The sequence below is a fragment of the Enterobacter sp. BIDMC 30 genome (assembly GCF_000534355.1).
Lineage (GTDB): Bacteria > Pseudomonadota > Gammaproteobacteria > Enterobacterales > Enterobacteriaceae > Enterobacter > Enterobacter ludwigii.
This window is the reverse complement of sequence record NZ_KI973169.1, coordinates 3,878,245-3,935,556: the sequence shown is the minus strand read 5'-3', so window position 1 is coordinate 3,935,556 and position 57,312 is coordinate 3,878,245. Positions and strand designations below refer to the sequence as shown.

The following is a 57,312-nucleotide window of genomic DNA, read 5'->3' as shown; positions in this document are numbered from 1 at the left end:
GCCGGTAAGACTTTTGTGATCTGACTCGCTACCCCGCGATCCGATGCTTTACCGCACCCGGTAGCCAGGGCATGTTAACTAAAATTGTGAGCGCTTCGCAAAGAGGTTAATATGTCCAACACTCCATCGCTGACCCTCAGCGCACTTCTGGCTCGTCGGGACTGGGAAAATCCCGGAGTCACCCAGTGGAACCGCCTGGCAGCACATGCTCCCTTGCACAGCTGGCGTGATGAACACTCCGCCAGAGAAGACGGGGGAACCGTCAGCCGACGCCTTCTTAACGGGGAGTGGCGTTTTAGCTTCTTTCCTGCACCAGAGCAGGTTCCTTCGGTATGGGTCGGTGAAGATTGCGCCGATGCCGTGCTGATGCCCGTGCCCTCTAACTGGCAGATGCAGGGGTTCGACACGCCCATCTACACCAACGTGACCTATCCGATCCCCGTAAACCCACCGTTTGTGCCGCAAGAAAACCCAACAGGTTGTTACTCGCTCACATTTGAGATGGATGATGCCTGGCTGCAGAGCGGCCAAACCCGCATTATCTTCGATGGCGTGAATTCGGCGTTTCATCTGTGGTGTAACGGTCAATGGATCGGTTATTCACAGGACAGCCGACTGCCCGCCGAATTCGATCTCTCAGCGGTACTGCGTCCTGGCCAGAACCGCATTGCGGTCATGGTGTTGCGCTGGTGCGACGGGAGCTATCTGGAAGATCAGGACATGTGGCGCATGAGCGGGATTTTCCGCGATGTGTCGCTGCTGCATAAGCCAGAGACGCACATTGCCGATTATCAGGTTGTGACTGACCTGAATGCGGAGCGGGATCGCGCGGTGCTGAAGGTGGATCTCGCGCTCGCAGGCGCACAGTTTGCAGAGTGTGAGGTGGCGTTTACCCTGTGGCGCAACGGCGAAAAATGCGCCAGTGCCACCGGGCGGCCGGGCACTGCCGTTGTCGATGAGCGCGGCGGCTGGGCCGAGCGGCTAACGGTGACGCTCCCCGTTGAGGCGCCTGCCTTGTGGAGTGCGGAAACGCCGGAACTTTATCGCCTGACGATGACCCTTCTGAACGCGCAGGGTGAGGTGCTTGAAACGGAGGCCTGCGATGTGGGGTTCCGCCGCATAGAGATCAGCAATGGCCTGCTGAAGCTCAACGGTAAACCCCTGCTGATCCGCGGCGTTAACCGGCATGAACATCACCCGGAAAACGGCCAGGTGATGGATGAAGCGACGATGCGCCGCGATATCGAACTCATGAAGCAGCACAACTTCAACGCCGTGCGCTGCTCGCACTATCCGAACCATCCGCTGTGGTACACGCTTTGCGACCGCTATGGTTTGTATGTCGTCGACGAAGCCAATATTGAAACCCACGGCATGGTGCCGATGAGTCGCCTTGCTGACGATCCGCGCTGGCTCCCTGCCATGAGCGAACGCGTCACCCGCATGGTGCAGCGCGACCGCAATCATCCTTCGATTATCATCTGGTCGCTGGGGAATGAGTCCGGCCATGGCGCGAACCATGACGCACTGTATCGCTGGCTGAAAACTACCGATCCGACGCGTCCGGTGCAGTACGAAGGCGGTGGGGCGAATACGGCAGCGACCGATATCGTGTGCCCGATGTATGCCCGGGTCGATCAGGATCAGCCCTTCCCGGCGGTACCGAAATGGTCTGTTAAAAAATGGATCGGCATGCCGGATGAAACGCGTCCGCTTATTCTCTGTGAATACGCCCACGCGATGGGGAACAGCTTCGGTGGTTTTGCCAAATACTGGCAGGCGTTTCGCCGCCATCCTCGCCTGCAGGGGGGATTTGTCTGGGACTGGGTTGACCAGGCGCTGACCAGAAAAGACGAAAATGGCACACCGTTCTGGGCCTACGGGGGAGACTTTGGCGACACGCCCAATGACCGCCAGTTCTGCCTTAACGGGCTGGTTTTTCCCGATCGCACACCGCATCCGGCGCTGTATGAAGCCCAGCGCGCTCAGCAGTTTTTCACCTTTACGCGGATAAGTATGTCTCCGCTGGTGCTTGAAGTCCACAGCGATTACCTGTTCCGTCATACCGATAACGAGGTGCTGCGCTGGACCCTTGTCCGTGACGGCAGCGTGCTGGCCAGGGGGGACGTGACGCTCTCCATTGCTCCCCAGGGCACACAGCGTCTGGACATCAACCTGCCAGCGCTGGCGCCTGAAGCGGGTGACGTCTGGCTGAACGTTGAAGTGCACCAGCCGCGGGCGACGCCGTGGTCACCGGCAAACCATCGCTGCGCGTGGGAGCAGTGGCCGGTTCCGACGCCCCTGTATATCGCCCCGCCAGCGCCAGAAGGTGTACCGCCGGTGTTAACGCAAACTGGCGACGTGTTTGAGCTGGTGCATCAGCAGCAACGCTGGCAGTTCAACCGCGCATCAGGACACCTGACGCAATGGTGGCGCAATGGCGTTGAAACGCTGCTCTCACCGCTGACGGATAACGTGAGCCGCGCACCGCTGGACAATGATATTGGCGTGAGCGAGGCCACGCGAATCGATCCGAATGCGTGGGTTGAACGCTGGAAAGCGGCAGGCATGTACGAGCTCACCCCGCGATTACTGCACTGTGAAGGAGAGCAGCATGCAGCCGAGGCGGTGGTGAAAACCCTGCATGTCTGGGAGTATCGCGGTAAAGCGCTCTTCCTGAGCCGTAAAGTCTGGCGGGTGGACGATCGGGGCGTTTTGCATGGCGATATTCAGGTCGATATTGCGTCTGATATCCCGGAACCGGCACGCGTAGGCCTGAGTGTTCACCTTGCCGCAACGCCGGAAACGGTTCAGTGGCTGGGGCTTGGGCCACATGAAAATTACCCGGACAGAACGCTGGCGGCTCAGCAGGGGCGCTGGACATTACCGCTGGAAGCCATGCACACGCCTTACATCTTCCCGACAGAAAATGGTTTGCGCTGTGATACCCGTGAACTGCTGCTGGGCGCGCATCGGCTGAATGGCCTGTTCCATTTCTCCGTCAGCCGCTACAGCCAGCAGCAGTTGCATGAGACAACTCACCATCATCTGTTGCGCGAGGAGCCGGGGTGTTGGCTTAACCTGGACGCGTTCCATATGGGCGTGGGCGGTGATGACTCGTGGAGCCCCAGCGTCTCGCCGGAATTTATTCTGCAGAAACGCCAGCTTCGCTATACCTTCAGCTGGCAGCAGAACCCTGACTGAGCAAAGAGGCGGCCACAGCAGTGGCCGCCTCGCTTACGCCAGGATACCGCTCAGGCCGTGCAGGCTCATGTAAATCCCGACCACAGTAATCAGGGCAGCGGAGATCCACGGTGCTTTTCGTGAAAACTCGCTGAAACCCGGCCAGCGTTTTGTCGCATGCTTAAGGCTCAGGGCGGCAATTGCACCGGAAGCGACCAGCGTTAACGCCAGACCAATACTGAAGCTGAATACCAGCGTTGCGCCGAGGGCAAAATGCTTCAGCTGCAGGCAGATGAGCAGGACCGTGATTGAGGCCGGGCAGGGGATAAGCCCTCCGGTCAGGCCAAACAGTGCAATTTGTCCGGTGGTAACGTTCTGGCCGTTGAAGCGGCGGTTAATATCCTGTGCATGCGCGCGCTGGTGGGCGTCCTGCCACTCTTCTTCAACCAGTGGATGCCCATGGTCGTGATGATCATGATGGTGGTCATGGTCATGGTCGTGATGATCATGATGATGGTCATGGTGATCGTGTGGCTGACTCTCCTTCCAGGTTCGCCAGGCCATCCACAGAGCGATCAGCACGATCAGTATCCCCGAGACCAGCTGGAACCAGGGCTCAGACGTATGCGCATCCCAGCCCCGGCCAAACCATAATCCTGCCATGGCAATGATCCAGACCACCGCCGTATGGGAAAGCGTTGCCGCCAGACCAAGCAACACCGCCTGTTTCAGCGTACCGCGAATAGCCACAATAAACGCGGCCATCATCGTTTTGGAGTGGCCCGGCTCCAGGCCATGCAGCGCGCCGAGGAGGATAGCGCTGGGTACAAACAGCCAGGCATTGCCCTGCTGCAGGAGTGAAGCAAAATCGTTCATGGAAAATTCCGGAGTGGAAAGCGTGTTCAGATACTACTCCCCCCCAGTAGTCTAATACTACCCCCCAGTAGAAAAATACTCAGGGGGAGTAGAGCATGATATGCTTTAAAAGCCATACGATGAGGGAGACAGAGATGTCACATACGGTTCGCGACAAGAAGATGTTATTGACTCGCCTGAAGAAAATTCAGGGGCAAAGCGCTGCCCTGGAAAAAATGCTCAATAGCGACCACGAATGCGCCGACGTGTTACAACAGCTGGCGGCGATCCGCGGCGCGGTAAACGGCATGATGATGCAGGTGATCGAAGGTCATCTCACCGATCATGTGGTGAAAGAGCCTGAAGAAGCTCAGCGCGAAGCCGATCTTGGCGTCGTGTTACAGGTGATCAAATCCTATCTTAAGTAGGATGTGTTTTGAGGTTATCTTCCGCCCAAAGAATAAAGTCCGCTTTCGGCAACGCCTTGCTGTAGTACCAACCCTGCCCATACTGCACGCCGTGACGACGTAGCCAGGCGAGTTGCCCTTCGGTCTCCACGCCTTCCGCAACCATCGCCAGCTTCAGCGATTTTGCCATTTCAATAATGTGTGGCGTCACGTTTTTATATTCCAGTGCATCCACAAACGCTTTATCGATTTTTAGCGTGTCGACATCCAGATCCTGCAGGTAGCTCAGGCTGGAATAGCCCGTACCGAAATCATCAATATAGATTGCGTGGCCTGAATGACGAAAGGCGGCGATGGCCGGTGCGCTGATTTTAGGATCGGCAAAGCCGCGCTCGGTTAACTCAAGGGCGATCTGTTGCGGATGGACTTTCCACTTATTCATTAAGTGGCTCAACAATGGCGGGAGTTTTCCCGAGGTCAAATCGGCCGGCGCGAGGTTAATGGAAATATGCTGACCGGCGTGAAGGTGCAGCCAGTAGCCCATATCCTCAAACACCTTTTCAATGACCAAATGCGTCAGCTGCGAGATGAGCCCCGTTTGCTCAGCAAGCGGCACAAAAATATCCGGTGAAAGGCTGCTCCCGTCAGGCTGGGGCCAGCGGGTTAGCGCCTCTGCGCCCACAATCTTCCCGCTAGAGAGTTCAATAATGGGCTGGTAATGCACCACAAATTCCCGGTTATTGATGGCGTCAAGCAGGCGGTTGCGTGGCGACTGGATGCGACGCAGCAGTCGCAAAACAAAGAGTGCGGCAAGCAGGCTTATCAGTATGCCGAACGGCAGCCAGATAAGAAGTTGCTTGTGCCAGGTTTCAGCCAGCGGTTTTAACGCCGCCCAGGCGACCACCGTAAACCCCAGTTCAGGAACAGGCTTCATAATGTATATCGAGCCGTTGTACTGAATGCGGGTGACGCCCTGATCCTTAACCAGATTGCGGATATGCGGATCGAGCTTGCTGCTGCTGGCAAAAATGAGATGTGATTTGCTGCCCACCAGGGCGGCATCTGTGGCGATCTCACCGAAAGGGATCACATCGACAAGCGAGGCAGGATCCACCAGCACCAGATAGTGGCCCCGACCCAGGACCGCCATGTAGCGGCTAAAACCGAGATCGTTTTGCGTGGTGAGCCATGTGCCATAACCATCTTCCGTGATTCGCATGGGCGGCGGGAAAGGGGCCGACTGACTGGTTTGTTCCAGGGACGAGCAAAGGGGCTCAAGATTGTTGATATAAATAACTTCCTGAACATAACGCCATGAAAAAGCGACCCGCCGCATCTCCCTTAAATGCATAACGCTACAGGGGATCCCTTTAAAGGTCTGCAGGCTATTGAGCGCTTCCTTTGCATCATCCACTACCCTGGCGGTACGTATCAGCACGCGTGAGGCATAGCTATCCAGCGCATCGACAAACTTATCTTCCGCCTGGCGATGTGCCAGCCAGATGCTCAGGCTAATCGGAACCAGTACCGCAATGATAAGTACACCGGTCACCAGACTGACCAGATGTCGGGTTTTCATGGTGCTGTCTCCTTCCTCTTATGCCCGCTCCTGGGCGCTGAAAAACCTGCCAGAGGAGAAAGATTTTACCGCTAAATGATAAAGTTATAGCACGTGCAGGTCATGATTTACGGCACAACAGAAAATATCATCGGGGCAGAGGGGTTGTTTTTTCAGCAGGGGTTAGATATTATTTTGTTATGTTATAACAAAACATAAAGAGTTTACGATGAAACCAGATATCCACCCAGCCTATCGCACCGTGGTGTTCCACGACACCAGTGCTAATGAATACTTTAAAGTCGGCTCAACCATTAAGACCGACCGCGAAATTGAACTCGACGGTGAAACATATCCGTATATCACCATCGAGGTCTCTTCAAAATCGCACCCGTTCTACACCGGCAAGCAGAAAACGTTCTCGACGGATGGCAGTGCGGCGCGCTTCCGTAAGCGTTTCGGCGGCTTTCTTAATGCGAAGCGGGGATAACCATGCAGGTACTTAACTCATTGCGCAGTGCAAAACAGCGTCACCCGGATTGCCAGATAGTCAAACGCAAGGGACGCTTATACGTGATTTGCAAATCCAATCCGCGCTTTAAGGCGGTTCAGGGACGTAAGAAAAGACGCTAGACGCGTGCTTCGCGCCAGCTTTCCAGGGATCTTTTTTGGTTGCCATCGGCAGTAAAATTGTCGGTGGCAAGCCAGCCTTCAAAGGCACTCGCCAGCGCCGGCCACTCTTTGTCGAGAATCGAAAACCAGTCGGTATCCCGGTTATGACCTTTCGTGACCAGTGCCTGACGAAAACGCCCCTCAAACTGAAAGCCAAGACGCAGTGCCGCCTTGCGCGAAGGCGCATTCAGGCTGTTGCACTTCCACTCGTATCGACGATACCCAAGGGTGTCGAACACGTATCGCATCAGCAGATATTGCGCTTCCGTCGACATCGGCGTGCGGCTGAGCAGCGGGGAGAAATGAACATGTCCCACCTCCACGACGCCGTTGGTTGGATCGATCCGCATCAGAGCCAGCGTGCCGACCGGAGACTGGGTCTGGTTGTCGATAACGCTAAAGTGAATCGGATCGGATAAGTCACGCACGCTTTCTACCCATCCTGCAAACGCCTCTGCGCTGGCATCCGGCTCACGCAGCAGCCACGTCCAGCTGCGGGTATCTTCGGCCAGAGAATACGCGCTGAACAACGCCTCAGCGTGCTCCACCCGCAGCGGCTCAAGGCGACAATAGTGGCCCTGAAGCACCACACGTGAAGGGTGCTGGCGGGGTTGCCAGTCGATAAGTGCTTCGCCTACTGGCTGTCCAAACTCATTGAATGTTTTCATTTTACTGTCCGTGACGTTGATAAGAACGCCAGACTAGTGAATTACTGGTTCCTTAAAAAGTGCCACTCAGCTATGTTTTGGTGGTACCACGGGAGGCGAAATGAACATACCGGGCGATGAATTTTATACTTTGCTGAATGCCGCGTTGAAAGCGCGGGGGGAAGAGACGCTACAGCGCGCGCTGTATCATGCATTGCGTGAGGCGATACTGTGCGGCCGGCTACACGCCGGGAGCCGGCTTCCCGGTTCGCGACTGTTGGCTCAGCAGCTCTCGCTTTCACGGAATACCGTCAATGCGGCGCTGGAACAGCTGACGCTCGAAGGGTATCTGCTGCGTAACCGCCAGGGGACGCGGGTGGCGCAGCTGGCGCAGCGTACGCTCGTTCAGGCATTGCCGGACTCTGCCGTCGCGCTCGGCAGCCGGGTCGCCTCGCTGCCTGCGCCGGTGCCGCGTGATATCCCGGTTCCGGCATTTACGCCGGGAACACCGGCCATCAACTACTTTCCCCTGCCGCTGTGGCGGCGCTTGTACGACCGGGTTCTGCGCGAAGAGGGCAGCGCGCTGTTAGGGTATGGCGATCCTGCCGGAGAGCCGTCGCTGCGGGCGGCCATTGCTCGCCACCTTGCCCTTTCGCGCGGCATTGACTGCGATGCCAGTCAGATAGTAATGACCGAAGGTGCGCTTGAGGGGGTAAACCTTTGCACGATGCTGCTGAGCGAACCCGGCAGCGTCGCGTGGGTGGAAGATCCTGGCTATGGTGGGGCTAAAAGCGCCTTTGCCAAAGCGGGCTTAGTCATGACGGGGATGCCGGTTGATGACGAAGGCATGTTCTGGGAAGGGCTGGATACGCCGTCCCCTGCGCTTATTTTCACCTCACCTTCGCACCAGTTTCCGTACGGAAGCGTGCTCAGTGCGCGGCGACGCCTGGCGCTGCTGGATCTGGCCCGGCAGCATAACGCCTGGATTATTGAAGATGATTACGACAGCGAGTTTCGTTATTCCGGTGAGCCCGTGCCTGCAATGCTGGGAATGGTCAACAATGCGCCGGTTGTCTATCTCGGTACCTTCAGCAAAACCCTCTTTCCGTCGCTGAGAATGGGGTTCATGGTGTTACCCCCGGCGCTGGCAAAAGCGGCCCGTCCGGCCATTGGCGCGCTGCTGCGTGGCGGGCATCGCGCCGAACAGCGAACCCTGGCGCTGTTTATTGAGGAAGGACATTATGCCCGCCACCTTGCCGCCATGCGCCGGCTCTACCGTAAGCGCTACCGGCAGCTGCGTGAGGTGCTGAGTGCTGAGCTTCATATTCCGCATCGCATTCTGGCGGGTGAAGGGGGGATGCATCTGACGCTGGCAATAGACGGCATCGACGACCAAAAAGTGGTTGAGCAGGCGAGGGCGTTTCAGCTGGCACCCGCTGCACTGAGCGGGTATTACCTGGAGCCGAAGCAGGGGCAAACCGGTCTGGTGTTAGGTTACGGCAATACCTCTGCTTCTCAGTTTGTGTCGGGTATCCGACGCATACAGGCTTTAATCACACAGCAGCAGGACGGGAAAGGGTAAAGACATCATAAAAAGAGAGCTGACCTTTGGTGGATACCATCTTCTGCAGCTTCTCTTTTTGCACTGTTTCAACCGCGGGGGAGTGCATGATGCTTTCGATCAGCTCCGGCGGCACGTAACGCGTGTTATACCATTCACCGTTATAGCAAACCCGGAAATCAAGGACGTCGATATCTTCGTAGCGGTAGCGGGGATTAACGTCAAAAAAGAAAAAGGCGTTAAATACCACAAACAGAATGACAAGCAGCCAGACGGAGTCCACCAGAGTTTCGGACTTCAGCATCACAATCAGTGTCGCCAGCCAGGCGGCATACATTGCGACAAACAGTCCAGGGTGTTTGCGAATAAAGCTGATGCTAAAGCGCGGGCGATTGTCGCGCTTTTCGCGGTGATTAAGATCGTCGATGGTGGCAGTAAGCAGGCGCTGTATCTCGGTCATTTTTTGCCTTTATGAGAATTGACAATACAGGATGTCTGCCAATTTTAGGGGAGCCATTTGGCTGAAAAAAGTAACAGTCAGGCGCTAAAAGACCATAACAGTTGACTCCCCGTCACTTTACAGCCGTTTAATGATTGTTGCCGGATTGCCGCCGACGACGACATTCGCCGGGACGTCTTTCGTTACGATAGCGCCGGAGGCCACCACCACATTATCACCCAGCGTAACGCCCGGGTTAATAACCGCACGTCCGCCAATCCAGACGTTGTTGCCGATGGTCACCGGCTTGCCAAACTCCACGCCGCTATTACGCGCGTCGGCGTCCAGCGGATGGGTTGCCGTGTAAATATGCACCCCTGGCGCGAGCATGCAGTTGTCGCCAATATGTATCGGGCAGACATCCAGCATCACGCAATCGAAATTGGCGTAAAATTCTTTGCCCAGATAAATGTTATATCCATAGTCACAGCGGAAGCTCGGCTCAATATAGGCCCCTTCGCTTTGCCCGAGGAGTTCCGCCAGAATGTTCTGGCGTTCGAGTTTCTCATCAGGTGCAGTGTGGTTATAACGGTGAACCAGGTGTCGGGCGCGTAATCGGTCGGCCCGTAATGTTTCATCACCAGGGCGGTAATGTTCACCTGCAATCATCTTCTGCTTTTCTATGCTCATTGGGAACCTCACTGGTCGTCTTTACCGTAGGGTAATCGGAACAGGATAACAAGGGAACGTTCCCGGAAAATCACTGTGACTATAATCACAATAATATTGCGGATGAGCACGTTTTACACGGAGACCTGCACTGGGGCAGGAGGGTATAGCCAGAAAGTTGAATACAGCTGAGAAAGTGGCGTAGAACCTCTACAGACACACTTCAAAGATTAACGGACAAATCTCCACACGGACGTTGGGATTTTGTCATACAGCTTATTCATGGTCAGTTCAGCAAGACGGTGGTCAGCCGCTGAATAAAATACCGCCAGTTCATTATCAGAAAGCTCGTATTTATTCTTTTCAATTACACGTTCAAGCGTGTCTATTGACTGACAGCGTCGCAAACGCATCAAATAATCGATTTTTGTGAGTGGTTTTTCAGACATAAATTTACCTTACTAATTGTAATAATTTTAACAGGAAAGACTAACGGGGTTAGCTCTGCTCACGTTGATGAAGCAACGAAATAGTCGGTTGCCCGATTTACGCCATTTCTGCAAATCTTGCGCATTAATGCCGTAGCTGCTGAACAACATAAAGGTGTCATCCAGGTATTCATCAATTTGCTCAATCAGCTTATTATCTTCATTGTACTTAATTTTATAATTAAGTGCGAAGGTTGCAATATGCTCGATCAACTCGTTTAACTGTAAATTGATGGCAGACGTTGGGTCGTTTACCCAGCCATGGTTACTTTCATCAAGATTGGCAAGGCAGTCATGGTACAAGGATTCGCAGAGAAATTTCAACTGCGCGATATCATGCCTTTTTGGCGAGTACTCGTCCATAGCGCATCCCCTTCTGAGTGATTTCTTACTCACCGAACATCATGTCGGGATGGATACAACATACTTAGCCGCACGGGTGCTGTGTTCCTGATAACTCTAACTATAATCCACTCTGATCAAGATTTCACCGCGCTATTACGAAAAATTACAAATAAAAGCACTGACTGCGAGCCTTTACGCAAATGTGCCTTCAGAACTAAACATTTTTATCCAGATTAACGCGGAACTTTTTTCGCTCCCTTACGTTTCATTGGCTTAGCGTAAACAATCCTAAGATGTCCAAATCCGGAGTTCTCTTTGTCTGAAGATATGGTTAGGAATATTCCTAATCACTTAAGCAGGGAAATGAAATTAAAAAAATCCTGAATTCACCGATTACGTTATCACTTAATTATGATATGTCATTTTAGGCGGCAGGAAATAAATAGAAGCACAATAAGCCTATTTTATGATTTTTTTCTGAAAAAGAAAAAGGCCGCTAATGCGGCCTTTTTATCATGTGAAACCGGTATCAGTGCGGTTCTACCGAATGACTGTGCTCAATATCTTCATTCTTGCGGCTAAAGCGGCGGCGAACCACCACGAAGAATACCGGAACGAAGAAGATAGCAAGTACGGTTGCGGTAACCATACCCCCCATAACGCCTGTACCGACGGCGTTCTGTGCACCGGAACCCGCACCGGTACTGATAACCAGCGGCATTACCCCGAGGATAAATGCCAGCGATGTCATCAGGATTGGGCGCAGACGCATACGCACCGCGTCAAGGGTCGCCTCAATCAGGCCTTTACCTTCTTTCTCCATCAGATCTTTGGCGAATTCAACGATAAGTATCGCGTTCTTCGCCGACAAGCCAATGGTTGTCAGCAGGCCCACCTGGAAGTACACGTCGTTGGTTAATCCACGGAACGTTGCCGCAAGCAGCGCACCGATAACCCCCAGTGGCACCACCAGCATAACGGAGAACGGAATCGACCAGCTCTCATACAGTGCCGCCAGACACAGGAAGACCACAATCAGTGAAATGGCGTACAGGGCAGGGGCCTGGTTACCGGACAGACGTTCCTGGTAGGACATACCGGTCCAGTCATAGCCGATACCCGCAGGCAGTTTACCTGCCAGCTCTTCCATCAGGTTCATGGCTTCACCGGTGCTTCGGCCTGGTGCGGCCTGACCCAGGATCTCCATGGATGGCAGCCCGTTATAACGTTCCAGACGCGGCGAACCGTATTCCCAATGCGACGTAGAGAAGGATGAGAACGGCACCATCTGACCGTTGTTGCCGCGAACGTACCAGTTGTTGATATCGTTCGGTAACATACGGTATTGCGCTTCTGACATCACGTACACTTTTTTCACACGACCACGGTCGATGAAGTCGTTAACGTAGCTACCGCCCCAGGCCGCGCCCAGCGTGGTATTGATGTCACTGATGGAAACGCCCAGTGCCTGTGCTTTCTCCTGATCGATGTCGATTTTGTACTGAGGCGTATCTTCCAGACCGTTAGGACGCACGCCGACCAGAAGGTCAGGGTGTTTCGCCACTTCACCGAACAACTGGTTACGTGCCTGCGTCAGTTTTTCATGACCCAGACCGCCCTGGTCAATCAGCTGGAAGTCGAAACCTGTCGCTGTCCCCAGTTCAACAATCGCTGGCAGGTTAAAGGCGAAGACCATCGCATCTTTAATCTGTGAGAACGTGCCCATTGCACGGCCAGTAATCGCCTCAACTTTGTTCTCTTCGCCCGGACGTTCTGACCAGTCTTTCAGAGAAACGAAGGCAATACCGGTGTTCTGACCACGACCCGCAAAGCCAAAGCCGTTAACCGCAAACACGGATTCAACGTTGGCTTTCTCTTTGGTGAGGTAGTAATCCGTCACTTCATCCAGCACCTTCTGGGTACGTTCTTGCGAGGCACCCGCCGGCAGCTGTGCCATCGTCAGGAACACGCCCTGGTCTTCATCTGGCAGGAACGAGCTTGGCAGACGAACGAACAGATAGGCCATACCCACCACGATGATGATATAGAGCAGCAGGTAACGACCGGTGCTGCGCAGGATGTTACCCACGCTATCGGTGTAGTGATGCGTGCTCTTATCAAACATGCGGTTAAACCAGCCGAAGAACCCTTTATGCTCGCCGTGACCGCCTTTCTGAACAGGTTTCAGCATGGTGGCACACAGTGCAGGCGTCAGGATCAATGCAACCAGTACCGACAGCGCCATCGCCGAGACAATGGTGATGGAGAACTGACGGTAAATTGCACCGGTTGAGCCGCCGAAGAAGGCCATCGGGATAAATACCGCAGACAGTACCATCGCGATACCGACCAGCGCGCCCTGGATCTGGCCCATGGATTTACGGGTTGCTTCCTTCGGCGGTAGACCTTCTTCCGCCATGACACGCTCGACGTTTTCTACCACCACGATGGCGTCATCCACAAGCAAGCCGATGGCGAGCACCATCCCGAACATCGTCAGGGTGTTTATCGAGTAGCCAAAGATGGCCAGTATGGCGAAGGTCCCGAGCAATACGACCGGTACGGCGATGGTTGGGATCAGCGTCGCGCGGAAGTTTTGCAGGAACAGATACATGACCAGGAATACCAGGATGATCGCTTCTGCCAGGGTTTTAACCACTTCGTGAATCGAGATTTTGACGAACGGCGTGGTGTCATACGGATAAACGATCTTCAGGCCGGACGGGAAGAACGGCTCCATCTTCTTCAGTTCCGCACGGATAGCCGTTGCGGTGTCCAGGGCGTTAGCACCTGTCGCCAGTTTGATCCCGAGACCGGAAGCCGGCTTGCCGTTAAACTTCGCAATGATGTCGTAGTTTTCGCCACCCAGTTCCACTTTCGCCACGTCGCGCAGACGAACCTGCGAACCGTCCTGATTCACCTTCAGCAGAATTTTGCTGAACTCATCGGCGGAGGTCAGACGGGTCTGTGCGATGATCGAGGCGTTAAGCTGCTGGCCTTTCACCGGCGGGGTACCGCCTAACTGACCGGCGGCAACCTGGGCGTTCTGCGCTTTGATGGCGTTGATCACGTCCACCGGCGTCAGCTGGAAGTTGTTCAGTTTGTTCGGATCCATCCAGATACGCATCGCGTACTGAGAACCGAACAGCTGAACGTCACCCACGCCAGACGTACGGCTGATGGCGTCCTTCATGTTGGCGCCCACGTAGTCGGAAATATCTTCCTGCGTCATGGTGCCGTTGGTGTTGATAACGCCAACAACCATCAGGAAGCTACTGGACGATTTCTCGACGCTCACACCCTGCTGTTGTACTTCTTGTGGCAGCAACGGCATGGCGAGCTGCAGTTTGTTCTGGACCTGAACCTGCGCGATGTCAGCATCAGTACCTGACTGGAAGGTCAGGGTGATCTGTACCGTACCGGTTGAGTCACTGTTTGAGGACATGTACATCAGGTTATCGATACCGTTCATGTTCTGTTCGATAACCTGTGTCACGGTGTCCTGCACCGTTTTTGCATCAGCCCCGGGGTAGGTTGCGGAAATTGTTACCGCCGGTGGCGCAATCGTTGGATATTGCGCGACAGGCAGCTTCAGGATCGCAAGTCCCCCAGCCAGCATGATGATTATGGCGATCACCCATGCAAATATGGGGCGATCGATAAAGAAATTAGGCATGTCTTAACGGCTCCTGTTTAAGTTAAGACTTGGTTTGTTCTGACTGGCCAGCGGCCGAAGCTTGTTGTTTATCGTCAGATTTCACTTCCTGTGCTTTGACCTGCGCGCCAGGACGAACTTTTTGCAAACCAGTAATAATCACGCGATCGCCATCTTTCAGACCTTCCGTCACCAGCCATTTATCGCCAATCGCCTGCGTGGCAGTGATGTTGCGCGTTTCGACTTTGTCATCAGCCCCGACAACCAGTGCACTCGCGTCGCCACGTGGCGTACGGGTGACACCCTGCTGAGGCACCAGAAGTGCGGTTGGGTTGGTGCCTTCTTCCAGACGCGCGCGAACGAACATACCAGGTAAGAGTGTCTTATCCGGGTTCGGGAAAATCGCACGTAAGGTGATGGAACCGGTAGTTTGGTCGACCGTCACATCGGAGAATTCCAGTGTGCCTGCCTGCGGGAACTTGATACCGTCATTGGTCACGAGCTCCACTTTGGCTTTACCGTTTTCCTGCTTCAGCGTGCCGTTTGCCAGCTCTTGTTTCAGGCGCAGGAAATCGTTGCTGGACTGGGTCACGTCAACGTAAATCGGATCAAGCTGCTGCACGGTGGCCAACGCGTTGGTCTGACCGTTCTGCACCAGCGCCCCTTCCGTGACGGAAGATTTACCGATGCGACCGCTGATTGGGGAGGTCACTTTGGTATAGGCGAGGTTGATACGCGCTGTTTCCACTGCAGCTTTCGCGGCAATCACGGCGGCGTTGGTCTGCTGTGCATCAGACAGGGCAGTGTCATAATCCTGTTGACTGATGTACTTGGTACCGAGCAGTTTTTTGTAACGGTTCAGCGTCAGTTGGGAGATTTTGGCTGCAGCTTCTGCTTTCGCCAGATCGCCTTTCGCGCTCTCATAGGAGGCCTGGTAGGTTGCCGGATCAATCTGATACAGAGACTCGCCAGCTTTCACTTCACCACCCTCGGTGAAGTTACGTTTCAGGATGATACCACTCACCTGAGGACGCACTTCTGCGATGCGGTATGCGCTGGTACGGCCCGGTAATTCTGTCGTTATCTGGAGAGGTTCGGACTTGAGCGTCACCACGCCAACTTCTGGCACCTGCTGAGCTCCTTGTTGAGCCTGTTTGTCGTCACATCCTGTTAGCGCTAAGCTGCCTGAGAGCATCAGAACGACCGCCAGAGGCGTTAACCCTCTGTTTTTGTTCATATGTAAACCTCGAGTGTCCGATTTCAAATTGATCAATGGTCCTGAATCCAAAAACCCATTGCTGCGTTTATATTATCGTCATGCTATGGTACATACATTCACAAATGTATGTAAATCTGACTCCTGTAAATTCACTAACGTATGGCACGAAAAACCAAACAACAAGCGCTTGAAACCCGACAACACATTCTGGATGTGGCTATGCGTTTGTTTTCTCAGCAGGGTGTTTCGTCAACCTCGCTGGCGCAGATTGCTCAGGCCGCGGGCGTCACGCGGGGAGCGATTTACTGGCATTTTAAAGACAAGACAGATCTGTTCAGTGAAATCTGGCAACTCTCAGAGTCCAGCATTAGCGATCTTGAGACTGAGTATCGGGCAAAATTCCCCGAGGATCCACTCTCAGTATTAAGAGAAATATTAGTATATATCCTTGAAGCAACGGTAGTTGAAGAACGTCGTAGGTTAATGATGGAAATCATCTACCATAAATGCGAGTTGGTCGGAGAGATGGCGGTCGTCCAGCAGGCGCAGCGCAGCCTGTGTCTGGAAAGCTACGATCGCATTGAACAGGTCCTCACCCAGTGCATGCAGGCGAACCAGCTGCCGGCGACGTTAATGACCCGACGGGCGGCAGTCCTGATGCGCAGTTATATTTCCGGCCTGATGGAAAATTGGCTTTTCGCCCCGGACTCCTTTGACCTGAAGAACGAAGCCCGCAGCTATGTCGCTATTTTCCTGGAGATGTGCCAGCTCTCCCCGACGCTGCATGGCAAGTCAGGCTCGCTAACAGCCTGACACGATTCCAGGATTTCTCTTAGAGGCTCACGTTCGCGCTATTCTGCTTCAGGCGAGCGTGATATCCTGCACGCCGGACTATTTTCGGTCATCTTCTGACATCATTCACAACTATGCTGCACACCAATCGCTCGCAACATCCTGTTCTTGTATTTTTATTGGCGACGCTGTTTTTCTTCGCAACGGCACCGCTTTCCTGGGCCCGCGCCGATAACAACAATGACATCCCTTCACGCAGTGATGTTCAGTCGCAACTCGACACCCTGAATAAACAAAAAGACCTCTCTGCTCTGGATAAGCTCGTTCAGCAGGATCTGACGGAGACGCTGGAAACGCTTGATAAAATTGAGCGTGTTAAAGCGGAAACCACACAGCTTCGGCAGAAAGTGGCGCAGGCGCCTGAAAACATGCGTAAGGCCACGGAATCGCTGAATGCCCTGAGCGATGTGGATAATGACGACGAAACCCGTAAAACGCTCGCGACCCTGTCATTGCGTCAGCTGGAATCGCGCGTCGCACAGCTGCTCGACGATCTGCAAACGGCGCAGTCCGATCTCGGTACGTACAACAGCCAGCTTGTCTCCCTGCAAACCCAGCCCGAGCGCGTGCAAAATGCGATGTACGCCGCCTCTCAGCAGCTGCAGCAGATCCGCAACCGTCTGAACGGTACGTCGGTTGGCGAAGGCACCCTGCGCCCAACGCAGCAAACGCTGCTGCTGGTGCAGCAGGCCTTACTGAATGCGCAAATCGAACAGCAGCGTAAAAGCCTGGAAGGGAATACGGTGCTGCAGGATACGCTCCAGAAGCAGCGCGACTACGTAACGGCGAACATTAATCGTCTGGAACATCAGCTTCAGCTGTTGCAGGAGGCGGTTAACAGTAAGCGCCTTACGCTGACGGAGAAAACGGCTCAGGAAGCCGTATCACCGGACGAAACTGCCCGCATTCAGGCGAACCCGCTGGTGAAACAGGAACTCGAGGCTAACCATCAGCTGAGCCAGCGCCTGATACTGGCAACAGAAAGCGGAAACTCGCTGGTTCAGCAAAATATCAGAGTGAAAAACTGGCTGGACCGCGCGCTGCAGGCTGAACGCAACATTAAAGAGCAGATTGCGGTTCTGAAAGGCAGCCTGCTGCTGTCGCGTATTCTCTACCAGCAACAGCAGACGCTGCCGTCCGCCGATGAGCTCGAGGACATGACCAACCGCATTGCGGATTTGCGTCTGGAACAATTCGATGTGAACCAGCAGCGCGACGCCCTTTTCCAGAGCGATACGTTTGTCGCCAAATTGGAAGAGGGCCATTCCAGTGAAGTGAACCCGGAAGTTCACGACGCCCTGCTGCAGGTTGTGGATATGCGCCGCGAGCTGCTCGACCAGCTCAACAAACAGCTCGGCAACCAGCTGATGATGGCGATTAACCTGCAGATCAACCAGCAACAGCTGGTGAGCGTGTCGAAAAGTCTGCAGGAGATCCTGACCCAGCAGATTTTCTGGGTTAACAGCAACAAGCCGATGGACTGGGACTGGATCAAATCCTTCCCTGAAACGCTGAAGGCGCAGATTAAGAGCATGAAAATCACCGTAAACTGGGAGAAAGCCTGGCCTGCGGTGATGATTGCCTTTCTGGCGGGGCTCCCGCTGCTGCTGATTGCCGGCCTGATCCGCTGGCGTCTGGGCTGGCTGAAGAAATACCAGGATAAGCTGGCGTCTGAAGTGGGGCAACTGCGTAACGACAGTCAGCTGCACACGCCAAAAGCGATTCTGATCGATCTGATCCGCGCGCTGCCGGTCTGCCTGATTATTCTGGCGGTGGGGCTTATCCTGCTGACGATGCAGCTCAACATCAGCGACCTGCTGTGGGCGTTCAGTAAAAAACTGGCCCTGTTCTGGCTGGTGTTTGGTGTGTGCTGGAAAGTGCTGGAAAAAGACGGCGTTGCGGTGCGTCATTTCAACATGCCTGCGCAACTGACCAGCCACTGGCGTCGTCAGATTGTGCGCGTCAGCCTGGCGCTGTTGCCGCTGCACTTCTGGTCCGTTGTCGCTGAGCTGTCTCCGCTGCACCTGATGGACGATGTCATGGGCCAGCTGGTTATTTTGCTGAACCTGCTGCTCATTGCCATCCTGATGTGGCCGATGTGCCGCGACAGCTGGCGGGATAAAGAGTCTCACAACATTCGTCTGGCCACCGTGACGGTACTGGCGATTATTCCGCTGGCACTGATGGTGCTCACGGCGACGGGGTACTTCTATACCACGTTGCGCCTGTCCGGACGCTGGATTGAAACCGTCTATCTGGTGATCGTCTGGAACCTGCTCTATCAGACCGTACTGCGCGGCCTGAGCGTGGCGGCTCGCCGCATCGCTTATCGTCGTGCCATCGCGCGTCGCCAGCATCAGGTAAAAGAGGGGGCCGAAGGCGCGGAGCCACAGGAAGAGCCAACCATTGCGCTGGAGCAGGTTAACCAGCAGACACTGCGTATCACCATGCTGGTGATGATCGCGCTGTTTGCGGTGATGTTCTGGGCGATCTGGTCTGATTTAATCACCGTCTTCGCCTACCTCGACAGTATCACCCTCTGGCAATACAACGGCACCGAAGCGGGCGCCGCGGTAATGAAAAGCGTGACCATGGGCAGCCTGCTCTTTGCCCTGGTGTCGTCAGTGGTAGCCTGGGCGTTGATTCGAAACCTGCCAGGCCTGCTTGAAGTGCTGGTGCTGTCGCGTCTGAACCTGCGTCAGGGGGCGTCGTATGCCATTACCACCATCCTCAACTACGTCATTATTATTGTCGGGGCGATGACGGTCTTTGGATCGCTTGGCGTCTCGTGGGATAAGCTTCAGTGGCTGGCGGCCGCGCTCTCTGTCGGTCTCGGTTTTGGCTTGCAGGAGATCTTCGGTAACTTTGTTTCCGGCCTGATCATCCTGTTCGAACGTCCGGTGCGTATCGGTGATACCGTCACCATCGGCACCTTCTCGGGAACGGTCAGCAAGATCCGTATTCGTGCCACCACCATCACCGACTTCGATCGCAAAGAGGTGATCATCCCGAACAAAGCGTTCGTCACCGAGCGACTGATCAACTGGTCGCTCTCCGACACCACAACGCGCGTCGTCATTCGACTGGGCGTAGCCTACGGCTCCGATCTGGATAAAGTGAAAGAGGTGTTGTTAAAAGCCGCGAAATCGCATCCTAAGGTGATGCACGAGCCCGCCCCAGATGTGTTCTTCACCACCTTTGGGCCGAGCACGCTGGATCACGAGCTGCGGTTATACGTGCGTGAGCTGCGCGATCGCAGCTACACCGTGGATGAGCTGAACCGCACTATCGATCGTCTGTGCCGTGAAAACAACATTAACATCGCCTTCAACCAGCTTGAAGTTCACCTGCGTAACGAGAAAGGTGATGAGCATACGGAAGTGAAGCGCGAGATTCAGGGTGACGATCCTACCCCGGCGTAATTCAGGTTCCCTCTCCCGGTGGGAGAGGGTCAGGGTGAAGGCGACTGGCCTTCGCCTTGCCTTCAAAATCCGTCTTCACTATCTCAAGGGCTTTCAGCACCGTCTGAGCAGGGATGTCATGATTCTCCAGCAGCATAATCAAATCGACGGCCAGTTTGACCTCATCGGGTGCATTTTCCAGTGACATTTACGGCTCCTGTTAACGGGTCAGACGTTCAATGACGCGTTCGATTTCATCCAGCGCCTGACGGCAACGAACGATGCGGCCCTCGAGGGCGCTAATCTCTCGCATTAATAACTGCTGCTCTTCCAGCGTCTCGCTTGCGTTCAGGCGCGTTTCCCGCTCCTGCTTCATCTCAAACAGACGGCGCGCAAACTCCTGGTTCTCCAGCCGCTTGCGCTGCCATTTACCGAGACCCGGCGACGCGCTGTCCCAGACGCGTAGCGGCCAGGCGGTCATTTCACGGTGCAGGGCGGTGATCTGCTCGGTGAGATGTTCCGCAAGCCAGGCGACCTGTTGCTGTTGATTGTTCTCAACCGCGTGGCGCAACTCATCAAGATTCATCTGCGCCTCATCAACATAATCCTGGATGCGCGTGCTGCGGGTACGAAAAAGCTGCCGGTCAAAGCGCGGCTTCAGCGTAGCATGCCCCATTAACGGCGTAGCCTGCGCGCGCAGGGTGGACAGCTGATTTTGCAGCGTCTCCAGAAGCAGGGCTGTTTTCAATACGCTCTCCAGTGGTAAAGTAGCCGTTCAGTTTGATAACGATTCGCATTATGCAGCGTACTATTTTAATCATCATTGGCTGGCTCGCGGTAGTGTTAGGCACGCTGGGCGTGGTTTTGCCCTTATTGCCCACCACACCTTTTATCCTGCTGGCAGCCTGGTGCTTCGCCCGTTCATCGCCGCGCTTTCACCACTGGCTGCTGTACCGCTCCTGGTTTGGCGGCTATTTGCGCCACTGGCAAAAACATCGGGCAATGCCGCCCGGTGCGAAGCCGCGTGCGATCGCGGTGATCCTGATTACCTTTGCCATTTCATTATGGCTGGTGAAAATGATGTGGGTGCGCATTCTGTTGCTGACGATCCTCGCCTGTCTGCTTTTCTTTATGTGGCGGATCCCCGTGGTTGATGAAAAGCAACAAAAGCACTGAAGCCTTATAATGGCTGTTGCAATTATTGCGCGCAGCCAGTAAATTCGACCGTTTTCGAGCACAGCTGCGCCTGGTCAAAGGTTAAACAATTGTTACCCTGGCCGACTCGTTGCGCGCTGTGAGTAACACTGTTTCATTTAGGCACAAACCGATGACCGCAACTGCACAGCAGCTTGAATATCTGAAAAACAGCATCAAAAGTATCCAGGACTATCCAAAGCCTGGCATTCTTTTCCGTGATGTCACCAGCTTGCTGGAAGACCCGAAAGCGTACGCGCTCAGCATTGAACTGCTGGTCGAGCGTTATAAAAACGCCGGGATCACCAAAGTAGTGGGTACCGAAGCCCGTGGATTCCTGTTTGGCGCGCCGGTCGCGCTGGCAATGGGTGTTGGCTTTGTGCCGGTGCGTAAACCGCGCAAACTGCCGCGTGAAACCATCGCAGAGAGCTACGAACTGGAGTACGGCACCGATCAGCTGGAAATCCACGTTGATGCGATCAAGCCTGGCGATAAAGTGCTGGTGGTTGACGATCTGCTGGCGACCGGCGGCACGATTGAAGCGACCGTGAAGCTGATCCGTCGTCTGGGTGGTGAAGTGACCGATGCGGCATTCATTATTAACCTGTTTGACCTGGGTGGCGAACAGCGCCTGGAAAAACAGGGCATTACCAGCTACAGCCTGGTGCCTTTCCCGGGTCATTAATCCCGGTTTTCACAACCTCGCTCAATGGGTGAGGTTGTGATAGCATTCCCCTCCATAAATTCACCTTCCAGCGTTGCAGAGCCTGCCCATGAGTTATCAGGTGTTAGCCCGTAAATGGCGACCACAAACCTTTGCTGACGTTGTCGGTCAGGAGCATGTGCTGACGGCCCTGGCGAACGGCTTGTCGCTAGGTCGCATCCATCACGCTTATCTTTTCTCCGGCACCCGCGGCGTCGGTAAGACCTCTATTGCCCGTTTGCTGGCAAAAGGTCTGAACTGCGAAACCGGGATCACCGCCACGCCGTGCGGCGTGTGTGACAACTGCCGTGAAATTGAGCAGGGGCGCTTTGTCGATCTGATTGAGATCGACGCCGCCTCGCGCACGAAAGTGGAAGATACCCGCGATCTGCTCGACAACGTGCAGTACGCGCCGGCGCGTGGCCGCTTCAAGGTCTACCTGATCGATGAAGTGCACATGCTGTCACGCCACAGTTTCAACGCCCTGCTGAAAACGCTGGAAGAGCCGCCCGCGCATGTGAAATTCCTGCTGGCGACCACCGATCCGCAAAAGCTGCCGGTCACTATTTTGTCGCGCTGCCTGCAGTTCCATCTGAAGGCGCTGGACGTCGAGCAGATTCGCGCTCAGCTTGAACATATTCTTGATGAAGAGAAGATTGTCCACGAACCGCGCGCCCTGCAGCTGCTGGCCCGCGCAGCAGACGGCAGCCTTCGTGATGCCTTAAGTCTCACCGACCAGGCGATTGCCAGCGGTGACGGTAAACTCTCGACCGACGCGGTCAGCACCATGCTCGGCACGCTGGATGACGATCAGGCGCTCTCTCTCATCGAAGCGATGATTGCCGCCAACGGTGAACGCGTCATGTCGCTGGTGAACGCCGCGGCTGCCCGGGGCATTGAATGGGAAGCGCTGCTGGTTGAGATGCTAAGTCTGCTGCACCGCGTGGCGATGCTGCAGCTTTCTCCGTCAGCCATCGGAGCCGATATGGCGGTTATTGAACACCGGATGCGTGAACTTGCGCGCACCGTCCCACCGGCTGACGTGCAGCTTTATTACCAGACGTTGCTGATTGGCCGCAAAGAGCTGCCGTTTGCACCGGATCCCCGGATGGGCGTTGAAATGACCCTGCTGCGTGCGCTGGCGTTCCATCCGCGCATGCCTCTGCCGGAGCCGGAAGTGCCCCGACAGTCTTTTGCTCCGGTCGCCCCCACTGCGGTGATGTCGCCTCAGCAGGTGCCACCGCAGCCGACGGCTCCCCCGCAGCAGAACGTACCGCTGCCGGAGGCCACCAGTTCGGTGCTTGCCGCACGAAGCCAGTTGCAACGTGCTCAGGGAGCAACCAAACCAAAAAAGAGTGAACCGGCAGCGCCAGGAAGAGCGCGGCCGGTGAACAACGCCGCGCTTGAACGACTGGCTTCGGTTACGGAGCGCGTTCAGTCGCGCCCTGCACCGTCCGCGCTCGAGCAAAAAGCCCCGGTGAAAGAAGAGGCTTACCGCTGGAAGGCAACGACCCTCGTTGAAGAGGTGAAAGAAGAAGTTGCCACACCGAAAGCGCTAAAAAAGGCGCTGGAGCATGAAAAAACACCTGAGCTTTCCGCGAAACTTGCCGAAGAGTCTATTGAGCGTGACGCGTGGGCCGCAGAGGTCAGTAAACTGCAGTTGCCGAAGCTGGTTGAGCAGGTCGCGCTGAATGCCTGGAAAGAGCAGGACGGTCATCAGGTACGTTTACACCTGCGACCGGGTCAGCGGCACCTGAATTCCCCTGGCGCGCAAAAAGCGCTGGCCGAGGCGCTCACCGCATTACACGGTGCACCGGTTGAATTGACTATCATTGAAGATGATAATCCGGCGGTGCGAACGCCACTGGAATGGCGTCAGGCGATTTATGAAGAGAAGCTCGCGCAGGCGCGCGAGTCGATTATCGCGGATAACAATATCCAGACTCTGCGCCGGTTCTTCGACGCCGATCTGGATGAAGAGAGTATTCGCCCCATTTGATCGTGAGTCTGACTTACGGTTGTAATCCTTAAACGTGAAAGAAGAGAGAAGCCTATGTTTGGTGGAAAAGGCGGTCTGGGTGGCCTGATGAAGCAGGCTCAGCAGATGCAGGAAAAAATGCAGAAGATGCAGGAAGAGATCGCTCAGCTGGAAGTCACGGGTGAATCCGGTGCCGGTCTGGTCAAGGTGACCATCAACGGTGCGCATAACTGCCGTCGCGTTGAAATCGACCCAAGCCTGCTCGAAGACGACAAAGACATGCTGGAAGATCTGGTTGCAGCCGCGTTTAACGATGCTGCGCGCCGTATCGATGAAACTCAGAAAGAGAAAATGGCCTCTGTTTCCAGCGGTATGCAACTGCCGCCTGGCTTCAAGATGCCATTCTGATGCAAACCAGTCCGCTGCTCACGCAGTTAATGGAAGCACTGCGCTGTCTGCCGGGTGTCGGCCCGAAGTCGGCGCAGCGCATGGCGTTTACGCTATTGCAGCGCGACCGCAGCGGCGGGATGCGCCTGGCGCAGGCTTTGACCCGTGCCATGTCAGAAATTGGTCACTGTGCGGATTGCCGTACCTTTACCGAGCAGGACGTGTGTAACATCTGCACTAATCCGCGTCGTCAGGAAAATGGTCAGATTTGCGTGGTGGAGAGTCCGGCGGACATCTACGCCATCGAACAGACCGGGCAGTTTTCTGGCCGCTATTTTGTGCTGATGGGGCATCTCTCCCCGCTGGACGGTATTGGCCCGGACGATATCGGTCTCGATCGCCTTGAACAGCGTCTTGAGTCCGAAACGATCAAAGAGGTGATCCTCGCCACCAACCCAACGGTGGAAGGGGAAGCTACGGCCAACTACATCGCCGAATTGTGCGCACAGTATGGCGTTGACGCCAGCCGCATCGCTCACGGCGTGCCAGTGGGCGGTGAGCTGGAGATGGTGGACGGCACCACGCTGTCCCACTCTCTGGCTGGACGTCACAAGATTATTTTCTGACCAAACGGAGGCTGCAATCGCGGCCTCCGCTTGAAATTCTCCCCTCGTATCCCCATCTCTCCCTCAACGTTTTAAAACCCCATTAAATGGCATTGTTGAGGTCGACATAGATGAAAGGACAAGAAACCCGTGGTTTCCAGTCAGAAGTAAAACAGCTTCTGCACCTGATGATCCATTCCCTGTATTCCAACAAAGAAATCTTCCTGCGTGAGCTGATTTCCAACGCCTCCGATGCGGCGGACAAGCTGCGCTTCCGCGCCCTGTCTAACCCGGATCTGTACGAAGGCGACGGAGAGCTGCGCGTGCGCGTCTCTTTCGATAAAGAGAACCGTACCCTGACTATCGCCGATAACGGCATTGGTATGAACCGCGACGAGGTCATCGACCATCTCGGGACCATTGCTAAATCCGGTACCAAAGCGTTCCTCGAATCAATGGGCTCCGATCAGGCGAAAGACAGCCAGCTGATCGGCCAGTTCGGTGTGGGCTTCTACTCGGCGTTCATCGTTGCGGACAAAGTCACCGTACGTACCCGCGCAGCAGGCGACAGTGCGGATCACGGCGTCTTCTGGGAATCTAAAGGCGAAGGCGAATACACCGTTGATGACATCACCAAAGCGGACCGCGGTACCGAAATCACCCTTCACCTGCGTGAAGGCGAAGATGATTTCCTGAATGACTGGCGCGTGCGCTCCATCATCAGCAAATACTCCGACCATATTGCCCTGCCGGTTGAGATTGAAAAACAGGAAGAGAAAGACGGTGAAACCGTGGTGTCCTGGGAGAAAATCAACAAGGCGCAGGCGCTGTGGACGCGCAATAAGTCTGAAATTAAAGACGACGAATACAACGAATTCTACAAACACATCGCCCACGACTTTACCGATCCGCTCACCTGGAGCCACAACCGTGTGGAAGGTAAGCAGGAGTACACCAGCCTGCTGTATATCCCGTCTCAGGCGCCGTGGGATATGTGGAACCGCGATCACAAGCACGGTCTGAAGCTGTACGTCCAGCGCGTGTTTATCATGGATGACGCCGAGCAGTTCATGCCGAACTACCTGCGCTTTGTGCGTGGCCTGATTGACTCCAACGATCTGCCGCTGAACGTCTCCCGTGAAATTCTGCAGGACAGCACCGTCACCCGTAACCTGCGTAATGCACTGACCAAACGTGCGCTGCAGATGCTGGAAAAACTGGCGAAAGACGATGCAGAAAAATACCAGACCTTCTGGAAACAGTTCGGTCTGGTGCTGAAAGAGGGCCCTGCGGAAGATACATCCAACGTAGAAGCCATTGCTAAACTGCTGCGTTTCGCTTCCACTCACACCGACTCCTCTGCGCAGACCGTGTCGCTGGAAGAGTACGTCTCCCGCATGAAAGAAGGGCAGGAGAAGATCTACTACATCACCGCCGACAGCTACGCCGCGGCGAAGAGCAGCCCACACCTCGAGCTGCTGCGTAAGAAAGGCATCGAAGTACTGCTGCTGTCTGACCGCATCGACGAGTGGATGATGAACTACCTGACCGAGTTCGACGGTAAGGCGTTCCAGTCCGTCGCCAAAGCCGATGAGTCGATCGATAAACTGGCCGATGAAGTGGACGAAAGCGCGAAAGAAGCGGAGAAGGCGCTGGAGCCTTTCGTTGAGCGCGTGAAAACGCTGCTGGGCGATCGCGTGAAAGAGGTGCGTTTCACTCACCGTCTGACTGATACCCCGGCCATTGTCACCACGGATGCGGATGAAATGAGCACCCAGATGGCGAAACTGTTCGCCGCGGCGGGCCAGGCGATGCCAGAAGTGAAGTATATCTTCGAGCTGAACCCGGATCATCCGCTGGTGAAACGCGCGGCGGATACGCAGGACGAAGCACGCTTCGCCGAGTGGGTTGAGCTTCTGCTGGATCAGTCTCTGCTGGCCGAGCGCGGCACGCTGGAAGATCCTAACCTGTTCATTAAACGTGTGAATGCGCTGCTGCTGGCGTAATTGACCCGCCTCCCCCTGGTCTTCTCCCTCTCCTGTGGGAGAGGACCGGGGGAGGGCACCAGACCGCTCCTTCCCGTTAATCTCCCTTCATTAACCGTTTCAGCCCGCCTGCCTTCCTTGAGCCATATCCGTTCTGGTGGTATTGTTTAGCGCTTTTGAAAAATTGAATCGACTTTTGAGGGGATTTTCGCAATGCGTATTATTCTGCTTGGCGCTCCGGGCGCGGGTAAAGGAACTCAGGCTCAGTTCATCATGGAGAAATACGGTATTCCGCAAATCTCCACCGGTGATATGCTGCGCGCCGCTGTTAAATCTGGCTCCGAGCTGGGTAAACAAGCGAAAGACATCATGGACGCAGGCAAGCTGGTGACCGACGAGCTGGTTATCGCTCTGGTCAAAGAGCGCATTGCTCAGGAAGACTGCCGTAACGGTTTCCTGCTGGACGGCTTCCCACGCACCATTCCTCAGGCTGATGCCATGAAAGAAGCGGGCATTAACGTGGACTACGTGCTCGAGTTCGACGTGCCGGACGAGCTGATCGTTGACCGTATTGTTGGTCGTCGCGTACACGCTGCATCTGGCCGCGTTTACCACATCAAATTCAACCCGCCTAAGGTTGAAGGTAAAGATGACGTTACCGGTGAAGAGCTGACCACCCGTAAAGACGATCAGGAAGAGACCGTGCGTAAACGTCTGGTGGAATACCATCAGATGACCGCTCCGCTGATCGGTTATTACACCAAAGAAGCGCAGGCGGGTAACACCAAATACGCGAAAGTTGACGGCACCAAAGCCGTTGCTGACGTTCGTGCAGAGCTGGAAAAAATCCTCGGCTAATTGCACCTCTCTCACCCGGGCTCTCCGGGTGAGAAAAATTCTCATCTTACCTATTGCAGCAATGGGTTTCGTTTAAACGCTTTTCCGCTACAATTGAAAACCATTCAAATGGTTAAGAGGCGTGAATGAGTCAGGCGAAAACCGGCATCCTGCTTGCCAATCTGGGTACACCAGATGCACCGACATCAGAAGCGGTAAAACGCTACCTGCGACAATTTTTAAGCGACACGCGCGTCGTGGATACCCCAAGACTGTTGTGGTGGCCGCTGCTGCGTGGCGTCATTCTGCCGATTCGTGCCCCACGTGTAGCAAAGCTTTATCAGTCCGTCTGGATGGAAGAGGGCTCACCGCTGATGGTGTATAGCCGTCGGCAGGAAAAAGCGCTGGCCGCCCGCCTGCCGGATATGCCCGTCGCGCTGGGCATGAGCTACGGTAAACCGTCACTGGAAAGCGCGGTCGACTCGCTGCTGGCGCAGGGCGTCGACCACATTGTGGTTCTCGCCCTTTATCCGCAGTACTCCTGCTCGACGGTTGCCGCCGTCTGGGATGAGCTGGCACGTATTCTGGCGACCCGCCGCCGTATTCCTGGCGTGACCTTTATTCGCGATTACGCCGATAACGAACGCTATATTAAAGCGCTTGCCAGTAGCGCGCGCGCGTCGTTTGAAAAACATGGCGAGCCGGATCTGCTGTTGCTCTCCTATCACGGGATCCCGCAGCGCTTCGCCAATGAAGGGGATGATTACCCGCAGCGCTGCCGCGACACCACCCGTGAGCTGGTCTCAGCCCTCGACCTGCCGCCAGAGAAAGTGATGATGACCTTCCAGTCGCGTTTTGGCCGCGAGCCGTGGTTAACGCCTTACACCGACGAAACCCTCAAAATGCTCGGTGAGAAGGGCGTGAAACATATTCAGGTGATGTCACCCGGTTTCTCCGCCGACTGTCTGGAAACGCTGGAAGAGATTGCCGTGCAGAACAGAGAGTTCTTCCTCGAGGCGGGCGGAACGAAATATGAATACATTCCGGCCCTTAACGACTCGCCTGAGCATATCGAGATGATGGTGTCACTGGTGACAAACAGCCGCTGATCGCACTATGGGCCGGGTTTGTGCTACCATTCCCGGCCCATAATCCTTGCACAGTTCAGACCCATGAAATTTCCCGGTAAACGCAAATCTAAACACTACTTTCCCGTTGATGCCCGCGATCCGCTCCTGCAGCAAATCCAGCCGGAAAATGAAACCAGCGCCGCATGGGTCGTCGGTATCGATCAGACGCTGGTGGACATTGAAGCTAAAGTGGATGATGCGTTTGTCGCTCGTTACGGTCTGAGCGCCGGTCACTCGCTGGTGATTGAGGACGATGTTGCAGAAGCCCTGTATCAGGAGCTGACGCGTGAAAACCTGATCACCCATCAGTTTGCCGGTGGCACTATCGGCAACACCATGCACAACTACTCGGTGCTTGCCGACGACCGCTCTGTGTTATTGGGCGTCATGTGCAGCAACATCGAAATTGGTGGCTACGCCTACCGTTACCTGTGCAATACCTCCAGCCGCACCGATCTGAACTACCTTCAGGGCGTTGACGGGCCGATTGGCCGCTGCTTCACGCTGATCAGCGATTCCGGCGAACGTACCTTTGCCATCAGCCCTGGCCACATGAATAAGCTGCGTGCAGAGAGCATTCCGGAAGCGGTGATTGCGGGCGCGTCTGCACTGGTGCTGACGTCGTATCTGGTGCGCTGTAAACCCGGCGAGCCGATGCCGGAAGCCACCATGAAAGCGATTGAGTACGCGAAGAAATACAATGTGCCGGTCGTTCTGACGCTGGGTACCAAATTCGTGATAGCCGACAACCCCGAGTGGTGGCAGGCCTTCCTGAAGGAACACGTCTCGATTCTGGCGATGAACGAAGAAGAGGCTGAAGCGTTGACCGGCGAGAGCGATCCGCTGCTGGCCTCCGATAAAGCGCTCGACTGGGTCGATCTGGTGCTCTGCACTGCCGGACCGGTAGGGCTGTATATGGCAGGCTTCACGGAAGAAGAGAGCAAACGCAAAACGCAGCATCCACTGCTGCCAGGCGCCATTGCCGAGTTTAACCAGTACGAGTTCAGCCGCGCGATTCGCCATAAAGATTGCGAAAACCCGCTGCGTATTTACTCCCACATCGCGCCGTATATGGGCGGGCCAGAAAAGATCATGAACACCAATGGCGCGGGAGATGGCGCACTGGCGGCGCTGCTGCATGACATCACTGCGAATGCCTACCATAAAACCAACGTCCCGAATTCCAGCAAGCACAAATTCAACTGGCTGACCTATTCGTCGCTGGCGCAGGTATGTAAGTACGCGAACCGCGTGAGTTATCAGGTGCTGAACCAGCACTCGCCGCGCTTAACCCGCGGTCTGCCGGAGAGGGAAGATAGCCTCGAAGAAGCCTACTGGGACCGATAAAGGCAAAACGGCAACCTTGCGGTTGCCGTATTCGTGTTTGTACCCTCTCCCGGTGGGGGGATATGGAAAATCAAAAAAATTAACCTTTTAAATTAAAATGTTACATTGGTTTTGTTAAGGTTAATTTTTTTAAAGTTCAACTTTGGTTCAACTAACAAATGACCCAAAAATCACCTCATCCCGTTTATGCATTGATTATGCATAAGCGTACTGAGGAAGTGTAACAGCAAAGAGGCTAATGTTGGGAGGGTACATCCCTGTACTCAATGTTACTTTTTCCTGGACACTCCCCCCCTTATAAGGTGCGTGGGATTCATCTTTCTTTTTAACCCATTCTTCAAAATCATTCTCCAGCCAGCCTAAGAAAGTTCCCCCACTTTTACGTGAAGCAGGTCAACATACGGCTGGATTGTTGATCAGATATACGGGCCTTTGAAGTAAAATAAAAAAGGGACTCATTAGAGACCTTTTTTTTATGCTACCGCTCTTTCATTCCAGGTATCTTTAAAAATTATGTTCCCATCACAATATTTCCATTCGATAGATTCATAGCGGATTTCAACTTCCTCCATATGTTTACTTGCAACGCCCAGAGGAAATAAAACTGGAGAGATTCTTGTTATTTTCACATTTTGCAATGTTATATTAAAATATTCTATCTCTATTCCTGCCTCATTAATTCTATACATTTTTATTAAAGCTTCTTTAAACATTCTACCAGTACATACACCTCTGAATAAAAATGGGGTGAGGCGATCAATTTCTTTTTCAAATGTGATAGGAACATGTATGCGCGTTCCAGTTAGCTTTCCTGTATTATAATCAGTAGGAATCCATACAGAATGATTGAAAGATTTAAGCTCAGTCGAACCCAATCGTGTTGGCATTACACATTCACCAATTAAAGGTGAATTATTTTCATCGGTAAGCCAAATATGTGCTGGTATTGTCATTTTTTTAATCCTTTGTCTTTGAAACGGAAAGCAATTACGAATATGATTATAAGAACGCCTAAGATTATTTTTCCTGCTATTTTTAAATCATTTATATTGGATGCTGCTATGCCAGCAAAAAAAGCAGCAAATATAAATACGCCGTACCAATAAATATCATTCAAACAATCCTGTTTAAAACTATTGAAGAATTGTTTTAAAAATCTCTTGATTGGTTCTAACATAATCACATCATTCTCTTTAAAGCATTAGTAATTTCATTATCAGTCGCCGTGCTTATATTTAAATACCCAGCCTTCATAATGATTGGCTCAATAAAGAAATACATCATTTCAAGTGTTTCTACATAGAGTGCGTGATAAAATTGCGGCATAAAACTTTTTAATCTATTTGCACTTTCAGAAGCTTTGTAAACAATCCCATATAAATTCAATGCTGTAATGGGAATGCCAGCCCGTCCACCTAATTTCTTCACAAAAGCAGCCTCTACTGATCCGCTCACTTTATTTCCATAACAGATGTAAGATACAACAGAATAAATTAAGGCTCTTTTTGAGACATTTTTTATGGCAAAGTTTTTTGTTACTGGAATTAATTTTTCAAGAAGTGTTTTTTTCTGTTTTTCATTTTTGTTTTTGAGGATGGTTTCTATATAAAGCGTCATCATCCTGAAAATCAAATCCCGGTGTTTTATTAGCTGGCCTAAACCCAAAACAAATCTAACATCTTCATCCCTTAATCTTAAGCATACATCATGATAATTTTCAGTTAAACAAGATGAGTAATATAAAAGGCGCGTGGCTGCATCACCAAGATTACCCACATAATCAACAAAGCCATCTTTGACACCAGCCATAGCCTTATCTAATCTCATGGCTAATTCTTTGTCGGTTCCAATTTCCTTAATAATATTTTCACTGTAATACATAATATGTCCCTGTGATTTGATTCGTTGATCATCTTACACGTTTAGCTTTGCTCCAAGTGATCATGCTCTCAGTTCTTGTAAATAGTAAAAAAAAGCCACCTTCATATTATCTAGATAGATAGGTGGCTTTAAATGATTAAGCTAGTGAATGCAATGTGTAATTAATTGTTGTTCATTATTTCTTTCAGCTTATTTTCCCATTTCAAAAGGGCTTCCAGCTTTTCATCATTGTAATCATATCTGTCATAATGCATGCTCGAAACATCATTCATTGCATGATTCTGGATTCTGTCACGAATATCTTTGCTGATCTTCAATTGTCCAGCAAGGGTCTTAAATGTTCTTCTGAAGTCACGCACGGAGAAGCTCTCAATACAATGGTTTTCGAAAAAGCGTTCAATATTACCTGCAAGTGTCCTGGCATTCATAAATGCTGTTGGCGTTTTCGAGAATTTACCATTTGAGTTTGTTTTGTTTTTTTCTTCCCACTTTCTTAACTTCGTTTCATAATCCTGATTTGGAAAAAGATATTCGTTATCGGGATAACGTGAAATCATCAAATCAATCAAATGGACCGCACTATCGCAAAGAGGCAGGTAATACCATTTTTTAGTTTTTTGAAATTGAGGGTGGAATCGAAAGAGTTCGGCTTTTCTTATCATAGTTATTTTTTGCTAAAGACATTATCTCATAAGGTCGTTGGCCCCCGCAGAAAAATACTAACTGAATGAGAACTGCAACATCGGGATTAAAAAATTCCTTTTCTGTTGTTTTAAGGAGCAAAGCAAGTTCATCAAAATCAAGAAATCTTTCCCCAACATATCCCTCATGCTCTAAAGCAGGAATAGGAGTAACCGGGTTAAAAGGCACGTCGAACATGATGTCGGGCTTATCAAGAAGAAGGGATTTGTCACACTTAACTGCCCATGAAAAAGTGGTTATGCAAGGGCTTACGGATCTCATTAACCCAACCACGCTTTGAGTACGCTGATATACTTTGTTAAGAACTGCTCGGATATCGTTAGTAGTGATTTTTTTACGATGGTACTTTCAGGAAGCAAGCCAGTTTCTAACAGTGTTGATCTGAGGGCTATGTAATGATGATATTCACGCTTACCGGATGCGATGAAATCAGCTTTATGTGCTTCAAACAGATCAGCAAGTGTGCCGTTTTTCCTGGCTACCTTTATCACATCCGGGCAAGCAGCTAATGACTCAAATTTCTACAGAGCGCTACTGATAGTCATATCAGGATAGACACCCAACTTCTCGAATTTTGCGCTTTTTCCTACAAAGTGACGATACATAAAGGTTTTGCGTCCAGATGGATAAACGCGAATTCCCACACGTCCAGTGCCTCGTTCACTGCTGGCATGTTACGCTATGTAGGACTTATCTTTTGGAGCAAGATTTTCGATTGCCTTGTTAGTAAAGTTGATTTGCATTATTCATTTCCTTTGCATAATGAGTGTATTTTTATTCACGGTTCAAGTTCAAAAACGGGTTCAAAAAAAGTTTCTTGAACTAGGGCCTGGTGGCGAAAACTTACTCAGGCAATGCAATAAAACTTAATTAAATCGATATTTTTTAACTTAAATTACTCCGTTGTTTGTTCAATTATTTTGAAATCTCTCCCACTCAGAGTGGGAGAGGGTCAGTAAAGGGCTGCAGAAGGCACGCTTACCCCGTCACCACCTCGTCAACCGGCGGTTTCGTTAACAGCGTCAGCATCGCTTTTGCAATTTCGCGTTCACCCATCACCACCTGATCCGCACCCCGTTCGGTAATGTACTCCACCTCATCGTCATAATGGGCACGGGCAATGATCTCAATATTCGGGCATTTTTCACGTGCGGACGCCACAATTTCACCCGCTTCATAGCCGTTTGGAATGGTCAGCAGCAACCAGCGTGCGCAGTCCAGATGCGCGAGATTCATGATCTCTTCGTTTGCCGCATTGCCCAACACCGCGCGAACGCCGCGCTCGCGCAGCTCGTCGACACGGGTACGTGATGTTTCAATCACCACCAGCGGGATCCCCTGCGCCATCAGCTTCTCACCGAGCAGGCTTCCTACGCGGCCAAAGCCGACCAGCAGGGCATGATTGCAAATATCCACCGGGATCTGCTTCTCTTCTTCGATAGCTTCTTCCAGCGTCTGCTCTTCCAGCGTTTCGGTTTTATCGAGGTATTTTTCCAGCAACGCAAACAGGACCGGGTTCAGCATGATGGAGAGGATCGCTCCGGCGAGGACCAGATTTTGCCCGGCCTGCGGCAGCAGATTCAGCGCCATACCCAGGCCCGCCAGAATAAAGGCGAACTCACCAATCTGCGCCAGGCTGGCGGCGATGGTCAGAGCGGTACGCGGCGAGTGGCCAAACATCCGTACCAGGAAGAAGGCGGCAACCGACTTACCAAAGATAATAATCGCCAGGGTGCCCATCACGGCCAGCGGCTGCTGAACCAGAACCATCGGATCAAACAGCATCCCGACAGAGACAAAGAACAGGACGGCGAAGGCGTCGCGCAGCGGCAGCGTATCGTGCGCCGCACGGTGGCTCAGCTCGGATTCGTTCAGCACCATCCCGGCGAAGAACGCGCCCAGTGCAAAGGAGACGTCGAACAGTTCAACGGCACCGAAGGCAATCCCCAGCGCCAGGGCAAGGACAGACAGGGTAAACAACTCACGGGAGCCGGTGGCCGCGCTGCGGGACAGGATCCACGGCACCAGACGGCGGCCCACCAGCATCATAATGGTGATAAACGCCACCACTTTCCCGATGGTGATGCTCATGTCCAGCGCCAGCGTCGCAAAGCCGACGCTCTCTTTTTCCATCATACCGGCGACGGCAGGCAGCAACACCAGCGTCAGCACCATCACCAGGTCTTCCACAATCAGCCAGCCTATCGCGATTTGTCCGCGCTGGCTGTCGATAAGCTGCCTCTCCTCAAGCGCGCGCAGCAGTACGACGGTACTGGCGGTTGAAAGACACAGCCCAAAGACGATACCGGTCATCAGCGACCAGCCAAGCACTGTCGAAAGCGCCATTCCCAGCAGCGTCGCTACGGCTATCTGTGCGATCGCTCCCGGTATGGCGATCGACTTTACCGCCATCAGATCCTTCAGTGAGAAATGCAGACCTACGCCAAACATCAGCAGAATCACGCCTAATTCCGCCAGTTCGGGCGCCAGTTTGGTATCCGCCACGAAACCTGGCGTAAAGGGACCCGCCAGCACACCCGCTAACAAATAGCCCACCAGAGGCGAAATACGCAGTTTATTGGCAATCATGCCGAGGATAAAAGCGAGCACAAGTCCACCAACAATGGTGGTGATAAGCGGTGTGGCGTGATGCATTCCGTCTCCTTTCGTTGTGGGTGTTCCATTTGGTTAAAAAACCAAAAACCGAGTAATAGTTTATGACAATTTTTGCCGTTATGTTTATGAATAATTGTTGAAGTTTGAATAAAACAGCAATATGCGTGTAAAAAAGCGCATTTTGATAAATTAGGCGGGGGGATGCAGAAGAAACCCTTATGGCATCAGGGGGTCAGGCCGCCAAAGTAAAACTTTAGCGACCGTTATATTACGCTTTATGGCGGTTATCAGGCAGGAATATGGTCAACATTCCCAGAAGCGGCAGGAAAGCACAGATTTTATAGACCAGGAAGATGCTGGTGTGGTCGGCAATCATGCCCAGCACTGCTGCACCAAGGCCGCCCATGCCGAAAGCAAAACCGAAAAAGAGCCCGGAAACCATACCGATACGGCCTGGCAGCAGCTCCTGCGCGTAAACAAGGATGGCGGAAAACGCCGAGGCGAGGATAAACCCAATAATCACGGTCAAAATCCCCGTCCACTCCAGGCTTGCATACGGCAAAATAAGGGTAAACGGGGCCACGCCGAGGATAGAGCCCCAAATGACGTATTTGCGCCCGATTTTATCGCCCACAGGCCCGCCGATAACCGTCCCTGCAGCCACCGCAAACAGGAAGGCAAACAGGTGAAGCTGGGCGTTTTGGACCGATAATCCGAATTTTTGCATCAGGTAAAAGGTGTAATAGCTGCTGATGCTCGCCATATAGAAGTATTTCGAGAAAATCAGCACCAGAAGCACGGAGACGGCCAGAATGACCTTATCGCGAGGAAGGGGATTGATAACCTTCGCTTTAGGTTTACCTTTGTTCACGCGATGCTGCGCGGCATACCAGCGGCTGATCTGAATCAGTACGATAATCGCCAGCAAGGCTGCCAGCACAAACCACGCTACGTTACCCTTGCCGTACGGAGCGATGATCACCGCTGCCAGCAGTGGGCCGAGGGAGCTGCCAAAGTTACCGCCCACCTGAAAGAGCGATTGCGCCAGCCCGTGACGGCCCCCGGAGGCCATGCGCGCCACGCGTGAGGACTCCGGGTGAAAGACCGACGACCCCGTGCCCACCAGCGCGGCGGCAATCAGCACAGCTTCAAAGCTGCCTGCCATTGCCAGCAGAACCAGCCCGCTCAAGGTAAAACACATGCCAATCGGTAGCGACCACGGCATAGGATATTTATCCGTCCAGTAGCCCACGACCGGTTGCAGAAGCGAGGAGGCCAGCTGGAAGGTCAGGGTGATCATCCCGATCTGCACGAACGTTAACGAAAACTCGGACTGCAGCAGCGGGTAGATCGCGAGAATCAACGACTGGATCATGTCGTTGAGCAGATGTGAAAGACTGATTGCGCCTAACACTTTAAACGAGGTGCGCGACGCCTGAGCGCCAGACACGGGCTGGGTTGATTCACTGATTGCCATAGAGATGAATACCACGTCTTTTGTTATTAGAAATGCAGGGTGTAATTATTATCCAACTAACATACCCGGCAGTGACATTTGAATAAAGTCGCAATTCTGAAAACTTATTTGTCTATTCTTATTAGTCACTGTAATTTTTGCCTTTGTCTATTGGTCAGGGAGAGAGAAGATGAAGTTAATGAAGCGGAGCGTCGCGCTGGCGCTGATCGCCGCCTGGGGTCTGGTTAGCCTGCCCGTGCAGGCCTATGAAAAAGATAAAACCTATAAAATCACCATTCTGCATACCAACGATCACCACGGCCATTTCTGGCGCAGTGAATACGGCGAATACGGTCTGTCGGCACAAAAAACGCTGGTGGATGGCATTCGTAAAGAGGTGGCAGCCCAGGGGGGTAGCGTACTGCTGCTGTCGGGGGGCGATATCAATACCGGTGTGCCGGAATCTGATTTACAGGATGCGGAGCCTGATTTCCGCGGCATGAATCTTATTGGCTACGATGCAATGGCCGTCGGTAACCATGAATTCGATAACCCGCTGACGGTGCTGCGTCAGCAGGAAAAATGGGCCAAATTTCCGTTCCTCTCTGCCAACATCTACCAGAAAAGCACCGGCGAGCGACTGTTCAAACCCTGGGCGCTGTTTAAGCGTCAGGATCTGAAAATTGCGGTCATCGGGTTAACCACTGACGATACGGCGAAAATCGGCAACCCTGAGTTCTTTACCGATATCGAATTCCGTAAACCTGCAGACGAAGCGAAGCTGGTCATTCAGGAATTGCAGCAGAACGAAAAGCCGGATGTCATTATTGCCACCACCCATATGGGCCACTACGACAACGGTGAGCACGGCTCGAATGCGCCGGGTGACGTGGAGATGGCTCGCAGCCTGCCTGCGGGCTCGCTGGCGATGATTGTGGGCGGTCATTCACAAGACCCGGTCTGCATGGCGTCAGAGAATAAAAAGCAGGTCGACTACGTGCCAGGCACGCCGTGTGCTCCGGACCGTCAGAACGGTATCTGGATTGTGCAGGCGCATGAATGGGGTAAATACGTGGGGCGTGCGGACTTTGAGTTCCGTAACGGCGAGATGAAGCTGGTGCACTATCAGCTCATTCCGGTCAACCTGAAGAAGAAAGTGACTTACCCTGACGGGAAAAGTGAGCGCGTACTCTACACCCCGGAAATTGCCGAGAACGCACAGATGCTCTCCCTGCTGACGCCCTTCCAGAATAAAGGCAAGGCGCAGCTGGACGTGAAGATTGGTACGCTGAATGGTCGTCTGGAAGGGGACCGCAGCAAAGTTCGCTTTGTGCAGACCAATATGGGGCATCTGGTGCTGGCGGCACAAATGGCGCGCACAAATGCCGATTTTGGTGTGATGAGCGGCGGCGGCATCCGTGACTCCATCGAAGGCGGAAACATCACCTATAAAGATGTGCTGAAGGTTCAGCCGTTCGGTAACATCGTGGTGTATGTCGACATGAGCGGTAAAGAGGTGATTGACTATCTCACCGCCGTGGCGCAGATGAAGCCGGACTCCGGCGCTTATCCGCAGTTTGCTAACGTCAGCTTTGTGGCAAAGGGCGGCAAGCTCAACGACCTCAAAATCAAAGGCGAGCCGGTCGACCCTGCCAAAACCTACCGCATGGCAACATTAAGCTTTAACGCCACCGGTGGTGACGGTTACCCGCATATCGACAATAAACCGGGCTATGTGAATACCGGGTTTATCGATGCGGAAGTGCTGAAGCAGTTCATCGAGCAGAATTCACCGATCGACGTGAATACCTATGAGCCGAAAGGCGAGGTGAGCTGGCAGTAGTGCGGTTTTGTGCCGGGGGGCGGCTACGCCTGACCCGGCCTGTATGAGAATCGTCGGCCCGGTAAGCACAGTGCCTCCGGGCCACTTCCTCAATCCCGTCGCGCAATATCCGCAAATGTCGCGTCCAGTATTTTCGCCAGATCGCCTGCGGACAGTTCAATATCCAGCCCGCGTTTGCCGCCGGAAATATAAATGGTGTCGAAGGTCTGCGAAGGGGCATCAATCAGCGTCGGCAGGCGTTTTTTCTGCCCGAGCGGGCTAATACCGCCGACAAGGTAGCCGGTAGTGCGTTGCGCAACCATCGGATCGGCCATATCCACCTTCTTTGCCCCCAGCGCTTTGGCCACTTTCTTGAGATCCAGTTGCCCGGCAACGGGCGTTACCGCAACGGCGAGGTGTTTCATATCACCGTTCACCGCCACCAGCAGCGTCTTATAAACCCGATCGGCGTTCAGCCCCAGTTTGCGCACCACTTCATCACCAAAATTCGTTTCGCTGGGATCGTGATCGTAGGTGTGGATCCGAAAGGGAATGTTGTTTTTTTCGAGTAATTTAACGGCGGGAGTCATAGCTATCCTTCTTACGACAGACAATTCATGCTGACAGCATACGCCTGACGTTTGTCTAAAAAATAGCACCATCTTGCGCAATAGTATTGGCAGTGATGGTCACTTTGAGCGACAATCGGCTCAACCGAAGGTCTCCTTCGGCATAATAAAAACGATGAAATTCCTCTTTGACGGGCCAATAGAAATATTGGCCATTTTTTTATTTCAGCAGTGACGGCAAATTCCCTTCTCCGTACAAATGTAACGCCCCGACAGCGACCACGTAACGCCCCGCAGGCAACGCATGTAACGTCTGCTGCCAGGCTTTGTTGCGCTCGTTCATCAGCACATCATACAACGATTCACTGAACGTCGACGGCAGCGCCAGTTTACCGTCCGTGGGCGGCGCATTCAGCCACCAGCCGATCATCGTTTGCAACAGACGCGCGTTGGTGTGCCAGTGGGTCAGGGTATCATCCAGCAGCATCAGCCCATCATCAGGAAGCTGGCGCAGCAGGGCTATCTGGCTGTCCGTACCTTCGAGCTCAATGACTGACAAATGGCGTGCTCTCGCGGCATTCAACAGCTGGTAATCAATACCGTAATCGCCGCGTAGCCCCAGACGCTGCGCCTGGGTCGCCTGCAGGACCATCGCGATTTGCCACAGCGGCAGTGTGTCCAGCATGGAGAGCGACACCCCCGTCTCATCTGCGACGCGCGTCAGTTCAGCAAACTGCGTGTCGTTCAAACGTTCAGCAAGGGGGAGATCGCTTTCGAGGCCGGCAAACGGCGACGTCTGGCCCGAAATATCCGCTTCAACGACCAGCGCATCGGCGCTCTTCAGCAGTTTCATCAGACCGGCTGGCAGCGGGGACATATCCTGCGTGCCCATATGGATGCTGCCCACCAGGTGAAGGTGCTGCCCGCCGGGAAGCGAGATATCCATGCCGGGCCAGGCATAACGGCGGGGGAAGAGGGCGCGAAACGATGTTTTTATACGATTAAACAGACTCATACGCGCTCCATAAACGGAAAGGTTCATGCTAGCGCGTAGGAGAAGAAGGTTCAATCTTTCGGTTTAAACCGCAACAACCGGTTTGCGTTGCTCACCACGGTAATGGACGAGAGCGCCATCGCCGCACCCGCGACAACCGGGTTCAGCAGCGTGCCGGTCAGCGGCCACAAAATACCGGCAGCAATCGGGATACCGAGCGAGTTGTAGACGAAGGCACCCAGCAGGTTCTGCTTCATGTTGCGCAAGGTGGCTTTTGAAATCGCCAGCGCGTCCGCAACGCCCATCAGGCTGTGACGCATCAGGGTGATGGCGGCCGTCTCAATGGCGACATCGCTACCGCCCCCCATCGCAATACCCACTTCCGCCTGTGCCAGCGCCGGCGCATCGTTAATCCCGTCACCGACCATCGCCACCTGGCGACCCTGGCTTTGCAGCGTCTTGATGGCGTCTGCTTTGCCGTCAGGTAACACCCCGGCAATGACCTCGTCAATCCCAGCTTCCCGGGCGATGGCGTTCGCCGTCACAGGATTATCCCCGGTCAACATCACCAGGCGATAGCCCGCACGATGCAGGCGTTGCAACGCCTGCACGCTGTCCTGGCGTAGCGGATCGCGAATCGCCAGCAGCGCCGCGGCCTTGCCATCAACGGCAAGCAGAACCGGGGTTGCGCCCTGAGAGGCTTGATCTTTCAGGTCTTGTTCCAGGGCTGAAGTCTCAACGCCATGCTCCTTCAGCAGTGCCTGATTCCCCAGCAGCAGCGTGTGCCCTTCGGCGGTACCGCTGACGCCTAAACCGCGCAGGGTACGGAAATTGCTCACCTGCGGCAGGCTGGCATTCCCGGCTTTCTCAATAATGGCGTGGGCCAGCGGGTGGCTGGAGCCTTGTTCAAGCGCCGCGGCGAGACGCAGCGCGTCATCCTGCGTGATGCCTGCGGTTATCACGGCCACTACCTGCGGTTTCCCTTCCGTCAGCGTGCCGGTTTTATCAAACACCAGTGTGTCCAGCGTGCTCGCCCGCTGCAGCGCATCGGCATCCCGTACCAGCACGCCAAATTCAGCGGCACGGCCTACGCCTGAGATGATCGACATTGGCGTGGCAAGACCGAGCGCGCAAGGACAGGCAATGATCAGCACCGTGGTGGCAATCACCAGGGTATAAACAATTTGCGGTGCCGGACCGAAGACATACCAGATAGCCGCGCTCAGCAGCGCGATACCGACCACGACCGGCACAAAAATGGCGGAGATTTTATCGGCCAGCTGACCAATTTCCGGCTTACTGCTCTGTGCCTGACGCACCATGCGAATAATGCGTGACAGCGTGGTATGGCTGCCGACCGCACTGGCGGTGAAAAGCACGCTACCGTCCTGCACCACCGTACCGGCATGAATGGCATCGCCCTGGGCTTTCTGTTGCGGGACGGGTTCTCCGGTCAGCATCGCTTCGTCAAACCAGGCTTCGCCCTGAGTGATTTCACCGTCGACGGGAACGCGGTCGCCGGTGGTCAGGCGCAGCGTCATGCCGGGTTGAACTTCAGCCAATGGGACATTTTTTTCACCCGTATCCGTCACGACGCGCGCGGTCGGTGGGGTTAAATCCAGCAGGCGCTCCAGCGCCCTGGAGGAGCGCTGACGGGCGCGCGCTTCAAGCATATGGCCGAGGTTAATCAAGCCGATAATCATCGCGCTCGCTTCATAATAGAGATGACGCGCTTCCATCGGGAACCACTGGGGCCAGACGTTGACGCTCATGGAGTACAGCCACGCCGCACCCGTGCCGAGTGCGACAAGGGTATCCATCGTCGCGGTGCGATTTTTCAGGCTTTTCCAGGCGCTGGAGTAGAAGTGACCGCCTGCGAAGACCATCACGGCAAGCGTAATCAACCCAATGACCAGCCACAGCGTGCGGTTATCGTCGGTGACCATCATATTGTCACCGATCATACCCCACACCATGACCGGGACCCCAACCAGCAGCGCGACGATGGCCTGCCAGCGGAAGCGTTTCATGGTGGCGACGGCCGTTTCCTGCTGGCGTTCACGACGTTTGAGGTCATCTTCGATGGCCTCTGCGCCGTAGCCCGCTTTTTCAACGGCCTGCACTAAATCTGCGGCGGAGGCACTGCCCATCACCAGCGCAGTACGCTCCGCAAGATTGACCCGTGCCTGCGCGACACCCGGTACAGCCTGCAAGGCATTTTGTACTCGGGAGACGCAGCTGGCGCAGCTCATGCCGTTGATCAGCAGCTGTTGGCTGTCATCAATATCATCAGCTACCGGAAGCTCAGGAGTGGCCGCTGTCAGTGCTTCCGACGGGGATGATGACTCTGCCAGCGGTTTAGCCTTTGGGTGGCTCAGCTCCGCCCCGTAACCAGCCTGTTTGATCGTATCAATCAGCGCATCCGCACTGGCGCTACCGGTGACGGCGGCGTGATCAAGGGTCACTTCAGCGCTGTCTACATCAGGACGCTGTTCCAGACTTTCTTTAACGCGTTTGACACAGTGGCCGCAGGAGAGGCCGTCCAGTGTCAGGTCAATAGTGTGAGACATAACAAAACTCCCGTATAATGATCTGGTCAGATGTTGACCGGCATAACGCTTTTCGCTAACTGTTATGAAGGTTAAACCTTCCATCAAGGGGAAGGTCAAGGGGGAAATGTGAATATCAGTGATGTTGCGAAAAAAACCGGATTGACCAGCAAAGCGATCCGTTTTTATGAAGAGAAGGGGCTGGTGACACCGCCGCTGCGCAGTGAAAATGGCTACCGCAGTTATACGCAACTGCATCTTGATGAACTGACGCTACTGCGCCAGGCGCGGCAGGTGGGATTTAACCTTGAAGAGTGCGGCGAGCTGGTCACCTTATTTAACGATCCGGCGCGCCATAGCGCAGACGTGAAAAAACGTACGCTGGAGAAAGTGGCTGAGATTGAACGCCACATTACCGAGTTACAGGCGATGCGTCAGCAGCTTCTGGCGCTGGCGGAATCCTGTCCGGGGGATGACAGCGCCGACTGCCCGATTATCGATAATCTGTCCGGCTGCTGTCATCGTAAGGCTCATGCCTGACAGGCTTTAACCCGCAGGGTTATCCCTTCCACCGCAATGACCTCAACCTGCGTGCCGGCGCTGAGGTCATCGTCGGCCACCACGGGCCATGAACTGTCGCCCACGCGCATATGTCCGCGCCCGTTAACCAGCGCCGTGTCGAGCGTAAAACGTTTGCCGACAATCTGCTGCCCGCGCTGATTGAGGTGGGCGTCGAGCGGTTTCTGCTCTGTCACCTGGCGGTTAAGCCAGCGCCACCACAGCCAGGCGGCCAACAGCGTCAGCACGGCAAATAACGCCCCCTGCCACGCCCAGTCCAGGGGCAGTAGCCAGACCACTAACCCGGTAATGACAGCGGCAACACCGCTCCAGAGCAGGTAACCGTTGCCGCCAAGCATCTCCGCGGCCAGCAATAAGCCACCGAGGCTTAGCCAGAATGCATGAGGATGTGCGACGATTAGCTCAATCATTTTTTGCGCTCGTTTCCGCTGTCTTTGATAAGTTCAGTGATCCCGGCGATGGAGCCCATCAGGCTGCTGGCATCCAGCGGCATCATCACCACTTTGCTGTTGTTCGCGGAGCCAATCTCTTTCAGCGCGTCAGTGTATTTTTGCGCAACGAAGTAGTTCACCGCCTGGATATCACCCGCCGCAATTGCTTCAGAGACCATCTGGGTGGCGCGGGCTTCCGCTTCTGCAGAACGTTCACGGGCTTCCGCCTGTAAGAAGGCAGACTGGCGTTCACCTTCCGCTTTCAGGATCTGCGACTGTTTTTCCCCTTCGGCTTTCAGGATCTCTGCCTGACGCACCCCTTCAGCTTCCAGAATGTAGGCGCGTTTGGTCCGTTCCGCTTTCATCTGCGCGTTCATGGAGGCGATCAGCTCTGCCGGTGGGCGCACGTCGCGGATCTCAATACGGGTAACTTTGATCCCCCACGGGTTGGTGGCCTCGTCGACAATGTGCAGCAGGCGGGTGTTAATGCTGTCGCGCTGAGAGAGCATCTCGTCCAGCTCCATTGAACCGAGCACGGTACGAATGTTGGTCATCGTCAGATTTACGATAGCCAGCTCCAGATTGCTGACTTCATAGGCCGCTTTTGGGGCATCAATAACCTGAATAAAACAGACCGCATCAATGGTGACGTTGGCGTTATCCTTGGAGATCACTTCCTGGGAAGGAATATCCAGCACCTGTTCCATCATATTGATTTTACGTCCAATCCTGTCCATGAAAGGGACAATCAGGCTTAAACCCGGCTGGAGCGTGTTGGTGTAGCGGCCAAAGCGTTCAACGGTCCACTGATACCCTTGTGGGACAATTTTGACGCCAGCGCCGACAATAACCAGCGCAACGAAAATAAGGACAGGTATAACGATAAGCATAAAAACCTCCTGTTTTGCATGCTGTGACGAAGGGAACTGCGTGTGTGTTATGAGTCAGTATATCGGCTATCGGGCTGAAATTCGCCCCTGTAAAGAAGGGGGCGCGACGAATACCGGTAAAACCTTTACTCCAGCCATCGATACACCCTATTCGCGCTGCGTTCGTGAAAGGATTATTCTACGCATGGTTGCAATAAAGGTGGTTACAGGATGCATGATGAACAATAAAAATACGCTCTTGCAGGTCAGGGATGTCGGTTTTCGTGTGGCAAATACCACGATCCTTCAGCATGTCGATTTTTGTCTTTCCCCGGGTGAGTTCAAACTGATAACAGGGCCGTCAGGCTGTGGTAAAAGCACGTTATTAAAGATTGTCGCTTCACTGCTCAGCCCCACTGAGGGCGCTATTCTGTTTGAAGGGCAGGATATCGCGACACTGTCGCCAGAAAGCTATCGCCAGCAGGTCTCTTACTGCGTGCAAACCCCTTCGCTGTTTGGGGACACGGTTTATGACAACCTGGTCTTTCCGTGGCAAATCCGTCATAAAACGCCGGAGCCAGAAAAATTTATCGCCGATCTGGCCCGCTTTGGCCTGTCGAAAGAGACGCTGACTAAATCCATCAATGAATTATCGGGCGGCGAAAAGCAGCGTGTTTCGCTGATTCGCAATCTGCAGTTTTTGCCGAAGATATTGTTACTGGACGAGATCACCAGCGCGCTGGATGAGGTGAACAAACGCAACGTTAACGAGATTATTCATCGTTACGCAAGCGAGCAGAATATTGCCGTGCTGTGGGTTACGCACGATTCAAACGAAATTACCCATGCGGATGACGTCATTACGCTTGAGCCGCAGGGCGGGAAAATGCAGGAGGCAAACCGTGGGTGAGCATAATATTACGAATACGTCGCTGGCGTTTTCGATGGTACTGGTACTGATCGCTATTGTGGTGAGCTACCGGGAAAAGCTGGGTCTGGAGAAAGATATTATCTGGAGTATCTGCCGCGCGGTTATCCAGCTCATTATTGTCGGCTATGTGCTGAAGTATATTTTTAACGTCAACCACGCGGTGCTGACGCTCCTGATGGTGCTGTTTATCTGCTTTAACGCGGCGTGGAACGCGCAGAAACGCAGTAAGTATATCGATAAGGCGTTTGTCTCATCGTTTATCGCCATTACAACCGGGACGGCGCTGACGCTGGCGGTGCTGGTGGTGTCCGGCTCAATCGAGTTTACGCCGATGCAGGTTATCCCTATTTCCGGGATGATTGCGGGGAACGCTATGGTGGCTGTAGGACTGTGTTACAACAACCTCGGCCAGCGATTTAGCAGTGAACAACAGAAGCTGCAGGAGAAATTAAGTCTGGGGGCGACACCGAAAATGGCCTCGACGGTACTGATCCGCGACAGCATCCGCTCGTCGCTGATCCCAACGGTGGATTCCGCAAAAACGGTTGGGCTGGTTAGCCTGCCGGGAATGATGTCGGGGCTGATTTTTGCCGGTATCGATCCGGTCAAAGCCATTAAATATCAGATCATGGTGACCTTTATGCTGCTCTCTACGGCCAGCCTGTCGACCATCATTGCCTGCTATTTAACCTATCGGAAGTTCTACAACGCGCGCCATCAGCTGGTGGTGACGCAGTTGAAAAAGGCGGGGTGACCGCCTCTTTTGCAGGCCCGGTGAGCGCAAGCGGCACCGGGCCTGTTCATCAGTAGAGCAGGGCGTACAGCTGACGGCGGTACGTCGACGCCAGCGCATCGCCGGTGCCCAGCGCGGCCAGGATCTCCTGGAACATTTTCCGCGCCTGACCGTCGGCGGCACCCAGATCGTTTTGCAGATGGCTGAACAGCAGTGCCAGCGCTTCTTCGTTACGTCCCACCTGATGCAGCTGCAGCGCCAGCTGGCTTGCCAGCGCGGCATCGGTCGGGTTATCGGCAACCTGCTGTTGAAGCTGCTGGATCTCCGGTGTATCCGCCGCCTGTTTCAGCAGATCGATCTGCGCGACCAGACCCTGATAACGGGTATCCTGATCCTGCAGTGGAATGGTCTTCAGCACAGCTTCCGCATCGTCGGAACGGTGCAGGGCAATCTGCGTTTCCGCGAGGAGCAGGCCAATCTGGCTGTCCTGTTTCGACAGCTGCCACGCCTCTTTGAGCAGCGGCAGCGCTTCGTCGTATTTGCCTTCCTGCATTAGCCCCATGGCTTCCTGCGCCTTCAGCTCTTCCTCGCGCGGCAGGACTTTATCCAGCAGGGCGCGGATCGCTTCTTCAGGCTGTGGCCCCTGGAAGCCATCAACAGGTTGCCCATTCTGGAACAGATAGACGGTAGGAATCGCGCGCAGGCCAAACTGAGACGCCACCATAGGCTCAGCGTCACAATCCAGTTTGGCCAGAATGAACTGGCCATTGTATTGCGCGGCAAGGCTTTCGAGTACCGGCGTCAGCTGCAGACAGTGTTGGCTACGCTCAGACCAGAAGTAGAACAGCACCGGTTTGGTCATGGACTGTTCGAGGGTCTGTTGCAGGTTTGCTTCAGTAATATTGACGATATTCTGTACGGACATGCGGCCTTCTCTTTTATCGGTTTGTTATTTACATGGGGGTTAGCGACGACGCTTCAACTCAACCGTGTAAAATTTTGTCCATCATCCGGCCCGGCAGCAGGCGTTTTAACCAGCCTACCGCATGGGTTACCAGCGTCACCGGATAGCGCATTTTTGGGTTTTCGCTCTCAAAAGCATGGCGCACTTTAGCGACGACTGCTTCCGGCCCGAGCGTAAAGCGTGCGGCGATACCGGGGTTTTCGACCGGTTTATCCGCCTGGGTCTGGTTAACGTTTTCCGTAAAGCGGGTGCGGATAGGGCCCGGCTCAATCAGGCTGACCTTAATGCCGCTGTGACGCAACTCCATGCGCAGGGCGTCGGACCAGGCCTCCAGCGCATACTTGCTGGCGGCATAGGCCCCGCGGCCCGGCGTTGAAATCAGCCCCATCACGGAGGAGGTCATCACAATGCGTCCTTCACCGTGCGGCAGCATGGCGGGGAGCAGGCGCATGGTGAGCTGATGGACGCCAAAGAAATTGGTGGAAAACTGTTTTTCCAGCTGTTCGCGGGTGAGCGTGTCCAGGGGACCATACACGCCGTAGCCGGCATTGTTAAAAAGGCCGTACAGACGGTTGTCGGTCAGGGTCAGCACCTCATCGGCAGCGCGTTCCACGCTTTCCGGTGAGTCTAAATCCAGTAACACACCGGTAAAGCCCAGCCCGTTCATGCGTTCGACGTCGTCGGGTTTACGGCAGGCCGCCAGTACCCAATATCCCTGACGCTTCAACTCGAGTGCACTTTCAAGACCGATTCCGCTGGAACATCCTGTAATTAAGACCGATTTTTGCATAACTTTACCTGTCAGGATCTCCGCTGAATTAGGAGTCATGTTTAACTAAAGGGGCCAGCCGTGTTGCCATCCAGTCGGCAATAAACGGCTGCGCATCGCGATTGGGGTGGATCCCATCGTCTTGCATCCACTGGGGTTTGAGATAGACCTCTTCCATAAAAAATGGCAGCAGCGGAATATCAAACTCGTTGGCAAGCTTTGGGTAGATCGCGCTAAAGGCTTCATTATACCGACGTCCATAGTTGGCGGGCAGGCGAATTTGCATCAGCAGCGGTTGCGCATTCGCGGCCTTAATATCCTTAAGGATCGTGCGCAGGGTCTGTTCCGTTTGCTGAGGCTGGAAACCACGCAAGCCATCATTACCGCCCAGCTCAACCAGCACCCATCGCGGTTGATGCTGTTTGAGCAAGGCTGGCAGGCGCGACAAGCCTTGCTGCGAGGTATCACCGCTGATGCTGCCATTAATAACCGTTGTCTTACTCTGCCATTTGTCATTGAGCAGAGCTGGCCAGGCCGCGTTGGCCGCCATGCGATAGCCTGCACTCAGGCTGTCACCGAGAACCAGTAACGTGTCCGCTGCCGCCGCGCGGAAGGTCATCAGGATTAAAAACAGGAAGGGCAAATGCCAGCGGAAAACATTGTTGAAGTTCATCGTCTTAAGAAGTCCGTCGGTCAGGGGGAACACGAGCTTTCCATCCTCACCGGAGTTGAACTCGTTGTCAAACGCGCCGAAACCATTGCGCTGATTGGCGAGTCCGGTTCCGGGAAGTCCACGCTGCTGGCCATTTTAGCCGGTCTGGACGACGGCAGCAGTGGAGAGGTCAACCTGGTCGGGCAACCGCTGCATCAGCTTGATGAAGAGGCGCGTGCCGCGCTCCGCGCACGTCATATCGGGTTTGTCTTTCAGTCCTTCATGCTGATCCCGACGCTCAATGCGCTGGAAAACGTTGAACTGCCGGCACTGCTGCGCGGCGGTAACAGCCGTGAAAGTCGCGCCCACGCGAAGGCATTGCTGGAGCAGCTTGGGCTTGGCAAACGCCTCGACCATCTTCCGGCGCAGCTTTCCGGCGGGGAGCAACAGCGTGTGGCCCTGGCCCGGGCGTTTAACGGCCGCCCGGACGTGCTGTTTGCGGATGAGCCTACCGGAAACCTCGACCGAAAGACCGGGGATAAAATTGCCGACCTGCTGTTTTCGCTCAACCGTGAACACGGTACCACGCTGATTCTGGTGACCCACGATCCGCAACTGGCTGCCCGCTGCGACCGTCGCCTGCGGCTGGTTAACGGTGAACTTCAGGAGGAAGCATGATTGCCCGCTGGTTCTGGCGCGAATGGCGCTCGCCCACGCTGTTGATTGTCTGGATGGCGTTAAGCCTGGCGGTAGCCTGCGTGCTGGCGCTGGGCAGCGTCAGCGATCGCATGGAGAAAGGGTTAAGCCAGCAAAGCCGCGAGTTTATGGCCGGAGACAGGGCGCTGCAAAGCTCGCGTCCCGTCCCGCCGGGCTGGCTTGAGGAGGCGCGTAAGCGTGGACTGAAGGTGGGGGAACAGCTGAACTTTCAGACCATGACCTTTGCCGGCGATACGCCGCAGCTGGCGAGCGTCAAAGCCGTCGACGACTTTTACCCGCTGTACGGTGAACTGCAAACCAGCCCGCCTGGGTTAAAGCCGAAACCGGGCACGGTGCTGCTGGCGCCACGTTTAATGGCGCTGCTGAACCTGAAAACGGGTGACAGCATCGACGTGGGTGACGCCACGCTCCGCATCGCCGGGGAGGTGGTTCAGGAACCTGACTCCGGCTTTAACCCGTTCCAGCTTGCCCCGCGCTTGCTGATGAATGCCGCTGATGTGGCGAATACCCATGCCGTGCAGCCGGGAAGCCGCGTCACCTGGCGCTATAAGTTTGCGGGAACGCCCGCCCAGCTTGACGCGTATGAAAAATGGCTGCTGCCGCAGTTAAAACCGGAGCACCGCTGGTACGGACTGGAGCAGGACGAAGGGGCGCTTGGTAAATCTCTCGAACGGTCTCAGCAGTTCCTGCTGCTTTCAGCGCTGTTAACCCTGCTGCTGGCCGTGGCGGCGGTGGCGGTGGCCATGGGGCACTACTGCCGCAGCCGATACGATCTGGTGGCGATCCTCAAAACCCTTGGCGCGGGCAGCGCCCAGCTGCGTAAGCTGATTGTCGGCCAGTGGCTGATGCTGCTGGTGTTGTCAGCACTCACCGGTGGGGCGATGGGGCTGCTGTTTGAAAAGCTGCTGATGGTCATGCTGAAACCGGTACTGCCTGCCGCACTTCCACCGGCCAGCCTCTGGCCGTGGCTGTGGGCGATTGGCGCGATGATGGTGATCTCGGTGCTGGTGGGGCTTCGCCCGTACCGGCTGTTGCTCGCGACGCAGCCGCTGCGCGTACTGCGCCGTGACGTGGTGGCCAACGTCTGGCCGCTGAAGTTCTATCTTCCTGTCATTGTTGCGGTGTCGGTTGGGTTGTTGGCCTGGCTGATGGGCGGCAGCACGCTGCTGTGGGCCGTACTGGCCGGGGCGGTGGTGCTGGCGCTGCTGTGTGGTGTGGTCGGCTGGGTGCTCCTTAATGTGCTTAAAAAGCTGACGGTGAAGTCGCTTCCCGTGCGGCTGGCGGTGAACCGTCTGCTGCACCAGCCCTGGTCTACGCTGAGTCAGCTGTCTGCCTTTTCGCTGTCGTTTATGCTGCTGGCACTGCTGCTGGTGCTGCGCGGCGATCTGCTGGATCGCTGGCAACAGCAGCTTCCGCCGGAAAGCCCGAACTATTTCCTGATCAATATCGCCCCTGAGCAGGTGACACCGCTGAAGACGTTCCTGGCGGAACACCAGATTGTGCCGGAGTCGTTCTACCCCATCGTCCGTGCGCGTCTGACGCAGATCAACGGCCAGTCCACGGAGGGAAACAAGGATGAATCGCTTAACCGCGAACTGAACCTGACCTGGCAGGAGAAACGTCCAGATCACAACCCGATTACCGCCGGCAGCTGGCCGCCGAAAGCGGGTGAAGTGTCGATGGAAGAGGGGCTGGCGACGCGCCTGAACGTCAGGCTGGGCGACAGCGTGACCTTTACCGGCGATACGCAGGACTTTAGCGCTAAGGTCACCAGCCTGCGTAAGGTGGACTGGGAAAGCCTGCGGCCGAACTTCTTCTTTATTTTCCCCGCAGGCGCACTGGACGGACAGCCGCAAAGCTGGCTCACCAGTTTCCGCTGGGAAAACGGCAACGGTATGCTGACCCGGCTGAACCGCGAATTTCCGACGGTCAGCCTGCTGGATATTGGCGCGATCCTTAAACAGGTCGGGCAGGTGCTGGAGCAGGTCAGCCGGGCTCTGGAGGTCATGGTGGTGCTGGTGACGATCTGCGGCGTACTGTTGCTGCTGGCCCAGGTGCAGGTCGGGATGCGGCAGCGTCATCAGGAGCTGGTGGTCTATCGCACGCTCGGGGCGAGTAAGCGACTGCTGCGCACCACGCTGTGGAGCGAGTTCGCCCTGCTGGGGCTGGTCTCGGGTCTGGTGGCGGCGATGGGTGCTGAGACGGCGTTAGCCGTGCTGCAGACCCGCGTCTTCGATTTCCCGTGGGAGCCTGACTGGCGACTGTGGTTCACGCTGCCGGTCTGCGGTGCGGTGCTGCTGTCGCTGTGCGGCGGCTGGCTCGGCACGCGATTGCTAAAAGGCAAAGCGCTGTTCCGTCAGTTTGCCAGTTAGTTCAAATCCGTGATAATTACGCACCGGTTTATCTGCTGGTGCGTAATAATTTAGCAGCACAAATCGGTAATACCCATGCGTTTAGTAGCACAAAACATTAAAAACCCGCGCACACAGCAAGATTATTTCCAGTTAATATTCACCTGCTAAATATTTAGCAGCGTGTCTATAAAGGAAAAATAATGACTATAAAAAAATCAGCGCTGGCAGTAACAATTGGCGCAGCAGTGGCATTGACCTCCTTCGCATCTCAGGCGGAAATCACGGTTCTTAAACAAGACCCTCAGGCAGGTAACCCGCTGAGCCGTCTTAACTTTACCGTTGGCGGCAGTATTCGTCCTCAGTTCAACATGATGACGGGCGACGGCGATAAAGGCTCCTACAAACGTAATGGCTTCGACGGCGGCACCCGTTTCCGTTTCGCAGCAGATTACTATCTGTTTGATGACATCAGCTGGATCAGCTACTACGAGCTGGGTGTGAACATTCCGGCGCTGTTCAACTGGGATAACCACTACGCTGAAGGTGCTAACGACACCTCTCGCCGTATGCTTTACACCGGTCTGAAGAGCGACACCTGGGGTACGCTGACCTTCGGTCAACAGAACAGCGTTTACTATGATGTGGTTGGCGTGAAAACCGATATCTGGGACTACGACATGATTGGTCAGGCTCCAGGTAACGGGATCAACGGTGACTACGACGGCTCTTATCGTTCACGCAAAATGCTGAAATATAAGAAAACCGTAGGCGATGCGGATATCTATGCATCCTACCTGTTTGAAGACAGCGAATACCTGCCGGGCAATGGCCTGCGTTACAAACGTAAAGGCGGCGGTTCACTGGGTCTGGATTACCACCTGACCACCGATCTGACCTGGGGCGCAGCGTGGAACTACACCCGCGCGGACATGCGTAACCCGGACAACGGCGACAGCAAATCTTACGACCAGAATATCCTCGGTACCGCGCTGAGCTGGACGCCGGATAACTGGACCTTCTCGGCTGGCGGCGGCTGGTACCAGAACTTCCTGACCACCAAAAAAGTGTCTACTGACAACTACTTTGCCGGTGATGCATGGGGTATTGAATACTTCGCAGGGTACAAATTCCCAATCGATCAGTATGCGGTGAAATCCATCCAGCCTTACTTCATGGGTGACCGTATTGAGTACGTGAATGGTCGTAACTACCAGCGTATCGATAACGGCGTGGGTGTTAGCGTCCAGCTGGACTACGGTTTCCGTGTTGATTACGAACACGTGTTCACCTCCAGCACGGATAACCTGGGCGACATGAACCTGGTGCGTCTGCGTTACGACTTCTAAGTTCAGTCCGCAGGGGAGTCACCCCGATATGAAAACGGCAACCCTGGGTTGCCGTTTTTTTTGCGCGTGATTCAGCGATTGAGCCAGTCAGCCACGTCCTCAAACGTTCCGCGATACACAATCTTCTCCGCCTTTTTTGCCAGCTGCCAGGTGTACATCGGGTCGTAATAGTCGTTCAGCAGCGGGGCAAGCCAGCGCAAATGCGCGTCGGTGCTGCCAGAACGTTGTTGCTCCTGCAGGGCGGAATCCAGCAGCGCCGTAAAGTCTGCAAAGCGCTGCAGCCCCAGACGGCGGCGAATGGCAAACAGGCCGTGGTGCAGGTATTCGCTGTACGCTTTCCAGCCCGCCTCTTCGCCAAAGGCAGCAGAAAAATCCGCCCACATATGGTCGAAATACTCTTCACGCAGGCGTTCAAGACGGACATCAAACGGGTCTTCTACCACCACAACAGGTGCCTGAACCATGCGGTCTCGCAGGCATTCCGGCAGGTGGTTGGAGCCAATCATCCGCCCTTCATCCTCCAGCACCCAGCGTGCGGCCTCTTTTTTCAACAGCACGACGGCGAGCTGGTTTTCGAAGCTCGCCTGCGAAAGCTGTGGTGTAAGCGTGCGGCCAAACGACGAGCCGCGATGGTGTGCCAGCCCTTCCAGATCCACGCCCTGCGCGTGCTGTTTCACCAGCAACGTTTTGCCGCTCCCGGTACAGCCGCCGATCAGCACCATCGGTTTTTGCACCTGCTCAGCAGTTACCTCAATCGCGGTCTGACGCAGCGCTTTATAGCCGCCTGCGATCAGCGGGTAATCCACGCCGCGCGCTTTCAACCAGGCCTGAGTGATATGCGAGCGTTGACCGCCACGCGCGCAGCAGAGGTAGCCGGTGGGGTGGGAGAGACAGGCTTCGCGCCAGGCGTTAATGCGCATCTCACGGGTATTGCCTGCGACCAGGCTATGGCCGAGAGCAAGCGCAGCGTCCGGCCCCTGGCGTTTATAGCAGGTACCGACGGCGGCGCGTTCATCATCGTTCATCAGAGGCAGGTTGATTGCCGCAGGCATCGCGCCCTGGGCGAATTCGATCGGCGCGCGAACGTCGATTAAAGGGGTATCGGATGCGAGGATCGCGCGATAGTCCGTTCCATCGTTCATGGTTTTTCCAGAAGAAAACTAAGCTGCAATGGCCGGGGATTGTACGCCGGGGAGGGGGAAGGTCAACTCCCCGGCAGAGGAGTATTACTTAAGCTTTGATTGCGCCCAGATAATTCCGCTCGCGTATTCCGGCGGCAGGAGAGGAATAATCGCTTCCAGCGTGGCGCTCAGACGATCGGTGTCGGTATCGTTCAGGTTCAGGTGACCGACCTTACGACCCGGACGCACCTCTTTGTCATACCAGTGCAGATGCACCAGCGGCAGCTTGAGCCAGTCGTAGTTCAGATCGGTACCGATCAGGTTGATCATCACCGACGGGCTGTTGACCACCGGCTGCGGCAGCGGCAGGTCAGTGATGGCGCGCAGGTGCAGCTCGAACTGGCTGATGGACGCCCCGTTTTGGGTCCAGTGACCGCTGTTGTGAACGCGCGGTGCCAGTTCGTTAATCAGCAGACCGGACGGCGTGACAAAACACTCCATCGCCATGACGCCGACGTAACCGAGTTCGTGCATGATGGCAGAGAGCATCTCTTCTGCCTGCGCCTGCTGTTCAGCACTGGCCTGCGGGAATGCAACGCTGGTACGCAGGATCCCGTCCTGATGCAGGTTATGCGTCAGCGGATAAAAAACGGTATGGCCATCCTGCCCGCGAGCACCTACCAGAGAGACTTCACCGCTGAAGTTAATGCCTTGCTCAACGATGCACTCCCCGTAGCAATCGTCCGGCAGCTCGTGAGTGTCATCGGCGTGCAGACGCCACTGTCCACGACCGTCGTACCCGCCGACGCGACGCTTCACAATTGCCAGCTCGCCCAGCATTGCAAATATATCCTTCCACTCGCTTTTATCGGACAACAGCTGCCACGGCGCAGTCGGCAGCCCGAGCTTATCGAACAGCTGCTTTTGCGTCAGACGGTCAGCAATAATGGGAAAGACGTCGCGGTTAACGAAGGCATTGTGACGCGCCAGCTCGCGCGTCAGGGCCGTTTGTGGCCAGCGTTCAATCTCCGCGGTGATCACACTCTGGTGAAACGGCACGGCTTCCGGTTCGTCATCCAGCCCGACGGGCCAGACGGCAATACCCAGCGGCTCGCCGGCCTGACGCAGCATACGGCCTAACTGACCATTACCGAGGACGCATACCTGCTTCATGCCGCACCCCGCGGGTCCGGATTGTCCAGCACCTCGTCGGTCTGAGCTTTACGCCAGTCCGCCAGACGCTGATGTAACGCTTTATCGTGAGTCGCCAGGATCTGCGCGGCGAGCAGGGCAGCGTTGGCAGCGCCCGCTTTACCAATGGCCAGCGTGCCGACCGGAATGCCACGCGGCATCTGAACGATGGAATAGAGGCTATCGACACCACTTAACGCAGCGCTTTGCACCGGAACACCCAGTACCGGTACCAGCGTTTTGGCGGCAATCATGCCTGGCAGATGTGCTGCGCCGCCCGCACCGGCAATGATCACCTCATAACCCTTCTCTTCGGCGCTTTCGGCGAAGCTGAACAGTTTGTCCGGTGTACGGTGTGCGGAGACCACTTCAACGTGGTGCGGAACATTCAGGATTTCAAAGATTTCGGCGGTGAACTGCATGGTAGCCCAGTCGCTTTTGGACCCCATCACGATGGCGACACGCGCCGGATTATTGCGGGAAGACATGCGTCTTAAAACTCCTGTGGTGCGAAACACACTGCTTTCGAGGGCACAGAGAATAGCATGTAATAGGGGCAAGGAAAACGGTTGCGCGGTTAAAAACTGAGCCGTTGTGGCCCTCAGGAGATAACAAAACAGACCGCGTTCTGGCGGTCTGTTTTATCAGGCATCGATGTGCTTTGATGTGCTTTTGACGGACGGCACGGTCAGCAGACGTCTTATTTAGTCAGTTCTGCCGTCATATGAACGCGGTTGTTAAACTGAGCGCTGGTGATTTTGTAAGACGCGCCCTGTTCAGCAGCCTGAGCGGCAATTTTCGCTTCTGCGCGGTCAAGGGTAGAGGCCGTGGCGCTGACGCTCTGAGCAAAAGAACCGAAAGAGATCAGAGAGAGTGCGGCAACTGCAACGAAAGTTTTGATGGATTTCATGGTCGTATTCCTTAAATGTTTTATCTGGGATAGGGCGTGTTGCCCTGATGTGATAAATAATAGGCCGACCACGGGCTGATTAAAATCGAAACAATTTGCCGATATTGTTCAAAAAAATAGAATGATTTTTTGGCGGGTTAAAACGGGAAAGCGATCAGTTCCACACCGTCAGGCGTGACGCTGACCATAGAACCTTCGCTGTGCCAGGCCCCCAGGACGACGCGGTGGGCCGCTTCGCCGTTGGCGGTAAGGGTATGCACATCGGGACGATGAGTATGACCGTGGATCAACCACTGAACGCGGTGTTTTTCCATGACCCTGACTACCGCCTGGGGATTAACGTCCATAATGGCCATGGATTTGCCGCTGTTGGCGGCCTTACTGTCTGCACGCATTCTGGCTGCGATCCGCTTGCGGATAAACAGCGGCAGAGCCAGGAATAGTTTTTGGATCCACGGGGTATGAACCTTAGCGCGAAACGCCTGATAGCCGGTGTCGTCAGTGCAAAGTGTGTCACCGTGCATGATTAACACCTTTCGGCCATAAAGGTCGAGTACCTGCTCTTCCGGCAGCAGCGTCATGCCGCTTTCGCGGGCGTAGTGCTTGCCGAGCAGGAAATCACGATTGCCGTGGATAAAGAAGCAGGGGACGCCGGAATCGACCAGCGCGTTAATGGCTGCCGCCATCTCACGGTGCAGCGGGTTAGGATCGTCGTCGCCAATCCAGGCTTCAAACAGGTCACCCAGAATGTAAAGTGCATCGGCACTTTTCGCTTCACCGCGTAAAAAACGCAGAAAACCGGCGGTGATCGCCGGTTCTTCTGTTTGCAGGTGCAAATCTGCAATAAAGAGTGTCGCCACGAATTACTCGCTGACGGTCACGCTGTTAATCACGACGTCTTCTTTTGGAACGTCCTGATGCATGCCGCTGCGGCCGGTCGCCACGGCTTTGATTTTGTCGACTACGTCCATACCTTCAACCACTTCTGCGAAGACGCAGTAGCCCCAACCCTGCAGGCTTTCGCCGGAGAAGTTCAGGA

At 54.6% G+C, this 57,312-nt stretch carries 55 protein-coding genes and 1 other annotated feature (2 of these 56 cut by a window edge); of the genes, 24 read left to right on the top strand and 31 right to left on the bottom strand.

All coding sequences use genetic code 11. The features are described 5' to 3' along the window. Both L466_RS03900 and L466_RS03905 read left to right on the top strand, forming a co-directional pair. Positions 1-8, top strand: partial view of a LacI family DNA-binding transcriptional regulator gene (locus L466_RS03900; RefSeq protein WP_032681551.1) — the end only. The gene continues 1,063 nt to the left of window position 1, outside the view; the window shows 8 of its 1,071 coding nt (coding positions 1,064-1,071); its start codon lies off the left edge, out of view; it ends in the stop codon at positions 6-8. Between the two features lie 103 nt (positions 9-111). Next, entirely contained in the window at positions 112-3,204 is a 3,093-nt protein-coding gene (locus L466_RS03905; RefSeq protein WP_032681550.1) for a beta-galactosidase, read from the top strand. A 33-nt stretch (positions 3,205-3,237) separates the two neighbouring features. On the opposite strand, the gene L466_RS03910 is transcribed toward L466_RS03905, so the two are convergent. Then, entirely contained in the window at positions 3,238-4,059 is an 822-nt protein-coding gene (locus tag L466_RS03910) for a nickel/cobalt efflux protein RcnA (protein ID WP_032681549.1), read from the bottom strand. Positions 4,060-4,193: 134 nt separating this feature from the next. Between L466_RS03910 and L466_RS03915 the strand changes: the two genes are divergently transcribed. Continuing rightward, the gene (locus L466_RS03915) at positions 4,194-4,466 is read left to right on the top strand and encodes a metal/formaldehyde-sensitive transcriptional repressor (RefSeq protein WP_020885193.1); all 273 of its coding nucleotides are present in this window, start codon (positions 4,194-4,196) and stop codon (positions 4,464-4,466) included. Here the strand turns inward: L466_RS03915 and L466_RS03920 are convergent. Next, entirely contained in the window at positions 4,459-6,024 is a 1,566-nt protein-coding gene (locus tag L466_RS03920) for an EAL domain-containing protein (protein ID WP_032677530.1), read from the bottom strand. The two genes, L466_RS03915 and L466_RS03920, sit on opposite strands and share 8 nt — an antisense overlap. A 208-nt stretch (positions 6,025-6,232) precedes the next feature. Here L466_RS03920 and L466_RS03925 point away from each other — a divergent pair, with 208 nt between their 5' ends. Then, the gene (locus L466_RS03925; protein ID WP_010428154.1) at positions 6,233-6,493 is read left to right on the top strand and encodes a type B 50S ribosomal protein L31; all 261 of its coding nucleotides are present in this window, start codon (positions 6,233-6,235) and stop codon (positions 6,491-6,493) included. 2 nt (positions 6,494-6,495) lie between these two features. Further along, positions 6,496-6,636 (top strand): type B 50S ribosomal protein L36, encoded by a 141-nt coding sequence (gene ykgO / locus L466_RS03930; protein ID WP_003859006.1) that lies wholly within the window; start codon positions 6,496-6,498, stop codon positions 6,634-6,636. Here ykgO and L466_RS03935 read toward each other — a convergent pair. Beyond that, positions 6,633-7,343: a GNAT family N-acetyltransferase gene (locus L466_RS03935; RefSeq protein ID WP_014168897.1), complete on the bottom strand. Its 711-nt coding sequence runs from the start codon at positions 7,341-7,343 to the stop codon at positions 6,633-6,635. The genes ykgO and L466_RS03935 overlap by 4 nt on opposite strands. Before the next feature lie 100 nt (positions 7,344-7,443). On the opposite strand from L466_RS03935, the gene L466_RS03940 reads away from it, so the two are divergent. Beyond that, positions 7,444-8,904, top strand: coding sequence for a MocR-like pyridoxine biosynthesis transcription factor PdxR (locus L466_RS03940; protein ID WP_032681548.1), 1,461 nt, complete (start codon positions 7,444-7,446; stop codon positions 8,902-8,904). On the opposite strand, the gene L466_RS03945 is transcribed toward L466_RS03940, so the two are convergent. The 6 genes from L466_RS03945 to acrA form a co-directional block, all read right to left on the bottom strand. Beyond that, on the bottom strand, positions 8,876-9,343 hold the full coding sequence (locus L466_RS03945; RefSeq protein WP_020885189.1) for a YlaC family protein: 468 nt from the start codon (positions 9,341-9,343) through the stop codon (positions 8,876-8,878). The two genes, L466_RS03940 and L466_RS03945, sit on opposite strands and share 29 nt — an antisense overlap. A 117-nt stretch (positions 9,344-9,460) precedes the next feature. Then, entirely contained in the window at positions 9,461-10,012 is a 552-nt protein-coding gene (gene maa / locus L466_RS03950; protein ID WP_020885188.1) for a maltose O-acetyltransferase, read from the bottom strand. A gap of 209 nt (positions 10,013-10,221) precedes the next feature. After that, positions 10,222-10,440, bottom strand: coding sequence for an HHA domain-containing protein (locus tag L466_RS03955; RefSeq protein ID WP_014168902.1), 219 nt, complete (start codon positions 10,438-10,440; stop codon positions 10,222-10,224). A gap of 27 nt (positions 10,441-10,467) precedes the next feature. Beyond that, entirely contained in the window at positions 10,468-10,842 is a 375-nt protein-coding gene (gene tomB, locus L466_RS03960; protein ID WP_020885187.1) for an Hha toxicity modulator TomB, read from the bottom strand. A gap of 511 nt (positions 10,843-11,353) precedes the next feature. Next, a complete protein-coding gene (gene acrB, locus L466_RS03965; protein WP_014168904.1) occupies positions 11,354-14,500 on the bottom strand; it encodes a multidrug efflux RND transporter permease subunit AcrB in 3,147 nt (1,048 codons plus the stop codon). A gap of 22 nt (positions 14,501-14,522) precedes the next feature. Further along, entirely contained in the window at positions 14,523-15,716 is a 1,194-nt protein-coding gene (gene acrA, locus L466_RS03970) for a multidrug efflux RND transporter periplasmic adaptor subunit AcrA (protein WP_020885186.1), read from the bottom strand. A gap of 141 nt (positions 15,717-15,857) precedes the next feature. Here acrA and acrR point away from each other — a divergent pair, with 141 nt between their 5' ends. Beyond that, complete coding sequence (acrR, locus tag L466_RS03975) at positions 15,858-16,511, top strand: multidrug efflux transporter transcriptional repressor AcrR (RefSeq protein WP_014168906.1); 654 nt, start codon at positions 15,858-15,860, stop codon at positions 16,509-16,511. Between the two features lie 113 nt (positions 16,512-16,624). After that, positions 16,625-19,972 carry a mechanosensitive channel MscK gene (mscK, locus tag L466_RS03980; RefSeq protein WP_014168907.1) on the top strand — a complete coding sequence of 1,116 codons (3,348 nt, stop codon included), beginning with the start codon at positions 16,625-16,627 and terminating at the stop codon, positions 19,970-19,972. 1 nt (position 19,973) lies between these two features. On the opposite strand, the gene rsmS is transcribed toward mscK, so the two are convergent. Both rsmS and priC read right to left on the bottom strand, forming a co-directional pair. Beyond that, complete coding sequence (gene rsmS / locus L466_RS03985) at positions 19,974-20,159, bottom strand: pleiotropic regulatory protein RsmS (RefSeq protein WP_032681547.1); 186 nt, start codon at positions 20,157-20,159, stop codon at positions 19,974-19,976. 12 nt (positions 20,160-20,171) lie between these two features. Then, positions 20,172-20,699 carry a primosomal replication protein N'' gene (gene priC / locus L466_RS03990; protein WP_032681546.1) on the bottom strand — a complete coding sequence of 176 codons (528 nt, stop codon included), beginning with the start codon at positions 20,697-20,699 and terminating at the stop codon, positions 20,172-20,174. 50 nt (positions 20,700-20,749) lie between these two features. Between priC and L466_RS03995 the strand changes: the two genes are divergently transcribed. The 9 genes from L466_RS03995 to L466_RS04035 all read left to right on the top strand — a co-directional run bounded on the left by L466_RS03995 (position 20,750) and on the right by L466_RS04035 (position 30,117). Further along, entirely contained in the window at positions 20,750-21,127 is a 378-nt protein-coding gene (locus L466_RS03995) for a DUF454 family protein (RefSeq protein WP_020885182.1), read from the top strand. A gap of 151 nt (positions 21,128-21,278) precedes the next feature. Further along, positions 21,279-21,830 (top strand): adenine phosphoribosyltransferase, encoded by a 552-nt coding sequence (gene apt / locus L466_RS04000; RefSeq protein WP_000127359.1) that lies wholly within the window; start codon positions 21,279-21,281, stop codon positions 21,828-21,830. An 88-nt stretch (positions 21,831-21,918) separates the two neighbouring features. Next, positions 21,919-23,847: a DNA polymerase III subunit gamma/tau gene (dnaX, locus tag L466_RS04005; protein WP_020885181.1), complete on the top strand. Its 1,929-nt coding sequence runs from the start codon at positions 21,919-21,921 to the stop codon at positions 23,845-23,847. Continuing rightward, positions 23,177-23,241: a sequence feature (DnaX frameshifting element), on the top strand. Its footprint overlaps the gene before it by 65 nt. Positions 23,848-23,901: 54 nt before the next feature. Then, positions 23,902-24,234 carry a YbaB/EbfC family nucleoid-associated protein gene (locus L466_RS04010; protein WP_010428194.1) on the top strand — a complete coding sequence of 111 codons (333 nt, stop codon included), beginning with the start codon at positions 23,902-23,904 and terminating at the stop codon, positions 24,232-24,234. Beyond that, entirely contained in the window at positions 24,234-24,839 is a 606-nt protein-coding gene (recR, locus tag L466_RS04015) for a recombination mediator RecR (RefSeq protein WP_006809843.1), read from the top strand. The genes L466_RS04010 and recR overlap by 1 nt, the downstream gene beginning before the upstream one ends. Before the next feature lie 110 nt (positions 24,840-24,949). Further along, entirely contained in the window at positions 24,950-26,824 is a 1,875-nt protein-coding gene (gene htpG / locus L466_RS04020) for a molecular chaperone HtpG (protein ID WP_014168914.1), read from the top strand. Positions 26,825-27,016: 192 nt separating this feature from the next. After that, positions 27,017-27,661: an adenylate kinase gene (gene adk, locus L466_RS04025; protein ID WP_006809841.1), complete on the top strand. Its 645-nt coding sequence runs from the start codon at positions 27,017-27,019 to the stop codon at positions 27,659-27,661. A gap of 125 nt (positions 27,662-27,786) precedes the next feature. Then, the gene (hemH, locus tag L466_RS04030) at positions 27,787-28,749 is read left to right on the top strand and encodes a ferrochelatase (RefSeq protein ID WP_014168915.1); all 963 of its coding nucleotides are present in this window, start codon (positions 27,787-27,789) and stop codon (positions 28,747-28,749) included. Positions 28,750-28,812: 63 nt separating this feature from the next. Next, positions 28,813-30,117, top strand: coding sequence for an inosine/guanosine kinase (locus L466_RS04035; protein ID WP_020885178.1), 1,305 nt, complete (start codon positions 28,813-28,815; stop codon positions 30,115-30,117). Positions 30,118-30,590: 473 nt separating this feature from the next. On the opposite strand, the gene L466_RS04040 is transcribed toward L466_RS04035, so the two are convergent. From L466_RS04040 to L466_RS04060, 6 genes are all read right to left on the bottom strand, one after another. Beyond that, the gene (locus tag L466_RS04040; protein ID WP_032681544.1) at positions 30,591-31,070 is read right to left on the bottom strand and encodes an Hcp family type VI secretion system effector; all 480 of its coding nucleotides are present in this window, start codon (positions 31,068-31,070) and stop codon (positions 30,591-30,593) included. Continuing rightward, on the bottom strand, positions 31,067-31,294 hold the full coding sequence (locus L466_RS0122660; RefSeq protein ID WP_032681543.1) for a hypothetical protein: 228 nt from the start codon (positions 31,292-31,294) through the stop codon (positions 31,067-31,069). The genes L466_RS04040 and L466_RS0122660 overlap by 4 nt, the downstream gene beginning before the upstream one ends. Before the next feature lie 2 nt (positions 31,295-31,296). After that, a complete protein-coding gene (locus tag L466_RS04045) occupies positions 31,297-31,998 on the bottom strand; it encodes a hypothetical protein (RefSeq protein ID WP_032681542.1) in 702 nt (233 codons plus the stop codon). 161 nt (positions 31,999-32,159) lie between these two features. Then, on the bottom strand, positions 32,160-32,660 hold the full coding sequence (locus L466_RS24150; protein WP_032677546.1) for a site-specific integrase: 501 nt from the start codon (positions 32,658-32,660) through the stop codon (positions 32,160-32,162). A 1,018-nt stretch (positions 32,661-33,678) separates the two neighbouring features. Further along, positions 33,679-35,355: a YbaL family putative K(+) efflux transporter gene (gene ybaL, locus L466_RS04055; protein ID WP_014168917.1), complete on the bottom strand. Its 1,677-nt coding sequence runs from the start codon at positions 35,353-35,355 to the stop codon at positions 33,679-33,681. Positions 35,356-35,584: 229 nt separating this feature from the next. Next, positions 35,585-36,793, bottom strand: a complete 1,209-nt coding sequence (locus L466_RS04060; RefSeq protein ID WP_025204837.1) for an MFS transporter — start codon at positions 36,791-36,793, stop codon at positions 35,585-35,587. Positions 36,794-36,962: 169 nt separating this feature from the next. On the opposite strand from L466_RS04060, the gene ushA reads away from it, so the two are divergent. Continuing rightward, a complete protein-coding gene (ushA, locus tag L466_RS04065; RefSeq protein ID WP_025204836.1) occupies positions 36,963-38,615 on the top strand; it encodes a bifunctional UDP-sugar hydrolase/5'-nucleotidase UshA in 1,653 nt (550 codons plus the stop codon). Between the two features lie 89 nt (positions 38,616-38,704). Here the strand turns inward: ushA and ybaK are convergent, their stop codons facing one another. The 3 genes from ybaK to copA form a co-directional block, all read right to left on the bottom strand. Beyond that, positions 38,705-39,184 carry a Cys-tRNA(Pro)/Cys-tRNA(Cys) deacylase YbaK gene (gene ybaK / locus L466_RS04070; RefSeq protein ID WP_020885175.1) on the bottom strand — a complete coding sequence of 160 codons (480 nt, stop codon included), beginning with the start codon at positions 39,182-39,184 and terminating at the stop codon, positions 38,705-38,707. A gap of 199 nt (positions 39,185-39,383) precedes the next feature. Next, positions 39,384-40,178 carry a TraB/GumN family protein gene (locus L466_RS04075; RefSeq protein WP_025204835.1) on the bottom strand — a complete coding sequence of 265 codons (795 nt, stop codon included), beginning with the start codon at positions 40,176-40,178 and terminating at the stop codon, positions 39,384-39,386. A gap of 50 nt (positions 40,179-40,228) precedes the next feature. Continuing rightward, complete coding sequence (copA, locus tag L466_RS04080) at positions 40,229-42,727, bottom strand: copper-exporting P-type ATPase CopA (RefSeq protein ID WP_032681541.1); 2,499 nt, start codon at positions 42,725-42,727, stop codon at positions 40,229-40,231. A gap of 108 nt (positions 42,728-42,835) precedes the next feature. Here copA and cueR point away from each other — a divergent pair, with 108 nt between their 5' ends. Next, on the top strand, positions 42,836-43,246 hold the full coding sequence (gene cueR / locus L466_RS04085) for a Cu(I)-responsive transcriptional regulator (RefSeq protein WP_014168923.1): 411 nt from the start codon (positions 42,836-42,838) through the stop codon (positions 43,244-43,246). On the opposite strand, the gene L466_RS04090 is transcribed toward cueR, so the two are convergent. Together L466_RS04090 and L466_RS04095 are read right to left on the bottom strand one after the other, a co-directional pair. Further along, positions 43,237-43,695 (bottom strand): NfeD family protein, encoded by a 459-nt coding sequence (locus L466_RS04090; RefSeq protein WP_014168924.1) that lies wholly within the window; start codon positions 43,693-43,695, stop codon positions 43,237-43,239. The two genes, cueR and L466_RS04090, sit on opposite strands and share 10 nt — an antisense overlap. Next, the gene (locus tag L466_RS04095) at positions 43,692-44,606 is read right to left on the bottom strand and encodes an SPFH domain-containing protein (RefSeq protein WP_014168925.1); all 915 of its coding nucleotides are present in this window, start codon (positions 44,604-44,606) and stop codon (positions 43,692-43,694) included. Before L466_RS04095 ends, L466_RS04090 begins: the two co-directional genes overlap by 4 nt. A 217-nt stretch (positions 44,607-44,823) precedes the next feature. Here L466_RS04095 and fetA point away from each other — a divergent pair, with 217 nt between their 5' ends. Next, a complete protein-coding gene (gene fetA, locus L466_RS04100) occupies positions 44,824-45,495 on the top strand; it encodes an iron efflux ABC transporter ATP-binding subunit FetA (RefSeq protein ID WP_032677558.1) in 672 nt (223 codons plus the stop codon). Next, positions 45,488-46,270: an iron efflux ABC transporter permease subunit FetB gene (gene fetB / locus L466_RS04105; RefSeq protein ID WP_032681540.1), complete on the top strand. Its 783-nt coding sequence runs from the start codon at positions 45,488-45,490 to the stop codon at positions 46,268-46,270. The genes fetA and fetB overlap by 8 nt, the downstream gene beginning before the upstream one ends. A gap of 49 nt (positions 46,271-46,319) precedes the next feature. Here the strand turns inward: fetB and L466_RS04110 are convergent, their stop codons facing one another. From L466_RS04110 to tesA, 3 genes are read right to left on the bottom strand one after another with little or no spacing between them, the layout of a single operon-like run. Further along, positions 46,320-47,174, bottom strand: coding sequence for a co-chaperone YbbN (locus L466_RS04110; RefSeq protein WP_025204830.1), 855 nt, complete (start codon positions 47,172-47,174; stop codon positions 46,320-46,322). A 58-nt stretch (positions 47,175-47,232) separates the two neighbouring features. Then, a complete protein-coding gene (locus L466_RS04115) occupies positions 47,233-48,042 on the bottom strand; it encodes an SDR family oxidoreductase (protein ID WP_086532865.1) in 810 nt (269 codons plus the stop codon). Then, positions 48,032-48,655: a multifunctional acyl-CoA thioesterase I/protease I/lysophospholipase L1 gene (gene tesA, locus L466_RS04120; RefSeq protein WP_025206538.1), complete on the bottom strand. Its 624-nt coding sequence runs from the start codon at positions 48,653-48,655 to the stop codon at positions 48,032-48,034. The genes L466_RS04115 and tesA overlap by 11 nt, the downstream gene beginning before the upstream one ends. Here tesA and ybbA point away from each other — a divergent pair. The 3 genes from ybbA to L466_RS04135 all read left to right on the top strand — a co-directional run bounded on the left by ybbA (position 48,626) and on the right by L466_RS04135 (position 53,051). Further along, positions 48,626-49,312, top strand: a complete 687-nt coding sequence (ybbA, locus tag L466_RS04125; RefSeq protein ID WP_014168931.1) for a putative ABC transporter ATP-binding protein YbbA — start codon at positions 48,626-48,628, stop codon at positions 49,310-49,312. The two genes, tesA and ybbA, sit on opposite strands and share 30 nt — an antisense overlap. After that, on the top strand, positions 49,309-51,723 hold the full coding sequence (gene ybbP, locus L466_RS04130) for a putative ABC transporter permease subunit YbbP (RefSeq protein WP_032681537.1): 2,415 nt from the start codon (positions 49,309-49,311) through the stop codon (positions 51,721-51,723). Before ybbA ends, ybbP begins: the two co-directional genes overlap by 4 nt. Before the next feature lie 182 nt (positions 51,724-51,905). Next, complete coding sequence (locus L466_RS04135) at positions 51,906-53,051, top strand: porin (RefSeq protein ID WP_014168933.1); 1,146 nt, start codon at positions 51,906-51,908, stop codon at positions 53,049-53,051. A 71-nt stretch (positions 53,052-53,122) separates the two neighbouring features. On the opposite strand, the gene mnmH is transcribed toward L466_RS04135, so the two are convergent. From mnmH to ppiB, 6 genes are all read right to left on the bottom strand, one after another. Further along, entirely contained in the window at positions 53,123-54,193 is a 1,071-nt protein-coding gene (mnmH, locus tag L466_RS04140) for a tRNA 2-selenouridine(34) synthase MnmH (protein ID WP_032681535.1), read from the bottom strand. An 84-nt stretch (positions 54,194-54,277) separates the two neighbouring features. Beyond that, positions 54,278-55,345, bottom strand: a complete 1,068-nt coding sequence (purK, locus tag L466_RS04145; RefSeq protein ID WP_032681533.1) for a 5-(carboxyamino)imidazole ribonucleotide synthase — start codon at positions 55,343-55,345, stop codon at positions 54,278-54,280. Next, complete coding sequence (purE, locus tag L466_RS04150) at positions 55,342-55,851, bottom strand: 5-(carboxyamino)imidazole ribonucleotide mutase (protein WP_020885164.1); 510 nt, start codon at positions 55,849-55,851, stop codon at positions 55,342-55,344. The genes purK and purE overlap by 4 nt, the downstream gene beginning before the upstream one ends. A 212-nt stretch (positions 55,852-56,063) precedes the next feature. After that, the gene (locus tag L466_RS04155; RefSeq protein WP_013095921.1) at positions 56,064-56,273 is read right to left on the bottom strand and encodes a YdgH/BhsA/McbA-like domain containing protein; all 210 of its coding nucleotides are present in this window, start codon (positions 56,271-56,273) and stop codon (positions 56,064-56,066) included. Positions 56,274-56,410: 137 nt separating this feature from the next. Continuing rightward, the gene (lpxH, locus tag L466_RS04160; protein WP_020885162.1) at positions 56,411-57,133 is read right to left on the bottom strand and encodes a UDP-2,3-diacylglucosamine diphosphatase; all 723 of its coding nucleotides are present in this window, start codon (positions 57,131-57,133) and stop codon (positions 56,411-56,413) included. A 3-nt stretch (positions 57,134-57,136) separates the two neighbouring features. Further along, positions 57,137-57,312, bottom strand: partial view of a peptidylprolyl isomerase B gene (gene ppiB, locus L466_RS04165; RefSeq protein ID WP_014168939.1) — the end only. 319 nt of this gene lie beyond the right edge of the window; 176 of the gene's 495 nt are visible here — the last part of the coding sequence; its start codon lies off the right edge, out of view — the gene reads right to left on this strand; it ends in the stop codon at positions 57,137-57,139.

Excerpts from the sequence above, each read along its gene's own strand:
- L466_RS03905 (WP_032681550.1), top strand. The coding sequence starts at position 112 with ATGTCCAACACTCCATCGCTGACCCTCAGCGCACTTCTGGCTCGTCGG.
- L466_RS03910 (WP_032681549.1), bottom strand. The coding sequence starts at position 4,059 with ATGAACGATTTTGCTTCACTCCTGCAGCAGGGCAATGCCTGGCTGTTT.
- L466_RS03915 (WP_020885193.1), top strand. The coding sequence starts at position 4,194 with ATGTCACATACGGTTCGCGACAAGAAGATGTTATTGACTCGCCTGAAG.
- L466_RS03920 (WP_032677530.1), bottom strand. The coding sequence starts at position 6,024 with ATGAAAACCCGACATCTGGTCAGTCTGGTGACCGGTGTACTTATCATT.
- L466_RS03925 (WP_010428154.1), top strand. The coding sequence starts at position 6,233 with ATGAAACCAGATATCCACCCAGCCTATCGCACCGTGGTGTTCCACGAC.
- ykgO (WP_003859006.1), top strand. The coding sequence starts at position 6,496 with ATGCAGGTACTTAACTCATTGCGCAGTGCAAAACAGCGTCACCCGGAT.
- L466_RS03935 (WP_014168897.1), bottom strand. The coding sequence starts at position 7,343 with ATGAAAACATTCAATGAGTTTGGACAGCCAGTAGGCGAAGCACTTATC.
- L466_RS03940 (WP_032681548.1), top strand. The coding sequence starts at position 7,444 with ATGAACATACCGGGCGATGAATTTTATACTTTGCTGAATGCCGCGTTG.
- L466_RS03945 (WP_020885189.1), bottom strand. The coding sequence starts at position 9,343 with ATGACCGAGATACAGCGCCTGCTTACTGCCACCATCGACGATCTTAAT.
- maa (WP_020885188.1), bottom strand. The coding sequence starts at position 10,012 with ATGAGCATAGAAAAGCAGAAGATGATTGCAGGTGAACATTACCGCCCT.
- L466_RS03955 (WP_014168902.1), bottom strand. The coding sequence starts at position 10,440 with ATGTCTGAAAAACCACTCACAAAAATCGATTATTTGATGCGTTTGCGA.
- tomB (WP_020885187.1), bottom strand. The coding sequence starts at position 10,842 with ATGGACGAGTACTCGCCAAAAAGGCATGATATCGCGCAGTTGAAATTT.
- acrB (WP_014168904.1), bottom strand. The coding sequence starts at position 14,500 with ATGCCTAATTTCTTTATCGATCGCCCCATATTTGCATGGGTGATCGCC.
- acrA (WP_020885186.1), bottom strand. The coding sequence starts at position 15,716 with ATGAACAAAAACAGAGGGTTAACGCCTCTGGCGGTCGTTCTGATGCTC.
- acrR (WP_014168906.1), top strand. The coding sequence starts at position 15,858 with ATGGCACGAAAAACCAAACAACAAGCGCTTGAAACCCGACAACACATT.
- mscK (WP_014168907.1), top strand. The coding sequence starts at position 16,625 with ATGCTGCACACCAATCGCTCGCAACATCCTGTTCTTGTATTTTTATTG.
- rsmS (WP_032681547.1), bottom strand. The coding sequence starts at position 20,159 with ATGTCACTGGAAAATGCACCCGATGAGGTCAAACTGGCCGTCGATTTG.
- L466_RS03995 (WP_020885182.1), top strand. The coding sequence starts at position 20,750 with ATGCAGCGTACTATTTTAATCATCATTGGCTGGCTCGCGGTAGTGTTA.
- apt (WP_000127359.1), top strand. The coding sequence starts at position 21,279 with ATGACCGCAACTGCACAGCAGCTTGAATATCTGAAAAACAGCATCAAA.
- dnaX (WP_020885181.1), top strand. The coding sequence starts at position 21,919 with ATGAGTTATCAGGTGTTAGCCCGTAAATGGCGACCACAAACCTTTGCT.
- L466_RS04010 (WP_010428194.1), top strand. The coding sequence starts at position 23,902 with ATGTTTGGTGGAAAAGGCGGTCTGGGTGGCCTGATGAAGCAGGCTCAG.
- recR (WP_006809843.1), top strand. The coding sequence starts at position 24,234 with ATGCAAACCAGTCCGCTGCTCACGCAGTTAATGGAAGCACTGCGCTGT.
- htpG (WP_014168914.1), top strand. The coding sequence starts at position 24,950 with ATGAAAGGACAAGAAACCCGTGGTTTCCAGTCAGAAGTAAAACAGCTT.
- adk (WP_006809841.1), top strand. The coding sequence starts at position 27,017 with ATGCGTATTATTCTGCTTGGCGCTCCGGGCGCGGGTAAAGGAACTCAG.
- hemH (WP_014168915.1), top strand. The coding sequence starts at position 27,787 with ATGAGTCAGGCGAAAACCGGCATCCTGCTTGCCAATCTGGGTACACCA.
- L466_RS04035 (WP_020885178.1), top strand. The coding sequence starts at position 28,813 with ATGAAATTTCCCGGTAAACGCAAATCTAAACACTACTTTCCCGTTGAT.
- L466_RS04040 (WP_032681544.1), bottom strand. The coding sequence starts at position 31,070 with ATGACAATACCAGCACATATTTGGCTTACCGATGAAAATAATTCACCT.
- L466_RS0122660 (WP_032681543.1), bottom strand. The coding sequence starts at position 31,294 with ATGTTAGAACCAATCAAGAGATTTTTAAAACAATTCTTCAATAGTTTT.
- L466_RS04045 (WP_032681542.1), bottom strand. The coding sequence starts at position 31,998 with ATGTATTACAGTGAAAATATTATTAAGGAAATTGGAACCGACAAAGAA.
- L466_RS24150 (WP_032677546.1), bottom strand. The coding sequence starts at position 32,660 with ATGATAAGAAAAGCCGAACTCTTTCGATTCCACCCTCAATTTCAAAAA.
- ybaL (WP_014168917.1), bottom strand. The coding sequence starts at position 35,355 with ATGCATCACGCCACACCGCTTATCACCACCATTGTTGGTGGACTTGTG.
- L466_RS04060 (WP_025204837.1), bottom strand. The coding sequence starts at position 36,793 with ATGGCAATCAGTGAATCAACCCAGCCCGTGTCTGGCGCTCAGGCGTCG.
- ushA (WP_025204836.1), top strand. The coding sequence starts at position 36,963 with ATGAAGTTAATGAAGCGGAGCGTCGCGCTGGCGCTGATCGCCGCCTGG.
- ybaK (WP_020885175.1), bottom strand. The coding sequence starts at position 39,184 with ATGACTCCCGCCGTTAAATTACTCGAAAAAAACAACATTCCCTTTCGG.
- L466_RS04075 (WP_025204835.1), bottom strand. The coding sequence starts at position 40,178 with ATGAGTCTGTTTAATCGTATAAAAACATCGTTTCGCGCCCTCTTCCCC.
- copA (WP_032681541.1), bottom strand. The coding sequence starts at position 42,727 with ATGTCTCACACTATTGACCTGACACTGGACGGCCTCTCCTGCGGCCAC.
- L466_RS04090 (WP_014168924.1), bottom strand. The coding sequence starts at position 43,695 with ATGATTGAGCTAATCGTCGCACATCCTCATGCATTCTGGCTAAGCCTC.
- L466_RS04095 (WP_014168925.1), bottom strand. The coding sequence starts at position 44,606 with ATGCTTATCGTTATACCTGTCCTTATTTTCGTTGCGCTGGTTATTGTC.
- fetA (WP_032677558.1), top strand. The coding sequence starts at position 44,824 with ATGAACAATAAAAATACGCTCTTGCAGGTCAGGGATGTCGGTTTTCGT.
- L466_RS04110 (WP_025204830.1), bottom strand. The coding sequence starts at position 47,174 with ATGTCCGTACAGAATATCGTCAATATTACTGAAGCAAACCTGCAACAG.
- L466_RS04115 (WP_086532865.1), bottom strand. The coding sequence starts at position 48,042 with ATGACTCCTAATTCAGCGGAGATCCTGACAGGTAAAGTTATGCAAAAA.
- ybbA (WP_014168931.1), top strand. The coding sequence starts at position 48,626 with ATGCCAGCGGAAAACATTGTTGAAGTTCATCGTCTTAAGAAGTCCGTC.
- tesA (WP_025206538.1), bottom strand. The coding sequence starts at position 48,655 with ATGAACTTCAACAATGTTTTCCGCTGGCATTTGCCCTTCCTGTTTTTA.
- ybbP (WP_032681537.1), top strand. The coding sequence starts at position 49,309 with ATGATTGCCCGCTGGTTCTGGCGCGAATGGCGCTCGCCCACGCTGTTG.
- L466_RS04135 (WP_014168933.1), top strand. The coding sequence starts at position 51,906 with ATGACTATAAAAAAATCAGCGCTGGCAGTAACAATTGGCGCAGCAGTG.
- mnmH (WP_032681535.1), bottom strand. The coding sequence starts at position 54,193 with ATGAACGATGGAACGGACTATCGCGCGATCCTCGCATCCGATACCCCT.
- purK (WP_032681533.1), bottom strand. The coding sequence starts at position 55,345 with ATGAAGCAGGTATGCGTCCTCGGTAATGGTCAGTTAGGCCGTATGCTG.
- purE (WP_020885164.1), bottom strand. The coding sequence starts at position 55,851 with ATGTCTTCCCGCAATAATCCGGCGCGTGTCGCCATCGTGATGGGGTCC.
- L466_RS04155 (WP_013095921.1), bottom strand. The coding sequence starts at position 56,273 with ATGAAATCCATCAAAACTTTCGTTGCAGTTGCCGCACTCTCTCTGATC.